General features: G+C 71.5%; 52 protein-coding genes (2 of these 52 running past the window's edge). 19 read left to right on the forward strand and 33 right to left on the reverse strand.

Annotated elements, in window-relative coordinates:
• Positions 1-18 carry the beginning of a PH domain-containing protein gene (locus ACWD11_RS01780; RefSeq protein ID WP_389415253.1) on the reverse strand. 666 nt of this gene lie to the left of the window's left edge, so only the first 18 of its 684 coding nucleotides appear in the window; its start codon is at positions 16-18; the stop codon falls past the left edge of the window.
• A gap of 113 nt (positions 19-131) precedes the next feature.
• Between ACWD11_RS01780 and deoC the strand changes: the two genes are divergently transcribed.
• Genes deoC through ACWD11_RS01795 form a run of 3 tightly spaced genes read left to right on the forward strand, consistent with a single transcriptional unit; the run spans position 132 to position 3416 of the window.
• A complete protein-coding gene (gene deoC / locus ACWD11_RS01785; RefSeq protein ID WP_389415629.1) occupies positions 132-1091 on the forward strand; it encodes a deoxyribose-phosphate aldolase in 960 nt (319 codons plus the stop codon).
• Between the two features lie 5 nt (positions 1092-1096).
• Positions 1097-2533, forward strand: coding sequence for an aldehyde dehydrogenase family protein (locus ACWD11_RS01790; protein WP_451280675.1), 1437 nt, complete (start codon positions 1097-1099; stop codon positions 2531-2533).
• On the forward strand, positions 2526-3416 hold the full coding sequence (locus tag ACWD11_RS01795) for an aldehyde dehydrogenase family protein (RefSeq protein ID WP_451280677.1): 891 nt from the start codon (positions 2526-2528) through the stop codon (positions 3414-3416). The genes ACWD11_RS01790 and ACWD11_RS01795 overlap by 8 nt, the downstream gene beginning before the upstream one ends.
• Before the next feature lie 68 nt (positions 3417-3484).
• Here the strand turns inward: ACWD11_RS01795 and ACWD11_RS01800 are convergent, their stop codons facing one another.
• Positions 3485-3892, reverse strand: a complete 408-nt coding sequence (locus ACWD11_RS01800) for a hypothetical protein (RefSeq protein WP_389415256.1) — start codon at positions 3890-3892, stop codon at positions 3485-3487.
• A 59-nt stretch (positions 3893-3951) separates the two neighbouring features.
• Here ACWD11_RS01800 and ACWD11_RS01805 point away from each other — a divergent pair, with 59 nt between their 5' ends.
• Positions 3952-4656 (forward strand): uridine kinase family protein, encoded by a 705-nt coding sequence (locus ACWD11_RS01805; protein WP_389415257.1) that lies wholly within the window; start codon positions 3952-3954, stop codon positions 4654-4656.
• A gap of 107 nt (positions 4657-4763) precedes the next feature.
• On the opposite strand, the gene ACWD11_RS01810 is transcribed toward ACWD11_RS01805, so the two are convergent.
• A complete protein-coding gene (locus ACWD11_RS01810; protein WP_389415258.1) occupies positions 4764-5543 on the reverse strand; it encodes a SigE family RNA polymerase sigma factor in 780 nt (259 codons plus the stop codon).
• A 219-nt stretch (positions 5544-5762) separates the two neighbouring features.
• Here ACWD11_RS01810 and afsQ1 point away from each other — a divergent pair, with 219 nt between their 5' ends.
• The 5 genes from afsQ1 to ACWD11_RS01835 all read left to right on the forward strand — a co-directional run bounded on the left by afsQ1 (position 5763) and on the right by ACWD11_RS01835 (position 9578).
• Positions 5763-6440 carry a two-component system response regulator AfsQ1 gene (afsQ1, locus tag ACWD11_RS01815; RefSeq protein WP_062722075.1) on the forward strand — a complete coding sequence of 226 codons (678 nt, stop codon included), beginning with the start codon at positions 5763-5765 and terminating at the stop codon, positions 6438-6440.
• Positions 6437-8005, forward strand: coding sequence for an ATP-binding protein (locus ACWD11_RS01820; RefSeq protein WP_389415259.1), 1569 nt, complete (start codon positions 6437-6439; stop codon positions 8003-8005). The genes afsQ1 and ACWD11_RS01820 overlap by 4 nt, the downstream gene beginning before the upstream one ends.
• Complete coding sequence (locus ACWD11_RS01825; protein WP_451280680.1) at positions 8005-8607, forward strand: hypothetical protein; 603 nt, start codon at positions 8005-8007, stop codon at positions 8605-8607. Before ACWD11_RS01820 ends, ACWD11_RS01825 begins: the two co-directional genes overlap by 1 nt.
• A gap of 120 nt (positions 8608-8727) precedes the next feature.
• A complete protein-coding gene (locus ACWD11_RS01830) occupies positions 8728-9282 on the forward strand; it encodes a VanZ family protein (protein WP_389415261.1) in 555 nt (184 codons plus the stop codon).
• A 95-nt stretch (positions 9283-9377) separates the two neighbouring features.
• On the forward strand, positions 9378-9578 hold the full coding sequence (locus ACWD11_RS01835) for a PspC domain-containing protein (RefSeq protein WP_250077959.1): 201 nt from the start codon (positions 9378-9380) through the stop codon (positions 9576-9578).
• 74 nt (positions 9579-9652) lie between these two features.
• Here the strand turns inward: ACWD11_RS01835 and ACWD11_RS01840 are convergent, their stop codons facing one another.
• On the reverse strand, positions 9653-10012 hold the full coding sequence (locus ACWD11_RS01840; protein WP_389415262.1) for an ATP-binding protein: 360 nt from the start codon (positions 10010-10012) through the stop codon (positions 9653-9655).
• 140 nt (positions 10013-10152) lie between these two features.
• Positions 10153-11310 (reverse strand): adenosine deaminase, encoded by a 1158-nt coding sequence (locus tag ACWD11_RS01845; protein WP_451280683.1) that lies wholly within the window; start codon positions 11308-11310, stop codon positions 10153-10155.
• Positions 11311-11423: 113 nt separating this feature from the next.
• Between ACWD11_RS01845 and ACWD11_RS01850 the strand changes: the two genes are divergently transcribed.
• On the forward strand, positions 11424-12179 hold the full coding sequence (locus ACWD11_RS01850; protein WP_451280685.1) for an alpha/beta hydrolase: 756 nt from the start codon (positions 11424-11426) through the stop codon (positions 12177-12179).
• A gap of 5 nt (positions 12180-12184) precedes the next feature.
• Here ACWD11_RS01850 and ACWD11_RS01855 read toward each other — a convergent pair whose 3' ends face one another.
• A complete protein-coding gene (locus tag ACWD11_RS01855; RefSeq protein WP_451280687.1) occupies positions 12185-13147 on the reverse strand; it encodes a LysR substrate-binding domain-containing protein in 963 nt (320 codons plus the stop codon).
• A gap of 62 nt (positions 13148-13209) precedes the next feature.
• On the opposite strand from ACWD11_RS01855, the gene ACWD11_RS01860 reads away from it, so the two are divergent.
• Positions 13210-14502, forward strand: coding sequence for an MFS transporter (locus ACWD11_RS01860; RefSeq protein ID WP_451280689.1), 1293 nt, complete (start codon positions 13210-13212; stop codon positions 14500-14502).
• A gap of 111 nt (positions 14503-14613) precedes the next feature.
• Positions 14614-15627: a sigma-70 family RNA polymerase sigma factor gene (locus tag ACWD11_RS01865; RefSeq protein ID WP_389415267.1), complete on the forward strand. Its 1014-nt coding sequence runs from the start codon at positions 14614-14616 to the stop codon at positions 15625-15627.
• Here the strand turns inward: ACWD11_RS01865 and ACWD11_RS01870 are convergent.
• The 14 genes from ACWD11_RS01870 to ACWD11_RS01935 all read right to left on the reverse strand — a co-directional run bounded on the left by ACWD11_RS01870 (position 15511) and on the right by ACWD11_RS01935 (position 32347).
• The gene (locus ACWD11_RS01870; protein WP_389415268.1) at positions 15511-15897 is read right to left on the reverse strand and encodes an STAS domain-containing protein; all 387 of its coding nucleotides are present in this window, start codon (positions 15895-15897) and stop codon (positions 15511-15513) included. The genes ACWD11_RS01865 and ACWD11_RS01870 overlap by 117 nt on opposite strands.
• A gap of 90 nt (positions 15898-15987) precedes the next feature.
• Positions 15988-17271, reverse strand: coding sequence for a thymidine phosphorylase (locus tag ACWD11_RS01875; protein ID WP_451281125.1), 1284 nt, complete (start codon positions 17269-17271; stop codon positions 15988-15990).
• 79 nt (positions 17272-17350) lie between these two features.
• Positions 17351-17749, reverse strand: a complete 399-nt coding sequence (locus ACWD11_RS01880) for a cytidine deaminase (protein ID WP_451280692.1) — start codon at positions 17747-17749, stop codon at positions 17351-17353.
• Positions 17746-19023 (reverse strand): ABC transporter permease, encoded by a 1278-nt coding sequence (locus ACWD11_RS01885; protein WP_389415270.1) that lies wholly within the window; start codon positions 19021-19023, stop codon positions 17746-17748. Before ACWD11_RS01885 ends, ACWD11_RS01880 begins: the two co-directional genes overlap by 4 nt.
• Positions 19020-20141: an ABC transporter permease gene (locus tag ACWD11_RS01890; protein WP_389415271.1), complete on the reverse strand. Its 1122-nt coding sequence runs from the start codon at positions 20139-20141 to the stop codon at positions 19020-19022. Before ACWD11_RS01890 ends, ACWD11_RS01885 begins: the two co-directional genes overlap by 4 nt.
• Positions 20141-21709 (reverse strand): ABC transporter ATP-binding protein, encoded by a 1569-nt coding sequence (locus ACWD11_RS01895; RefSeq protein ID WP_389415272.1) that lies wholly within the window; start codon positions 21707-21709, stop codon positions 20141-20143. The genes ACWD11_RS01890 and ACWD11_RS01895 overlap by 1 nt, the downstream gene beginning before the upstream one ends.
• 212 nt (positions 21710-21921) lie before the next feature.
• Positions 21922-22968, reverse strand: a complete 1047-nt coding sequence (locus tag ACWD11_RS01900; protein ID WP_389415273.1) for a BMP family lipoprotein — start codon at positions 22966-22968, stop codon at positions 21922-21924.
• Between the two features lie 277 nt (positions 22969-23245).
• Positions 23246-24295 carry a BMP family lipoprotein gene (locus ACWD11_RS01905; RefSeq protein ID WP_389415274.1) on the reverse strand — a complete coding sequence of 350 codons (1050 nt, stop codon included), beginning with the start codon at positions 24293-24295 and terminating at the stop codon, positions 23246-23248.
• Positions 24296-24553: 258 nt separating this feature from the next.
• Complete coding sequence (locus ACWD11_RS01910; RefSeq protein WP_389415275.1) at positions 24554-25777, reverse strand: M20 family metallopeptidase; 1224 nt, start codon at positions 25775-25777, stop codon at positions 24554-24556.
• A 219-nt stretch (positions 25778-25996) separates the two neighbouring features.
• The gene (locus ACWD11_RS01915; RefSeq protein WP_451281127.1) at positions 25997-27532 is read right to left on the reverse strand and encodes a PH domain-containing protein; all 1536 of its coding nucleotides are present in this window, start codon (positions 27530-27532) and stop codon (positions 25997-25999) included.
• Positions 27533-27622: 90 nt separating this feature from the next.
• On the reverse strand, positions 27623-28696 hold the full coding sequence (locus ACWD11_RS01920; protein WP_389415276.1) for a hypothetical protein: 1074 nt from the start codon (positions 28694-28696) through the stop codon (positions 27623-27625).
• 47 nt (positions 28697-28743) lie between these two features.
• On the reverse strand, positions 28744-29685 hold the full coding sequence (locus ACWD11_RS01925; RefSeq protein ID WP_389415277.1) for an N-acetylneuraminate synthase family protein: 942 nt from the start codon (positions 29683-29685) through the stop codon (positions 28744-28746).
• Between the two features lie 14 nt (positions 29686-29699).
• Positions 29700-30926: a cytidylyltransferase domain-containing protein gene (locus ACWD11_RS01930; protein WP_389415278.1), complete on the reverse strand. Its 1227-nt coding sequence runs from the start codon at positions 30924-30926 to the stop codon at positions 29700-29702.
• A gap of 74 nt (positions 30927-31000) precedes the next feature.
• Positions 31001-32347: a DUF6716 putative glycosyltransferase gene (locus tag ACWD11_RS01935; protein WP_389415279.1), complete on the reverse strand. Its 1347-nt coding sequence runs from the start codon at positions 32345-32347 to the stop codon at positions 31001-31003.
• Positions 32348-32545: 198 nt separating this feature from the next.
• On the opposite strand from ACWD11_RS01935, the gene ACWD11_RS01940 reads away from it, so the two are divergent.
• From ACWD11_RS01940 to ACWD11_RS01950, 3 genes are all read left to right on the forward strand, one after another.
• The gene (locus ACWD11_RS01940; protein WP_389415280.1) at positions 32546-33532 is read left to right on the forward strand and encodes a glycosyltransferase family 2 protein; all 987 of its coding nucleotides are present in this window, start codon (positions 32546-32548) and stop codon (positions 33530-33532) included.
• Complete coding sequence (locus tag ACWD11_RS01945; protein WP_389415281.1) at positions 33532-34866, forward strand: alpha-2,8-polysialyltransferase family protein; 1335 nt, start codon at positions 33532-33534, stop codon at positions 34864-34866. The genes ACWD11_RS01940 and ACWD11_RS01945 overlap by 1 nt, the downstream gene beginning before the upstream one ends.
• A gap of 140 nt (positions 34867-35006) precedes the next feature.
• Positions 35007-35993: a hypothetical protein gene (locus ACWD11_RS01950; protein ID WP_451280698.1), complete on the forward strand. Its 987-nt coding sequence runs from the start codon at positions 35007-35009 to the stop codon at positions 35991-35993.
• Positions 35994-36041: 48 nt separating this feature from the next.
• Here ACWD11_RS01950 and ACWD11_RS01955 read toward each other — a convergent pair whose 3' ends face one another.
• Together ACWD11_RS01955 and ACWD11_RS01960 are read right to left on the reverse strand one after the other, a co-directional pair.
• Positions 36042-38360 carry a glycosyltransferase gene (locus ACWD11_RS01955; protein WP_451280699.1) on the reverse strand — a complete coding sequence of 773 codons (2319 nt, stop codon included), beginning with the start codon at positions 38358-38360 and terminating at the stop codon, positions 36042-36044.
• Positions 38357-39811: a glycosyltransferase family 29 protein gene (locus tag ACWD11_RS01960; RefSeq protein ID WP_451280701.1), complete on the reverse strand. Its 1455-nt coding sequence runs from the start codon at positions 39809-39811 to the stop codon at positions 38357-38359. Before ACWD11_RS01960 ends, ACWD11_RS01955 begins: the two co-directional genes overlap by 4 nt.
• Positions 39812-40060: 249 nt before the next feature.
• Here ACWD11_RS01960 and ACWD11_RS01965 point away from each other — a divergent pair, with 249 nt between their 5' ends.
• Together ACWD11_RS01965 and ACWD11_RS01970 are read left to right on the forward strand one after the other, a co-directional pair.
• Positions 40061-41179 (forward strand): acyltransferase family protein, encoded by a 1119-nt coding sequence (locus ACWD11_RS01965; protein ID WP_389415285.1) that lies wholly within the window; start codon positions 40061-40063, stop codon positions 41177-41179.
• Between the two features lie 94 nt (positions 41180-41273).
• Positions 41274-42182 (forward strand): class I SAM-dependent methyltransferase, encoded by a 909-nt coding sequence (locus ACWD11_RS01970; protein ID WP_451280704.1) that lies wholly within the window; start codon positions 41274-41276, stop codon positions 42180-42182.
• A 2-nt stretch (positions 42183-42184) separates the two neighbouring features.
• Here ACWD11_RS01970 and leuE read toward each other — a convergent pair whose 3' ends face one another.
• Both leuE and ACWD11_RS01980 read right to left on the reverse strand, forming a co-directional pair.
• Positions 42185-42841 (reverse strand): leucine efflux protein LeuE, encoded by a 657-nt coding sequence (leuE, locus tag ACWD11_RS01975; protein WP_451280706.1) that lies wholly within the window; start codon positions 42839-42841, stop codon positions 42185-42187.
• A 100-nt stretch (positions 42842-42941) separates the two neighbouring features.
• Entirely contained in the window at positions 42942-44522 is a 1581-nt protein-coding gene (locus ACWD11_RS01980; protein WP_451280708.1) for an acyl-CoA mutase large subunit family protein, read from the reverse strand.
• Positions 44523-44752: 230 nt separating this feature from the next.
• On the opposite strand from ACWD11_RS01980, the gene ACWD11_RS01985 reads away from it, so the two are divergent.
• The gene (locus ACWD11_RS01985) at positions 44753-45565 is read left to right on the forward strand and encodes a L,D-transpeptidase family protein (RefSeq protein WP_451280710.1); all 813 of its coding nucleotides are present in this window, start codon (positions 44753-44755) and stop codon (positions 45563-45565) included.
• 216 nt (positions 45566-45781) lie between these two features.
• Here the strand turns inward: ACWD11_RS01985 and ACWD11_RS01990 are convergent, their stop codons facing one another.
• The 5 genes from ACWD11_RS01990 to ACWD11_RS02010 all read right to left on the reverse strand — a co-directional run bounded on the left by ACWD11_RS01990 (position 45782) and on the right by ACWD11_RS02010 (position 50095).
• Positions 45782-46918: a hypothetical protein gene (locus tag ACWD11_RS01990; RefSeq protein WP_451280712.1), complete on the reverse strand. Its 1137-nt coding sequence runs from the start codon at positions 46916-46918 to the stop codon at positions 45782-45784.
• Positions 46918-47592, reverse strand: a complete 675-nt coding sequence (locus tag ACWD11_RS01995) for an RNA polymerase sigma factor (RefSeq protein WP_389415291.1) — start codon at positions 47590-47592, stop codon at positions 46918-46920. Before ACWD11_RS01995 ends, ACWD11_RS01990 begins: the two co-directional genes overlap by 1 nt.
• Before the next feature lie 338 nt (positions 47593-47930).
• Positions 47931-48740, reverse strand: coding sequence for a hypothetical protein (locus ACWD11_RS02000; protein WP_451280713.1), 810 nt, complete (start codon positions 48738-48740; stop codon positions 47931-47933).
• 169 nt (positions 48741-48909) lie between these two features.
• The gene (locus ACWD11_RS02005; protein WP_451280715.1) at positions 48910-49527 is read right to left on the reverse strand and encodes an RNA polymerase sigma factor; all 618 of its coding nucleotides are present in this window, start codon (positions 49525-49527) and stop codon (positions 48910-48912) included.
• A 136-nt stretch (positions 49528-49663) separates the two neighbouring features.
• The gene (locus ACWD11_RS02010; protein WP_389415294.1) at positions 49664-50095 is read right to left on the reverse strand and encodes a hypothetical protein; all 432 of its coding nucleotides are present in this window, start codon (positions 50093-50095) and stop codon (positions 49664-49666) included.
• 232 nt (positions 50096-50327) lie between these two features.
• Between ACWD11_RS02010 and ACWD11_RS02015 the strand changes: the two genes are divergently transcribed.
• On the forward strand, positions 50328-52991 hold the full coding sequence (locus tag ACWD11_RS02015) for an FG-GAP-like repeat-containing protein (RefSeq protein ID WP_451280717.1): 2664 nt from the start codon (positions 50328-50330) through the stop codon (positions 52989-52991).
• A gap of 128 nt (positions 52992-53119) precedes the next feature.
• On the opposite strand, the gene ACWD11_RS02020 is transcribed toward ACWD11_RS02015, so the two are convergent.
• The 4 genes from ACWD11_RS02020 to ACWD11_RS02035 form a co-directional block, all read right to left on the reverse strand.
• Positions 53120-53527: a hypothetical protein gene (locus tag ACWD11_RS02020; protein WP_389415296.1), complete on the reverse strand. Its 408-nt coding sequence runs from the start codon at positions 53525-53527 to the stop codon at positions 53120-53122.
• Positions 53528-53597: 70 nt separating this feature from the next.
• Positions 53598-54164, reverse strand: coding sequence for a hypothetical protein (locus ACWD11_RS02025; protein WP_451280719.1), 567 nt, complete (start codon positions 54162-54164; stop codon positions 53598-53600).
• Between the two features lie 97 nt (positions 54165-54261).
• On the reverse strand, positions 54262-54762 hold the full coding sequence (locus ACWD11_RS02030) for a hypothetical protein (RefSeq protein ID WP_389415298.1): 501 nt from the start codon (positions 54760-54762) through the stop codon (positions 54262-54264).
• 108 nt (positions 54763-54870) lie between these two features.
• Positions 54871-56087 carry the 3' portion of a beta-N-acetylhexosaminidase gene (locus tag ACWD11_RS02035; protein WP_451280721.1) on the reverse strand. Its footprint extends 445 nt past the window's final position, so only the last 1217 of its 1662 coding nucleotides appear in the window; its start codon lies off the right edge, out of view; the stop codon is at positions 54871-54873.

Below are 56087 nucleotides of genomic sequence, written 5' to 3' on the forward strand. Positions count from 1 at the left end.
GCGCTCCGGGGTCGTCATGCCCCCGATTCTGCACGACGCGCCCGCCGACGCTCATCCGCGGTGCCCGCTCCGAAGATGAGCGCCCGGGGCTGTACAGCCGCTACGCGCGTAGATATGCTCGTCTGGTGACCATGCCCACCAATGCACCCCTCGCAGCGCCTCTCGCGGACGTCACCGCCTCCGACAGCACGCTGCGCCGCTTCCTCCACGGGCTGCCCGGCGTCGACGCGGTCGGCCTGGAGGCGCGCGCCGCCTCCCTCGGCACCCGTTCCATCAAGACGACCGCCAAGGCGTACGCCATCGACCTCGCGATCTCGATGGTCGACCTGACGACGCTGGAAGGCGCGGACACCCCGGGCAAGGTCCGGGCGCTCGGCGCCAAGGCGGTCCGCCCCGACCCCACCGACCGGACGGCCCCGCCCACGGCCGCGGTCTGCGTCTATCCGGACATGGTGGCCGTGGCCAAGGAGGCCGTCGCCGGTTCCGGCGTCAAGGTCGCCTCCGTCGCCACCGCCTTCCCGGCCGGCCGCGCCGCCCTCGCGGTGAAACTGGCGGACGTGCGGGACGCGGTCGCCGCGGGCGCCGACGAGATCGACATGGTCATCGACCGCGGGGCCTTCCTCGCGGGGAACTACCTGAAGGTCTACGACGAGATCGTCGCCGTGAAGGAGACCTGCGGGGACGCCGCCCGGCTGAAGGTCATCTTCGAGACCGGCGAGCTGTCGACGTACGACAACATCCGGCGCGCGAGCTGGCTCGGCATGCTGGCCGGGGCCGACTTCATCAAGACCTCGACCGGCAAGGTGGCGGTGAACGCGACGCCCGCGAACACCCTCCTGATGCTGGAGGCGGTGCGGGACTTCCGCGCCCAGACGGGGGTCCAGGTCGGCGTGAAGCCGGCCGGCGGCATCCGCACCACCAAGGACGCGATCAAGTTCCTGGTCCTGGTGAACGAGACGGCCGGTGCGGACTGGCTGGACAACCACTGGTTCCGCTTCGGCGCCTCCTCCCTCCTCAACGACCTGCTGATGCAGCGTCAGAAGCTGGCCACCGGCCGCTACTCCGGCCCCGACTACGTGACGGTGGACTGATCAACATGGCTTCCGTATTCGCATACGCACCGGCACCCGAGTCCCGCTCGGTCGTCGACATCGCGCCGTCCTACGGCCTGTTCATCGACGGCGAGTTCGTGGAGGCGGCCGACGGCAAGGTCTTCAAGACCGTCTCGCCGAGCACCGAGGAAGTGCTCTCCGAGGTCGCCCGGGCCGGCGAGGCGGACGTCGACCGCGCGGTCGGGGCCGCCCGCAAGGCGTTCGAGAAGTGGTCGGCGCTGCCCGGCTCGGAGCGGGCCAAGTACCTGTTCCGGATCGCCCGGATCATCCAGGAGCGCAGCCGTGAGCTCGCCGTCCTGGAGACCCTGGACAACGGCAAGCCGATCAGGGAGACGCGCGACGCCGACCTGCCCCTGGTCGCCGCGCACTTCTTCTACTACGCGGGCTGGGCCGACAAGCTGGAGCACGCCGGCTACGGCACCGACCCGCGCCCGCTGGGCGTGGCGGGCCAGGTCATCCCCTGGAACTTCCCCCTGCTGATGCTGGCGTGGAAGATCGCCCCCGCGCTCGCGACCGGCAACACGGTCGTCCTCAAGCCCGCCGAGACCACTCCGCTGTCGGCCCTCTTCTTCGCGGACATCTGCCGCCAGGCGGGCCTGCCCAAGGGTGTCGTCAACATCCTGCCGGGCTACGGCGACACGGGCGCGGCCCTGGTGGCCCACCCGGACGTGAACAAGGTGGCCTTCACCGGCTCCACCGCGGTCGGCAAGGAGATCGCTCGGACGGTCGCCGGCACCCGCAAGAAGCTGACCCTGGAACTGGGCGGCAAGGGCGCCAACATCGTCTTCGACGACGCCCCGATCGACCAGGCCGTCGAGGGCATCGTCACCGGCATCTTCTTCAACCAGGGCCAGGTCTGCTGCGCGGGCTCCCGGCTGCTGGTCCAGGAGTCCGTGCAGGACGAGCTCCTGGACTCCCTGAAGCGCCGGCTGTCCACGCTGCGCCTCGGCGACCCGCTGGACAAGAACACCGACATCGGCGCGATCAACTCCGAGGAGCAGCTCACCCGGATCACCTCGCTCGTCGAGCGGGGCGAGGCGGAGGGCGGCGAGCGCTGGTCGCCCGCCTGCGAACTCCCCGAGAGCGGCTACTGGTTCGCCCCGACGCTCTTCACGAACGTCACCCAGGCGCACACCATCGCCCGCGACGAGATCTTCGGCCCGGTGCTGTCCGTCCTCACCTTCCGCACCCCGGACGAGGCCGTCGCCAAGGCCAACAACAGCCAGTACGGCCTGTCGGCGGGCATCTGGACGGAGAAGGGATCGCGGATCCTGGCCGTCGCGGGCAAGCTGCGCGCGGGCGTCATCTGGTCCAACACGTTCAACAAGTTCGACCCGGCCTCGCCGTTCGGCGGGTACAAGGAGTCGGGCTTCGGCCGCGAGGGCGGCCGCCATGGCCTGGAGGCGTACCTCGATGTCTGACGCGACCCGACTCTCCGTCCTCAAGACCTACAAGCTGTACGTCGGGGGCAAGTTCCCCCGCTCCGAAAGCGGCCGGGTGTACGAAGTGACCGACTCCCAGGGCAACTGGCTGGCCAACGCGCCTCTTTCGTCCCGCAAGGACGCCCGTGACGCGGTGGTCGCCGCGCGCAAGGCGTTCGGCGGCTGGTCCGGGGCGACGGCGTACAACCGCGGCCAGGTCCTGTACCGCGTCGCCGAGATGCTGGAGGGCCGCCGCGGGCAGTTCGTGCGGGAAGTGGCCGCCGCCGAAGGCCTGTCGAAGTCGAAGGCCGCCGCCCAGGTGGACGCGGCGATCGACCGCTGGGTCTGGTACGCGGGCTGGACCGACAAGATCGCCCAGGTGGTGGGCGGCGGGAACCCGGTCGCGGGTCCGTATTTCAACCTGTCGTCGCCCGAGCCGACCGGTGTGGTCGTCGTCCTGGCCCCCCAGGAGTCGTCCTTCCTCGGTCTGGTCTCGGTGATCGCCCCGGTGATCGCGACCGGCAACACGGCGATCGTGATAGCGAGCGAGAAGTCCCCGCTCCCGGCGCTCTCCCTCGGCGAGGTCCTGGCCACCTCCGACCTGCCCGGCGGGGTCGTCAACGTCCTGTCGGGCCGTACGGCGGAGATCGCCGCCCCGCTGGCCGCGCACCAGGACGTCAACGCCATCGACCTCGCGGGTGCCGACGAGGCGCTGGCGAAGGAGCTGGAGATCGCGGCCGCGGACAACCTCAAGCGCGCTCTGCGTCCACAGCCTGTGGATTACGCGGCGGCCCCGGGCATCGACCGCATGACGGCGTTCCTGGAGACGAAGACGGTCTGGCACCCCACGGGTTCGCTGGGCGCGTCCGGCTCGGCGTACTAGAGCCGCCCGAAACCGGAGAGCCGCGCCTCCCCTCCGTCCGGGGGAAGCGCGGCTCTTCGCCGTCCGGGTCAGCCGCCCAGCAGGGTGGCCGCCTGGCCGAGCACCGGGATGCTGCCGATGGACCGGGCCTGCGCGACCGGGGCGGTGAGCATCTGGGAGGTCAGCGGCTGGAAGTCGCCGAGCTGGGTGCCGACGCCGTTGTCGAGGGGGTCCACGCCGGTGCCGGCCAGCGGGTTGGGCTTCAGGCCCGCGACCGGTCCGGTGACATAGCCGACCATGCCGGTGACCGCCCGGAAACCGCCCTCGGGGTCGATCTTGCCCAGGGAGGTGGGGCGGGTGTGGACCACGTCGTCGAGGACCGGCTCGGCGTCCGCGGCGGCCATCGGCGCGGCGGTGCCCAGGGCCGCGCCCGCGGTCGCGAGGGCGACCAGGGCCCGCCGGGCGGTGGGGAGGGGGGAGGACGCTTGTCCGGCCATCTGTTCTGCCACCTTCTGACGCATTGAGTAATCAGGTCGACACGAAGGGTAGTTGAGGTGTGACGCGCGCTTCAAAGCCGACCCGCGGAGTCGATGAACGGCAGGTGAATGCGTCATATTGGTGTCCCGTGAGTTCCCTTCCGCCCGTACCGGCCCGAGTCGTGCTGCTCTGCGGCCCCTCCGGCTCCGGCAAGTCCCTCCTCGCGGCCCGCTCCGGCCTCCCGGTGCTGCGCCTCGACGACTTCTACAAGGAGGCCGGCGACCCGACGCTGCCGCAGGTCCTCGGGAGCTCCGACATCGACTGGGACCACCCCGGGTCGTGGGACGCCGACCAGGCCGTGGCCGCGATCGAGGACCTGTGCCGCACCGGTCGTACGACGGTCCCGCTCTACGACCTCTCCCTCAGCGCCCGCACCGGTGAGGAGCCCGTCGACATCGGGCGGACCCCGCTGTTCATCGCGGAGGGCATCTTCGCCGCGGAGATCGTCAACCGCTGCCGGGAGCTGGGCGTCCTGGCCGACGCGCTGTGCCTGAGCCGCGGCCCGGTCACCACCTTCCGCCGCCGCTTCCTCCGGGACCTGCGGGAGGGCCGTAAGTCCGTGCCCTTCCTGCTGCGCCGCGGCTGGCGCCTGATGCGGGCCGAGCGGTCGATCGTGGCCCGCCAGACCGCGCTCGGCGCCCACGCCTGCGACCGGGACGAGGCACTGGGCCGGCTGGCCGACGCCGCCGCGGGACGGCACGTACCGGCGAGCACGGCGGCCTGAGACCCCCGAACGCACGAAGAAGCGGGACTGGACGGACCCCCCGGCCGACCGGTCCCGCTTCTCCTTGGTGCTCCCCCGTGCTCCCCCCGGAGCTCCCCCCCGTACCTTCAGGCCACCAGCTCGCCGAAGGCGTCCTCCTCGTCACGGCCGAAGCTGAGGACCTCGTCCTCGCGCAGCCGGCGGAGCGACCGCCAGATGCTGGACTTCACCGTGCCGACACTGATGCCGAGGATGTCCGCGATCTCCGGGTCGGTCCGGCCCTCGTAGTAACGCAGGACCAGCATCGTCCGCTGGAGTTCGGGCAGCCGGGCCAGCGCCTGCCACAGGACCGCGCGCAGCTCGGTGCCGCGCATCGCGTCCGTGTCGCCGGCCGTCTCCGGCAGTTCCTCGGTCGGGTACTCGTTCAGCTTGCGGCGGCGCCACGCGCTGATGTGCAGATTGGTCATCGTCCGCCGCAGGTAACCCCCGACGGCGGCCTTGTCACTGATCCGGTCCCACGCCCGGTACGTCGAGAACAGCGCGCTCTGCAGCAGGTCCTCGGCCTCGAAGCGGTCACCGGTGAGGTGGTAGGCGGTGGCGTACAGGGAGGCGCGGCGCTCCTGGACGTAGGCGGTGAACTCCGCCTCCGACAGCGAACGACGCTCCCCCGTGCCCTCCCTGTACGCGCTTCCCCCGTGTGCTTCCCCCGTGAAACCGTCAACCACCGTCATGTACGCGGTGTGCTGACGCCCGGCGCCGCGAGCGCACCCCCGCCCTCCCCCACGCTCGAATCCGCTCGCGCGGGAGGGACCCCCATCGGCACCGGACTTCTCCGAACCCCGTCCCCCGTGCACGTCGTGCAGACGCGTGACAACTGCGCTCGTGCTTGAGCTGTGCAGCGTGTTCATCTCGCGCCCCCCGTCGTGGACTTCCGGTGTTCGGCTTGCTTCCTTGCTGGTGTCGAAAAGCTTGCCCGGGCCACTTCATGGCCGTGTCCGCCGACTGTCACAGAGCTGTCACAGGGGTCCGTCGTAGCGCACGCACCGCTCGGTCACGGAGAGCAGCGGTCCTTGCCGTACCTGTACAGGTGTCGAAACCCCACCCCGCCATGGGCCAGAATGAGCCCCGTGCCTTCCCTGTTGCTGATCGAGGACGACGACGCCATCCGCACGGCCCTGGAGCTGTCACTGACGCGCCAGGGTCACCGGGTTGCCACGGCTGCCACCGGTGAGGACGGCCTGAAGCTGCTGCGTGAGCAGCGGCCGGACCTGATCGTGCTGGACGTGATGCTGCCCGGCATCGACGGCTTCGAGGTGTGCCGCCGCATCCGGCGCACCGACCAGCTGCCGATCATCCTGCTCACCGCGCGCAGCGACGACATCGACGTGGTGGTGGGCCTGGAGTCCGGCGCCGACGACTATGTCGTCAAACCCGTGCAGGGGCGGGTGCTGGACGCCCGGATCCGGGCCGTGCTGCGGCGCGGGGAGCGGGAGTCCAACGACGCGGCGAGCTTCGGCAGCCTCGTCATCGACCGGGCGGCGATGACGGTGACGAAGAACGGCGAGGACCTCCAGCTGACGCCGACCGAGCTGAGGCTGCTGCTGGAGCTGAGCCGGCGGCCCGGACAGGCGCTGTCCCGGCAGCAGTTGCTGCGGCTGGTGTGGGAGCACGACTACCTCGGTGACTCCCGTCTGGTGGACGCCTGTGTGCAGCGGCTGCGCGCCAAGGTCGAGGACGTGCCGTCGTCCCCGACCCTGATCCGTACGGTCCGCGGGGTCGGCTACCGGCTGGACGCGCCTCAGTGACACCAGCGCACGGGGGGTTCCGCGGCTGGTTCGCGGAGCGCAGGGGAGTCTGGTCGCGGCTGCGTCTGACCAGCCTGAGGCTGCGGCTGGTCGTGGTGTTCGGCCTGGTGGCGCTGACCGCCGCCGTGTCCGCGTCCGCCATCGCGTACTGGCTCAACCGGGAGGCCGTGCTCACCCGTACCCAGGACGCGGTGCTGCGGGACTTCCAGCAGGAGATGCAGAACCGGGCGGGTGTGCTGCCCGAGCGGCCGACGCAGGACGAACTCCAGCGCACCGCGGGCCAGATGGCCAACAGCAGCCAGCGGTTCAGTGTGCTGCTCGTCGCCGAGAACGCCGACGGCGAGACCGTCTCCGGCAGTTCCGGCGGGCTGAGCGGCTTCACGCTCAAGGACGTGCCCGGGTCGCTGCGCGAGGCGGTGAACGAGGAGCAGACGGTCGACTCCACCAACAAGTACGCCTACCACCTGTACTGGCAGCGGATCGTGGAGGACGACACCCCGTATCTGGTGGCCGGTACGAAGGTGATCGGCGGCGGGCCGACCGGGTACATGCTCAAGTCGCTGGAGCCGGAGGCGAAGGACCTCAACTCCCTCGCCTGGTCGCTGGGGATCGCCACGGGCCTGGCCCTGATCGGCTCGGCGCTGCTCGCGCAGGCCGCCGCCACGACCGTACTGAAGCCCGTGCACCGGCTGGGAGTTGCCGCGCGCCGGCTCGGCGAGGGCAAGCTGGACACCCGGCTGCGGGTCTCCGGCACCGATGAACTGGCCGATCTCTCCCGGACGTTCAACCACGCGGCGGAGGCGCTGGAGAAACGGGTCGACGACATGGCCGCGCGGGACGAGGCTTCCCGCCGGTTCGTCGCGGACATGAGCCATGAACTGCGGACACCGCTCACCGCGATCACCGCCGTGACGGAGATCCTGGAGGAGGAGCTGGAGGCGGAGACCGGGTCCATGGACCCGATGATCGAACCCGCCGTACGGCTCGTCGTCAGCGAGACCCGGCGTCTGAACGACCTCGTCGAGAACCTGATGGAGGTCACCCGCTTCGACGCGGGCACCGCCCGTCTGGTGCTGGACGACGTCGACGTCGCCGACCAGATCACCGCCTGCGTCGACGCCCGCGCCTGGCTGGACGCGGTCGACCTGGAGGCCGAGCGCGGCATCCACGCCCAGCTCGACCCGCGCCGCCTGGACGTCATCCTGGCCAACCTCATCGGCAACGCCCTCAAGCACGGCGGCTCGCCGGTACGGGTGTCGGTGCGGGAGGAGGACGCCGAGGTCGTCATCGCGGTGCGGGACCACGGCCCGGGCATCCCCGAGGACGTCCTCCCGCACGTCTTCGACCGCTTCTACAAGGCGAGCGCCTCCCGCCCCCGCTCCGAGGGCAGCGGCCTGGGCCTGTCCATCGCCCTGGAGAACGCCCACATCCACGGCGGCGAGATCACCGCCGCCAACTCCCCCGAGGGCGGCGCGGTGTTCACGCTGCGGCTGCCCCGGGACGCCTCGGCGCTGACCCAGGAGGCCGAGGAGCACAGGGGCCCGGACGAGAAGGACGAGGCGTGATGACCGTACGCCGTCTGCTGGCGCTCCCGCTGCTCGCCGGGCTGCTCGCCGGGTGCGGGATCCGGGCCACCGAGGTCCCCACCGACTTCGGGCCCGCGCCCTCCCGGGTGCACTGCTCGCTGGCCGAGCCGGACATGGCGACCCAGGCCTCACGGGGGCTGCCCGCCCAGGTGTTCCTGCTGTGCCGCTCGTCGCTGGTGGCCGTGGACCGGACGGTACGGGTTCCTCAGGGCACGGCGGACTCGCAGCGGCGGGTGCTGGTGGCGCAGGGCCTGCTGGACGAGCTGAGGGCGACTCCGTCGGCGACGGAGCTGGAGGCGGGCTACACGAGCGAGGTCCGCGGCAGGCTGGCGGTGACCGGTCCGCGCGCCGACGACCCCGACGACACCCTCCGCCTGAGCACCCCGCCCGACGCCCTGGCGCCGGTGGCCCTCGCCCAGATCGTCTGCACGTTCTCCGACTCGGAGGCGGCGGAGGGCGACGGCTCGGTGATCCTCGGCGGCCCGGACGGCTACCCGCTCCGGCGGTACGAGTGCACGGACGACGTGCGGACGCGACCGTACACGGAGACACCGCCGTCGTCGGAGATCACCGCGGACTGAGGAACTCAGGGCCGGGGAGCGCCGGGAAGGGGCGCGGGGAACTGCGCGACAAGCCCCCACGGCCCGCAGCCGAACAACGGCCCCGGAACCAACCGCACCGAAGACCGCGTCTAGCCCAGCGTGCAGCGTCAAGGCTCCGACAGCGGCGGCATCGCGATCCGTATCCGGGTGACAGGGGGCGTCCTCCTGGTCGCCCACCTCACGTTCGTCGCCTGGCTCACGCTGCGTCCCCTGGACGTTCCCTGGGTGCTGCCACCCAATCTGCGTCCGTTCGCCGGGATAGAGGCCGATCTGGCGCTGGGCCGGCAGGAGGGGCTGCGCCGCCTCGCCGAGGCCGTCGCGCTGCTCGCCCCGCTGGGCGTCCTGCTGCCCGCGGTGCACGGCAGGCTCGCCGCCTCGCCCCTCGCGTCACTGCTCCGTACGGTCGCCGCGGGCATCCTGATCTCGATGGGCATCGAACTGCTGCAGACCGGGGTGCCGGGCCAGGTGGTGGACGTGGACTCGGTGCTGCTGAACACGGTCGGCGTGACGCTCGTGCACGCGGCCGTCGTACCGGCGGTACGCCGCCGGCTGCGCCGCCGGACCGAGCGCGCCCACCCGCCGGGGTCGGCCCTGAAGGGCGAGGCTCCTCAGGGTAGGACCCCGACGATTCCCAGGGTCGGGATCGCACCGTAGAGCGACGCTTTGCCCCCTTCGTCTCCGTAGTGTTGCTGCCAGATGAGGCGGCCACGAAACGCCGCCTTTGACCGACGCTCACGAAGGAGCCGCAGATGTCCCGCCTCGCCCGACCCACCAACGGCCGCATGATCGGCGGAGTGTGCGCCGCGCTGGCGCGACGCTTCGGCATGTCGGCGACCACGATGCGCGTGCTGTTCCTGCTGTCCTGTCTGCTGCCGGGCCCGCAGTTCCTGCTCTACATAGGGCTCTGGATCTTCCTGCCCTCGGAGGAGAAGGCGCGCACCGCCTGGTGACCGGCTGACACCCGTACGCCGATGGGGCGCACCCCGTGTCCAAGGGTGCGCCCCGTCGGCGCGTTCGGGAGGGCTCAGCCGAGCGGCAGGCCGTTCACCCCGGTACCGGCGCCGCCGCCGGGCAGGATCTTGCCGACCGGGAGGCCGCCGAGGAGACCGGCGACCGGCTTGGTCGGGCCGCCGGCGAGCAGCTTCTGGGCGAGCGGCTGGGCGGCGGTCCCGCTCGCGTCGGCCGCGGTCTGCCCCTTGGCCAGGGCCTCTCCACCCGGCAGCACCTGGGAGAGGTTCTCCGCGGGCAGCGTCCGGGTCACCGTGTCCAGCGCGGAACCGGCGTCCGGCAGGGCCGGGGCGGCGTTCGCGGCGCCCGCACCGGTGGCGGCGAAGGCGGCACCGAGGGCGGCGACACCGAGGGTCTTGCCAGCAGACTGCTTCATTGAATGCGTCCTCGAAAATGGGATGACGGGGGATGCGAGCGGTGCATGACCGTAAACATGCCGAGGCTCCCGCCGCAAACATCGAAATGCGGACGGATGGTGAACGTCCGTCCGCATTCCCCGTCACCGAAATCCCGCGATCAGCCTTCTTCGGCCGAGGAACCGCTGGTGGAGGCCGTCTGCCGGAACAGCCACTCGGATTTCAGCTCGGCGTAACCGGGCTTGATGACGTCATTGATCATCGCGAGTCGTTCATCGAAAGGAATGAACGCTGATTTCATCGCATTGACGGAGAACCACTGCATGTCGTCGAGCGTGTAACCGAATGCGTCGACAAGGTGCTCGAATTCCCGGCTCATGCTGGTGTGGGACATCAGCCGGTTGTCGGTGTTCACCGTCGCCCGGAAGTGCAGCCGGCGCAGCAGTCCGATCGGGTGCTCGGCGTAGGAGGTGGCGGCGCCGGTCTGGAGGTTGGAGCTGGGGCACATCTCCAGCGGGATGCGCTTGTCGCGGACGTAGGAGGCGAGCCGGCCGAGGTGGACCGTGCCGTCGTCCTTGACCTCGATGTCGTCGATGATGCGCACCCCGTGCCCGAGCCGGTCGGCGCCGCACCACTGCAGGGCCTGCCAGATGGACGGCAGCCCGAAGGCCTCACCGGCGTGGATGGTGAAGTGGTTGTTCTCGCGCTTCAGGTACTCGAAGGCGTCCAGGTGCCGGGTGGGCGGGTAACCGGCCTCCGCCCCGGCGATGTCGAAGCCGACGACACCCAGGTCACGGTAGCGGTTGGCGAGTTCGGCGATCTCCAGGGCACGGGCGGCGTGCCGCATGGCGGTCAGCAGCGCGCCGACGCGGATGCGGTGGCCGCGCTCCCGGGCGAGCCGCTCGCCTTCCCGGAAGCCCTCGTTGACGGCCTCGACGACCTCTTCGAGGCGGAGTCCGGCCGCGAGGTGCTGCTCGGGGGCGTACCGCACCTCGGCGTAGACGACACCGTCCGCGGCGAGGTCCTCGGCGCATTCGCGCGCGACCCGCACCAGGGCGTCCCGGGTCTGCATCACGCCGACGGTGTGCGAGAAGGTCTCCAGGTAGCGCTCCAGCGAGCCGGAGTCGGCGGCCTCGCGGAACCAGACGCCGAGCTTGTCGGGGTCGGTCTCGGGGAGCTGGGAGTACCCGCTGTCGCGGGCGAGTTCGACGACGGTGGCGGGGCGCAGGCCGCCGTCGAGGTGGTCGTGCAGCAGAACCTTGGGCGCCCGGCGGATCTGCTCCGGTGTCGGGGTGTTCGCGATGGTCTGGCTCGTCATTTCCGCACTTTAACGCCTACGCGCGTAGAGCGCCTGGTGGACGTTTCCGTCGATACGTAACGGTGATCCCACGGACGGGTGGCGTACACCCGCGCTTCTGACACTGTTCTGTCATGGCACAGGAAGCGACGCCGGTTCGCACGGCCCGCCTGGGCAGAGCGCTCGGCCCGGAACCGACGACGGTGAGCGGGGTGGTGCTGCTGCTCCCCGGCGGTGACGAGACGTCACATCGCCGCCCCTCCGCGATGTGGGCGGCGGCATCGGTCCGCGCCCTCGGGCGCCGGCTGACCCGCGCGGCACGGGACGAGGACCTGGCCGCGCACGCCGTGCACTACCGCTGGCGGGGGTGGAACGGCACGGAGGCGAATCTGGCCCGGGACGCCAACTGGGCCGTGGAGGAAGCCGTACGGCGTTACGGCGATGTGCCGGTGTGCCTCGCCGGGTTCGACATGGGCGGGCGGGCGGCGCTGCGGGCGGCCGGGCACGAGGCGGTCAACTCCGTCCTCGCCATCGCCCCTTGGCTGCCGGAGGAGGATGTCGCGGCGCCACCCGAACCGGTGAAGCAGCTCGCCGGGCGGCGGGTGCTGATCGTGCACGGGACGAACGATCAGCGCACGGACCCCGAGTTGTCCTTCCGGCTGGCGGCCCGGGCGAAGAAGACGAACCGGGACGTGTGCCGGTTCGAGGTGCACTCGGACGGGCACGGGCTGCACCAGCACCGGGCCGAAGTGCTGTCGCTGGCCGAGGACTTCGTGATGGGGGCGCTGTTCGGGCGGGCGTTCGCCCGCCCGGTGGAGGACGCGTTCGCGGCGCCGCCGCCCCTGGGACTGCGCATGCCGCTCGCGTCCGGCTTCGGGCAGCGGCGGTAACGGCCCTAGGTCGCCAGCAGATTGCCTCTCTTCGACAGCAGGAACTTCTTGAAGGCCGCCACCGGCGGGGTGTCCGGGTGGCCGTCCAGCCACGCCACTCCGATCTCCCGCACCGCGCGCGGAGCGGTGACCGTCAGCTCCACCACCCCCGGCCGGGGTACCGCGGGCGGGGGCAGGAGCGCGACGCCCAGCCCGGCCGCGACCAGGCCGCGCAGGGTCTCCGCCTCCTCCCCCTCGAAGGCGACGCGCGGCTTGAAGCCGGCCTCCCGGCACAGGTCGTCGGTGATCCGGCGCAGACCGTAGCCCGGTTCCAGGGTGACGAAGGTTTCGTCGGCGGCCTCGGCGAGGCGGACGCGCCGGCGGGCGGCGAGCCGGTGGTCGGCGGGGACCACCAGGCGGAGCTTCTGTTCGTCCAGGCGGCGGGCGACCAGGTCCGGGGCGTCCGGCACCGGGGACGTCAGGCACAGGTCCAGCTCGCCCGCGCGCAGCCGCTCGATCATCGCCTCGCCGTAGTTCTGGACCAGGCTGAAGCGCACCCGGGGGTGGTCGGCGCGGAAGGCGCTGATCAGGCCCGGGACCGTCTCCCAGCCCATGGTGTGCAGGAAGCCGAAGGCGACCTTGCCGGTGGCGAGGTCGGCGTCGGCACGGACCTCGTCGGCGGCGCGCTCCACCTCGGCGAGGGCGCGTTCCACCGAGGCGAGGAAGGTACGCCCGGCCGGCGTGAGGGAGACGGTCCGGCCGCGGCGGGCGAACAGGTCGACGCCCAGGTCCTGTTCGAGGCGGACCATGGCCCGCGAGAGGGTCGACTGAGGGACCTGCATCTCCTGCGCGGCGCGGGTGACGTGCTCGGTGCGGGCGACGCCGGCGAAGTAGGCCAGCCGCGGCGCCAGCAGCCTCGACATCTCGGCCCTGTCTTCTGTGTCACTGGACGGTGACGGTCGCGGCTGTGACCTCTGCTGATGCTCCATGGGAACGATTATGGCGATTCCATGCATTGGACGGATGAGTGCGGCCTTCGTACGGTCGAGTCATGTCTCCCGCCAGTACCGGGGCGTCCACCACCGTGGGCGCCGTCACGTCCGTCCCCGCCGCCGACTCCCCCGACTCCCGTCTGACCCCGGGCGGCCCCGGCTACCGCCGGATGAGCTTCGCCCTCTTCCTCGCGGGGGTGGCCACCTTCGCCCTCCTGTACTCCACCCAGGCCCTGCTGCCGCTGATCTCCGGCGAGTTCGGGGTGACGGCGAGCGACGCGAGCTGGACGGTGGCGGCGGCGACCGGCGGTCTGGCGCTGTTCGTCCTCCCGATGAGCGCGCTGTCGGAGCGTTTCGGCCGTCGTACGGTCATGACGGCGTCGCTCGCGGTCGCGGTGACCCTCGGCCTGCTGGTGCCCTTCGCGCCGAACCTGACCGCCCTGGTCGTGCTGCGGGCGGTGCAGGGCGCGGCGCTGGCCGGGCTGCCGGCGTCGGCGACCGCCTATCTGGCCGAGGAGGTCCGCCCCAAGGCGCTGATCACGGCGATCGGTCTGTTCGTCGCGGGCAACAGCGTGGGGGGTATGAGCGGCCGGGTCATCACCGGCTGGGTCGCGCAGGAGTGGGGCTGGCGGGTGGCCGTCGGGGTGATCGGCGCGCTGGCGGTGGCCTGCGCTGTGGCGTTCCGGCTGCTGCTGCCGGCGCCGCGGCACTTCGTGGCGGGCTCGCTGAAGCCGCGGGTCCTCGCCGGTACGGTCCGCGACCACCTCTCCGACCCGCTGCTGCGCCGCCTCTACGCGATCGGCGCGCTGTTCATGACGGTGTTCGGCGGGGTGTACACGGTGATCGGTTACCGCCTGACGGAGGCGCCGTTCGGGCTGCCGCAGGGCATCGTCGGCTCGATCTTCCTGGTCTACCTGGTGGGCACGGTGTCCGCGTCGACGGCGGGGCGGCTGGTGGGCCGCCTGGGCCGCCGGGGCGCGCTGTACGCGGCGGGCGGCACCACGGCGGCGGGCCTGCTGCTGTCGCTGGCCGACTCCCTGCCGCTGGTCCTGCTGGGCCTGGTCCTGATCACCGCCGGGTTCTTCGCGGGCCACGCGGTGGCATCCTCGGCGGTCAGCAAGACGGCGACGCACGGGCGGGCTCAGGCGTCGGCGCTGTACCAGTCGGCGTACTACATCGGCTCCAGCGCGGGCAGCACGGTCGGCGCGATCGCGTTCCACGCGGGCGGCTGGGCGGGGACCGTCGGGGTGGGCCTGCTGGCGGTCGTCGGCGTGGTGGCGATCACGGTGCTCGGGACCCGGGCGGCCCGGCTGGCGGCCCGCGGATTCCCGCCCTGCGGCAAACCCGCCTGACCTGCGCATTTCCCCACTCCGCACGCCATTGTCAGTGGGCTGCGGTAGCTTCCGAAGTGCTGGACGCGATGAGGCGTGCAACACAGGAACGGCCACAGGGGTGGGTGGACGATGGGCAACACGGCGACTACGACGGACCTCGACGAGACACTGGAGCGGCACCGGGTCGAACTGACCGGGTACTGCTACCGGATGCTCGGCTCGTCCTTCGAGGCGGAGGACGCGGTGCAGGACACCCTCGTCCGGGCCTGGCGCAGCTACGACAAGTTCGAGGGCCGCTCCAGCGTCCGCTCCTGGCTGTACCGCATCGCCACCAATGTCTGCCTGGACATGCTGTCCGCGGGCAACAAACGGGCCCGCCCGATGGACCTGACCGACGCCACGCCGCTCGCCCAGGCCGCCCTCTCCCCCCGCCCCGACCACACCTGGCTGGAGCCCATGCCCGACGCCCGAGTGCTGCCGACGGTGGAGGACCCGGCCGAGGCGGCCGTCGCCAAGGAGTCCGTGCGGCTGGCCTTCATGGCCGCCCTCCAGCAACTGCCGCCCAAGCAGCGGGCGGTGCTGATCCTGCGCGAGGTGCTGGCCTGGAAGGCGAGCGAGGTCGCCGAGCTGCTCGGCACCTCGGTCGCGTCGGTCAACAGCGCCCTGCAGCGGGCCCGCGCCACGCTGGCCGAGCGCGAGGAGCGGGGCGCGGACGCCTCCGTGTCGAACCCGCTGGACGAGGAGCAGCAAAAGCTCCTGGAGCGTTATGTCGCGGCCTTCGAGGGCTACGACATGACGGCACTGACGGCGCTGCTGCACGAGGACGCCATCATGACGATGCCGCCGTTCGACCTGTGGCTGGCCGGCCCGGCGGACATCACCGGCTTCATGACCACGCTCGGTGCCTCCTGCGCCGACTCCCGGCTGCGGCCCGTCCAGGCCAACGGCCTGCCCGGCTTCGCCCACTACAAGCCGGACGAGGAGACCGGCGGCTACACCGCGTGGGCGGTGCAGGTGCTGGAGATCTCAGACGGGCGGATCACCGGTTTCCACTGCTTCCTCGACACCAAGCGCTGGTTCCCGCTGTTCGGGCTGCCCCTCCACCTCGAAGCGGAGACCGACCAGGCCGAGAAGGGCGCGTAGGGCCGGATCGGGGTCGCGCAGCCGGATCCGGCCGCCGCAGCGCCGGGCGGTCAGCTGGAGCCGCGCCAGCAGGTCGACGGCGCCCAGACCCGGGGGGCCGAGGCCGCCGACGTCGCAGACCACCACCCCGGCACCGGACCCCTCCAGCAGTGCGCGCACGTCGTCGCACAGGCTGGTCACCTGGTCCTTGGTGACGGGTCCTGCCGGCACGAGTACAGCGGGTGTCATGGCGTCCACAACCGGTAGACCGGGCGGGCGCGCGGAACTCATCGGGGGCCGGCGGATGAGCAGCTTCGCCGATACGGCGACGGGACCGGCGGCAATCCGCCGGTCCCGTGCGTCCTGAGGGGAAACCCCGGGTCAGGCGATGCGTTCCAGCACCACCGGCGACGCCGTGAAGGCCGTTCCCGGCGCTGCGATGTCGTAGGAGCCCTCCACCGCCCGGAGCGCGTAGTCGAAGCGTTCCGGGGTGTCGGTGTGCAGGGTCAGCAGGGGCTGGCCCGCGCGGACTGCGTCGCCGGGCTTGGCGTGCATCTCCACGCCCGCGCCCGCCTGGACCGGGTCCTCCTTGCGGGCCCGGCCCGCGCCGAGGCGCCAGGCGGCCACGCCGATGCCGTACGCGTCGAGGCGGGTCAGGACGCCCGACGCCGGCGCCGTGATGACGTGCTGCTCCTTCGCGACCGGCAGTTCGGCGTCCGGGTCGCCGCCCTGCGCCGCGATCATCCGGCGCCAGACGTCCATCGCCGAGCCGTCGGCGAGGGCCTTGGCCGGGTCGGCGTCGCGGATGCCCGCCGCCGCCAGCATCTCCCGGGCCAGCGCGATCGTCAGCTCGACCACGTCCGAGGGGCCGCCGCCCGCCAGGACCTCCACCGACTCGCGGACCTCCAGCGCGTTGCCCGCGGTCAGGCCCAGCGGGGTCGCCATGTCCGTGAGGAGCGCGACCGTCTTCACGCCGTGGTCCGTGCCCAGGCCCACCATCGTGGACGCCAGCTCACGGGCGTCCTCGATCGTCTTCATGAAGGCGCCGGTGCCCACCTTCACGTCCAGCACCAGCGAGCCGGTGCCCTCGGCGATCTTCTTCGACATGATCGAGGAGGCGATCAGCGGGATCGCCTCGACCGTGCCGGTGACGTCCCGCAGCGCGTAGAGCTTCTTGTCCGCGGGGGCCAGTCCGTCGCCCGCCGCGCAGATCACCGCGCCGGTGGTGTCGAGGACGGACAGCATCTCCTCGTTCGACAGCAGCGCGCGCCAGCCCGGGATCGACTCCAGCTTGTCCAGCGTGCCGCCGGTGTGGCCGAGGCCGCGGCCCGAGAGCTGGGGCACGGCCGCGCCGCACGCCGCCACCAGGGGCGCCAGCGGCAGCGTGATCTTGTCGCCGACGCCGCCGGTGGAGTGCTTGTCGGCCGTCGGACGGGACAGGGACGAGAAGTCCATGCGCTCGCCGCTCGCGATCATCGCGGCCGTCCAGCGGGCGATCTCACGCCGGTTCATGCCGTTGAGCAGGATCGCCATGGCGAGCGAGGACATCTGCTCGTCGGCGACCTCGCCGCGGGTGTACGCGTCGATGACCCAGTCGATCTGCTCGTCGCTGAGCTCACCGCGGTCCCGCTTGGTGCGGATCACGGAGATGGCGTCCGACAACACAACAGCCATGGCTTTCCTTCCGACGTTCTCAAGAAAGTGCGCGGCCCCCCTGAAGCGGTTCAGAGGGGCCGCACGGGAGTTACTTGGCGAGATGGCCCGGGCCGAAGGCCTGCGGCAGCATCTGCGACAGCGGGAGGATCCCCGCCGGTGTCTCCAGCAGCAGCTCGGCCCCGCCGAACTCGTACAGCAGCTGCCGGCAGCGGCCGCACGGGACGAGGATCTCGCCCCTGCCGTCCACGCAGGTGAAGTGCGTGAGCCGGCCGCCCCCGGTGCGCTGCAGCTCCGAGACCAGACCGCACTCGGCGCACAGGCCGAGGCCGTAGGAGGCGTTCTCCACATTGCAGCCGGAGACCGTGCGGCCGTCGTCGACGAGGGCCGCGACGCCGACCGGGTAACCCGAGTAGGGGGCGTAGGCGTGGCTCATCGCCTCCCGCGCCACCTCCCGCAGGGCGTCCCAGTCGAAGTCGCCCGGCGTCACTTGCCCTGGCCCTTCCGGTACGGCAGACCGTCCGCCTTGGGCATCCTGAGGCGCTGGGCCGACAGGGCGAGGACGATCAGGGTGATGACGTACGGCGTGGCCGAGACGACCTGGTTCGGGACCTCGTTGGTGCCCGCGTACCAGGCGAAGACCAGGGCGCCGATGAGCAGGGTGATCGCGGCGGCGGTGTACTTCTTGCGGATCGCCAGCCAGATCGCGCCGATGACCAGCAGCAGCGCGCCGAGCAGCAGCAGGGCGTGGACGTTCTCCGAGCCGCCGCGCAGGTTGAGGCTGTCGGTGTAGCCGAACAGACCGGCGCCGAGGGCGAGGCCGCCCGGCATCCAGTTGCCGAAGATCATCGCGGCGAGGCCGATGAAGCCGCGGCCGGAGACCTGGCCCTCCAGATAGAAGGGGTTGGCCACGATGGAGAGGAAGGCGCCGCCGAGGCCGGCCAGACCACCGGAGATGATCACGGCGATGTACTTGTACTTGTAGACGTTCACGCCGAGGGACTCGGCGGCGATCGGGTTCTCACCGCAGGAGCGCAGCCGCAGACCGAACGCCGTGCGCCACAGGATCCACCAGGTGGCGGGGATCAGCGCGACCGCGATCAGGGTCAGCCAGGACACGTTGGTGACCAGGCCGCCGAGCAGTCCGGCGATGTCCGAGATGAGGAACCAGCCCTGGTCGTTCAGATCCCGGAGCCCGTCGGACAGCCCCGGCACGGTGAAGTGGCCGAGCGATTCGACCGCCGGGGACTGCTTGGCGGAGCCGCCCTGGTGGCCCACGAAGGCGAGGGGGGCCAGGTAGCGGGTGGCGCCGAGGGCGAGGATGTTGATCGCCACACCGGAGACGATGTGGTTGACGTTGAAGGTGACGGTGACGAAGGCGTGCAGCAGACCGCCGAGGCAGCCGCCGATGATGCCGACCAGGACACCGGTCCACGGGCCCCACTGGAAGCCGGCCCAGGCGCCGAACCAGGTGCCGAGGATCATCATGCCTTCGAGGCCGATGTTGACGACGCCCGCCCGCTCGGCCCACAGACCGCCGAGACCGGCGAGGCCGATGGGCACGGCGAGCTGGAGCGCGGTGGACATCTGGCTGACGTTGGTGATGCCGTCGGCGCCGGTGATGATGCGGACGAGGGAGGTCAGCGCCAGGGCTCCGGCGATGACCAGCAGCAGGACGGGCCACGACAGGCGGCGTCCGGTGGGCGCGGCGGGCTGGAGCGTGGGCTGGTTGACGTCGACCGCTGAGGTCTGGGGGGTGGTCATCGGCCCGCCACCTCCTTCGTGTTGTTGTCGGCGCCGAGCACGTGCCCGGCGGCGAGCTCCGCGCCGACGCGGCGCTGCTGGCGGCGCAGGCCCCACTCGCGGACGGCTTCGTAGGAGACGACGACCGAGAGCACGATCAGGCCCTGCATGATGACCGCGATCTCCTTGTCGTAGTCGTGGAAGTCCAGCTCGGGCGAGGCCTTGTCGAGCCAGGCCCACAGCAGCGCGGCGAACGCGATGCCGACCGGGCTGTTCCGGCCGAGCAGGGCGATGCCGATGCCGAGGAAGCCGATGCCGGTGGGGAAGTTCAGGCTGTAGGTGTGGGTGTCGCCGAGCAGGATCGGCAGACCGGCCAGGCCCGCGATGGCGCCGGAGATCAGCATGGCCGTGAGCACCATGCGCTTGGGGTCGACACCGCTGGCCGCGGCGGCGGACTCGGAGGCGCCGGAGGCGCGCAGGTCGAAGCCGAAGCGGGTGCGGTTGAGGACGACCCAGTAGCCGATGCCGAGCAGCACGGCGAGGATGACCAGGCCGTAGATCTCGCCCGCGTCGCCCATGTCGATGCCGGGGATCCAGCCGGACTCGTGCATCTCGCCGGTGGTGTTGTTGTTGCCGACCTTCACACCGAAGACGTCGGGCAGCCACAGGTAGGCGATGACGGAGGTCGCGATCGCGTTGAGCATGATCGTCGCGACGACCTCGCTGACGCCCCGGGTGACCTTGAGGACACCGGCGATGCCGGACCAGAAGGCGCCGGTGCAGATGGCCGTCAGGAGCAGCAGCGGGACCTGGATCGCGGCCGGCAGGTCGGCGTGGGCGCCGACGATGGCGGCCATCATGGCGGCGAGCTGGTACTGGCCGTCGACGCCGATGTTGAACAGGTTCATCCGGAAGCCGATGGCCACCGCGAGGGCCGCGATGTAGTACATCGAGGCCTGGTTGATGATCAGCACCTGGATGTCGGAGAACGAGGCCTGCTCGAACATCAGGGTGTACGGCTCGACCGGGTTCTTGCCCGAGGCGATGAGTACCACCGAGCTCAGCGCGAAGGCCACGGCGAGCGCGATGACCGGGCCGGCCACCGCGAGGAGCACGCGCTCCTTGTCGAACTTCTTCATCAGCGGGCCTCGTCTTCGCCGGGCTCAGAAGACTCAGGGGCGTCTTCAGCGGTTTCTTCGTGCTCCAGGTGGCCGGTCGCGGCACCGGTCATCGCCGAGCCGAGCTCCTCCGGGGTGATGGTGGCCGGGTCGGCGTCCGCGACCAGCTTGCCGTTGTAGATCACCCGGAGGGTGTCGGACAGGCCGATCAGCTCGTCCAGGTCGGCGGAGATCAGCAGCACGGCCAGGCCCTCGCGGCGGGCCTCGCGGATGTGGTCCCAGATCGCGGCCTGGGCGCCGACGTCCACACCGCGGGTGGGGTGGGCGGCGATCAGGAAGCGCGGACTGTGGCTCATCTCGCGGCCGACGATCAGCTTCTGCTGGTTGCCGCCGGACAGCGAGGCGGCGGTGACGTCGATGCCGGGGGTGCGGACGTCGTAGGCCTCGACGATGCGGCGGGTGTCCTCCTGCGCGGCCTTCGGGTCCAGCCATACGCCCTTGGCGAGGGGCTTTTCGGTGACATGGCCGAGGATGCGGTTCTCCCAGAGGGGGGCCTCCAGGAGCAGACCGTGCCGGTGGCGGTCCTCGGGGATGTAGCCGATGCCCTGCTCGCGGCGCTTGCGGGTGGTCCAGGCGGTGATCTCCTCCTCGGCGAGGCTGATCGTGCCGGAGTCGGCGCTCTTGAGGCCGATGAGGGCGTCGACCAGTTCCGTCTGGCCGTTGCCCTCGACGCCGGCGATGCCCAGGACCTCGCCCGCGTGGATGGTGAAGCTGATGTCGTCCAGCAGGGCCTTGCCGCCGGGCGCCTCGAGGCGCAGCTTGTCGACGGTGATGACCGGGCGGTCGGTGACCGTGGACTCGGCGGTCTCCGGGGTGGGCAGCTCGCTGCCGACCATCATCTCGGCGAGCTGACGCGGGGTCGTCTCGGCGGGGACGGCCGTGCCGACGGTCGTGCCGCGGCGGATGACGGTGATCTCGTCGGCGACGGAGAGCACCTCGCCGAGCTTGTGCGAGATGAAGATGACGGAGAGGCCCTCGGCCTTGAGCTCGCGCAGGTTGTCGAAGAGCGCGTCGACCTCCTGCGGCACCAGCACGGCGGTGGGCTCGTCGAGGATCAGCGTGGTGGCGCCGCGGTAGAGGACCTTGAGGATCTCCACGCGCTGGCGGGCGGCGACCCCGAGCTCCTCGACCAGGAGGTCGGGCTGCACGCCGAGGCCGTAGCGCTCGGAGATCTCCTTGATCCGGCGGCGGGCCTTGGCGCCGATGCCGTGCAGCTTCTCGCTGCCGAGGACCACGTTCTCCAGGACCGTGAGGTTGTCGGCGAGCATGAAGTGCTGGTGGACCATGCCGATGCCGCGGGCGATGGCGTCGGCCGGGGACGAGAAGGTGACCTGCTCGCCGTCGATGGCGATGGTGCCCTCGTCCGGCTTCTGCATGCCGTAGAGGATCTTCATCAGGGTCGACTTGCCGGCGCCGTTCTCGCCGACGAGGGCGTGGACGGTGCCCTTGCGGACGGTGAGGTGGATGTCGTGGTTGGCCACGACGCCCGGGAATCGCTTCGTGATCCCGGCGAGCTCGACGGCGGTCACCTGACCGTTGACCGCCGCGTCGGCCGGAGGGCTGCTGGACGCGTTGATGGCGCACTCTCCTGGGGACGGGGGTCGTCTACGCGCGTAGCGCCCCTACGGCATACAAAGGGGCGACGCACCGCTGACAACGGGGTACGGGGAGCCGGCCCCCCGTACCCCGTCGAGCGGACGTAACCCCGCGGTTACACGCTGCTCAGGGTGTTGCTTGATCGTCAGCTCGACTTGACCTTGATCTCGCCCTTGATGATCTTCTCCTTGGCCGTCTCGATGGCTTCCTGGAGCTCGGCGTTGTCCGCGAACTTCGGGTTGGAGTTCGACAGGCTCACCTCGCCGGTCTTCAGATCGCCACGAACGATACCGGTCTCGGGCTTGCCGTCCTCGACCGACTTCGCCAGGTTGTAGACCGCCTTGGCGACGTCCTTCATCGCCGAGGTGAGGATCGAGTCCTTGTACTTGGCGAGGGCTTCCTGCCGGTACTGGTCGGAGTCGACACCGATCGCCCACACCTTGTTGGCGGCGGCGGCCTCGATGACGCCCTGGCCGGAGAGACCGGCGGCCGCGTAGACGACGTCGGCCTTCTTCTCGATCTGGCCCTCGGCGGCCGTCTTCCCCTTGTCGGGGCTGGAGAAGCCACCCTCCTCCGCGGTCTGCGTGAGGTACTGGGAGAGGACCTTCGCCTTGGGGTTGGTGTCCTTGACGCCCTGCTCGAAGCCGGCCTGGAACTTGTGGATCAGCGGGATGTCCACACCGCCCACGAACCCGACGACGTTCGACTCGGTGCTCTTGGCCGCGGCGACGCCGGCCAGGTAGGACGCCTCCTCCTCGGAGAAGACCAGGTCGGCGACGTTCTTCGCCTCGACCGTGGAGTCGTCCACGATGCCGAAGGTGGTGTCCGGGAACTTCTCCGAGGCGCCCTTGACGGCGGCGGCGTACGCGTAGCCGACACCCACGACCGGGTTGTAGCCCTGCTTGGCCAGCGACTCCAGGCGCTGCTGCTTGTCCGCGTCCGTCTCGCCCTCGGTGGGCTCGACGTCCTGCGTCTCGTAGCCGAACTCCTTCTTCGCCTGCTCCAGGCCCGCGTAGGCCGCGTCGTTGAAGGACTGGTCGCCCTTGCCGCCGACGTCGTACGCGATGGCCAGGCCCTTGTCGCCCTTCGACTCGGACGAGCTCTCGGAGGAGGTGCCGCCGCAGGCGGAGAGCGCGAGGGCCAGAGAGGCGGTCGCTGCGCCTGCGACCGTGATCCGGGAAATCCGGCGCATGTGAGGTGCTCCTAGTCGTACAAGCGCCGGAGGACAGTGCTTCACAGCTTCGGCGCTGGGCTTCGCCGCAGATTAACGCGCGTAGACCAACCTGAAAACCCCTTCTGTCCACCTTGTTATCCGCCCGTGCCCAACGTCACCCGACCCCTGGCCGGAGGCTTGCCGAACGCAAAGGAGAGGTGGCGTTGGGTGACCTTGCCCGGGAACGCCGAAGCGGGCGGGGGCACAGTGCCCACCGCCCGCTCGACGATCCGGACCACCCGGTCCGGTCGGAGGACTACTCCGTCTTGACCTTGATGGTGCCGTCGGTGATGCCTTCCTTGGCCTTGGCCACGGCATCGCTCAGGCCCGCGATCTCGGCCATCTTCGGGTTGCTCTCCGCGAGGCCCACGCCGTTCACCTTCAGGTCGAAGGTCTGGACGCCGGTCAGCGGCTTGTCGTCGTTGACGGACTTGGCGAGGGCGTAGACCGCGCCGCCGACGTCCTTGAGCGCGGAGGTGAGGATGTACTCCTTGTACGCCCCGAGCGCTTCCTGCTGGTACTGGTCGGAGTCGACGCCGATCGCCCAGACCTTCGCCTTGGCGGCCGCCTCGATCACGCCCTGACCGGAGAGACCGGCCGCCTGGTAGACGACGTCGGCCTTCTTCTCGATCTGGCCCTCGGCGGCGGCCTTGCCCTTGTCGGGGCTGGAGAAGCCACCCTCCTCGGCGGTCTGGGTCAGGTACTGCGAGATGACCTTGACCTTCGAGTTGGTGTCCTGCACACCCTGCTTGTAGCCGGCCTCGAACTTGTGGATCAGCGGGATGTCCACACCGCCGACGAAGCCCACGGTGTTGGTCTTGGTGGCCTTGGCGGCGGCGACACCGGCGAGGTACGAGGCCTGCTCCTCGGCGAAGACCAGGGAGGCGACGTTGTCGCCCTCGACCACGGAGTCGACGATGCCGAAGGTGGTCTTCGGGTACTTCGCGGCCACGGCCTCCATGGCGGGGCCGTAGGCGAAGCCGACGCCGATCACCGGGTTGTAGCCCTGCTTGGCGAGGGAGGCGAGCCGCTGCTCCTTGTCGGCGTCCGTCTCACCCTCGGTGGGCTCGATGTCGGCCGTCTTGTAGCCGAACTCCTTCTGGGCCTTCTCCAGACCGGCGTACGCGGCGTCGTTGAAGGACTGGTCGCCCTTGCCGCCGATGTCGTACGCGATCGCGAGGCCGAGGTCCTCCTTGGAGGAGCCGCTGTCGCTGTCGTCGCTGCTGGTACCGCCGCAGGCCGTGGCAGCGAGCGCGATGGACGCGACCCCCACCGCGACACGGGTCAGTTTGGATGTCCGACGCATCGTGAAGTTCCCCATTCTCCAAGCCCCGCAGTGGGTGCTGAGTTCGGCGCACAGTAACGCGCGTAGACACTCCTGGGAACGGGGTACCGCGTGGCCGTTATCCATTCGTGCCGATGGCCGGTTACGTCCCCGTGAACCACTGGACGGAAAATATGCATTCCTGGACATCCCGGTGTGCCTGTCAGTGCCGGGGCGCATGGCTGAGCGCCCTGGGGCCAGGCTCCACCCGGGTGCCTCCGGTCGCAACCGGAGTGCCCCCTACAGGTCGATCAGCGCCGCCGCCGTGAACAGCTCCACGCCCACCGTGATCGCGTGCTCGTCCACGTCGAAGTCACCCTGGTGGAGGTCGCGCACCGTGCGCTCGCCCGGCGTGCGGACGCCGAGCCGGGCCATCGCGCCCGGCACGTGCTCCAGGTACCAGGAGAAGTCCTCGCCGCCGAGGCTCTGCTCGGTGCCCTCGACGGAGTCGGCGCCGCGGCGGGCGATCATCGCGTCGCGGAGCAGTTCGGTGACACCGGGGTCGTTGACGACGGGCGGCACCCCGCGGACGTAGTTGATCTCGGACTTGGCGCGGTACAGGTTGGCGACCTCGTCGATCGCGGCGACCACGATGTCCGGCGCCTGGCGCCAGGCGGCGATGTCCAGGCAGCGCACGGTCCCGGAGAGCTCGGCGTGCTGCGGGATGACGTTCGGCGCGTGGCCGGACTCGATCCGGCCCCAGGTCACGGCGAGTCCGCTACGGGTGTCCACGCGCCGGGCGACCAGCGCGGGGACGTCCGTCACCACCCGGGCGACGGCGGTGACCAGGTCGGTGGTCAGATGCGGGCGCGCGGTGTGGCCGCCGGGGCCGCCCAGCGCGATCTCCAGACGGTCGCAGGCGGAGGTGATCGGGCCCTCGCGCAGACCGACCCGCCCGGCGTCCACCCGGGGGTCGCAGTGCACGGCGAGGATCCGGCCGACGCCTTCGAGCGCCCCGCTCTCGATGACGTCGGCGGCGCCGCCGGGCAGGACCTCCTCGGCGGGCTGGAAGATCAGCCGTACCGGCCGGGGCAGCAGGCCCTTGCCGTGCAGGTCGGCCATGACCAGGCCGGCGCCGAGCACCACGGTGGTGTGCACGTCGTGTCCGCAGGCGTGCGCCCGGTCGGGCACGGTCGAGCGGTACGGGCAGTCGGTCTTGGCGTCCGGGATGGGCAGGGCGTCGATGTCGGCCCGCAGGGCGAGCGCGGGCAGCCCGTCGTCCCAGTTGCCGATGTCACACACGAGCCCGGTCCCCGCGGGGAGCACCCGCGGCTTCAGGCCCGCCTTCTCCAGCCGCTCCTTGATCGCGGCGGTGGTACGGAACTCCTGGTTGCCGAGCTCGGGGTGCATGTGCAAGTCACGGCGGAACGCGACGAGTTCGGCACGCAGCGCCTCGGGGAGCGTGCCGGGAAGCGACGCTTCCCCGGCTTCGACGCGGAGATCGGCCTCGGACTCTACGGACATCAAGTGCTTCACCCTCTGAAGGGTAGGACGCCCGGGTGGTCAACTGACCCTCGATCAACAAAAGTTCAGCCCGTTAGGGGAAGAAAAACTGACCGCCAGGCGCATAGGCGTGGTCTGGGATGGGTAAACTCCCGCTCTTTTCCGAGCGAGTCGATCATGATTACTCATCCGCTCTCCTACCAACCCTTACCACGCCGCGGACAGTCCTGTCGGTTCTGTTCATCTGTCGGAAGCCGGCGTCGAGGCGTCCTCGAGCGTTTGTGCAGCCTCGACAGCGCGCAGGATGCGGGCCAGGTCGGCCGGGGCGGCGGCCAGGCGGACGGGGGTGCCGGCGTCGTCGAGGTCGGCGGTGTGCCAGCTCCGGGGCACGGTGTCGCCGTCGGTGCCCCGGACCCGGCGCACCTCCTTGACGGTGAGCCGCCGCACGGGGAGGGTCCGCGCCGCGAACCGGCCCGGGCCGGGGGTCACCGCGGGCGGCCGGTCGCCGCCCAGGGCGATGTGGGTGCCGAAGCCGTGCGGGTTGTAGTCGGTGACCTCCAGGAAGCGGGCGGGCAGGAAGACCTCCTCCCGCTCCTCCTCCCGCTCCTCCTCCGGGGCATTCCCCTGCGGGGGTCGGACCCGGGTGGCCCGCCAGGCCCAGGCGGCCATGGCGAGGGTCGCGGCGGTGCCCGCGGCGGCCCAGGCGACGGTCCTCGGGGTGCCGAAGAGGGTCGTGGGGTGGCGGTGGCACAGCGGCAGCAGCCACGCCCCGGTTCCGACGAGGACGGCCGCGAAGGGCAGGGCGGGCGGAAGGACCTCGCCGGCGGGGAGGCGGCGCCCGCGCAGCCGCATCAGCGTCAGGGTCCCGGGGTAGCCCGCGGCGAGGGCGAGTACGGCCGCTACGGCGGCCAGGTCGCCGGGGACGGGGACGTGCTGGCGCCAGACGTGACGGCTCCCGGCGACCTCCATCACCTCGCCGCGCCAGGCGGTGAGCTCGACCCGGTCGCCGGGCTCGAACTCCTGAGCGGCCTCGCGCGACACCGTCAGCCGGTCGATCGGCCGGTCGTCGGCGAAGTACAGGAGGCTGCCGCGTCGCGGCCCGTCCTGTTCGGTGCGCTCGATCACGGCCGGGATGCGCGTCAGGCACTCGCGCCGGTCCTCGGCGGGGGTCGTGGCGGTGCACGGAGCGGCCGCCCGCCACTCCCGGCGGTCGGCGTCGACGTGCGGGACGAGCCAGGCGGCGAGGCCCGCTCCCGCGAGCAGCAGGACGCACAGCACGGGGACCCAGACCGAGCCGCGGCCGGCGGTGCGCTGGGAGACGACGACGAGGTGGTCCGACTCGGGGGCTCCGTGACGGCGGTGCAGGGCGCGCAGGGCGTCCAGGCCGGTGTCGAAGTCGGTGTCGGGCTCGCTCCATGCCACGGGCTGCGGCAGCTGCCGCTCGGACCCGTCGCGCAGCACCAGCAGGACGTGCCGGGACTGTTCGCCCCGGGGCCAGGTCTTCACCCGGATCCGCAGCTCGGCGACGTCCGGCCAGGGCACGGCCCGGCGCCGGGCGCGGATGCCGCGGGCACCGGCGCGGACCTCCGCGGTGGCGAGGCGCAGCGCGGCGAGACCGAGGCCGAGGCACAGCGCGCCGACACCGGCGAGCGGAACCGGACCGCCGAGGGCGAGGGCGAGGGCGGCGAGCACGGCTCCGGCCGCCATGATCCCCACGACGACCCGCAGGCCCCGCCGCCGGCGGGACCGGAAGACGAGGTCATCACCACTGTTCACACCGTTCACAGCGGCCATATTGCACGGGTCCCAGGCGAGTGCGGGAGCCCGTGGCGCAGGAGAGGCGTTCCTGCCGGCTCGCGTGCCCGGCTAGACCGCCGTCGTCACCGCCGCCAGCCGGTGGACGTCCTTCGCCGAGCCCGTGACCCCGGACAGGAAGCCCTGCGCCCGGGGGGAGGCGTGGTCGGTCAGCCAGGTGGGGTCGATGTCGCAGACCGCGACCTTCACATCGGTGCCGGCCAGGGCCAGGGGGAGGGTGTGGACGACCGTGGACGGGAAGCTCAGGATCGTCCTGCCGATCGGGCCCCGGCGGGCGATCAGTTCGAGGGGGAGGTCCGGGCGGACTATCTCCAGCCCGGTCTCGACCGCGAGGCGGTGGAGCTTCTCCGTGCTCTCGCGGCGGTGGGCGAAGTAGCGGGTGGCGCCGTGCGCCTTGGCGAGGGTGCGGACCGCTTCCACGTAGCGCTCGGCGTCCACCACGCCGGTCTCCACCAGCGAGGTGCCGACCAGGTCCGCGCCCTTGCCGATGCGCGGCGGGCCGAAGCGGGCACGGGTCCAGGCGAAGTCGTTCGCCGACACCGCCAGGCCCGGCAGGGTCTCCTCCATCGGCATGGAGGAGAAGATCTCGACCCTGCGGTCCTCCCCGGGCGTCAGCCGGCGGCGGGCCACCGAGGAGACCGGGGTCAGGAGCAGGTCCCGGGGGCCGCGGCGGCCGCCCTTGCGGTGCCAGCGCACCAGGCGCTCGCCGCGGGCCAGCTGGGCGACGAACTCCATCGTCGCCGTGCCGTCGTCGACCACCACCAGGTCACGGGCCCGGGTGATCGTCAGCAGCAGCTGGACGTAGCGGGAGAAGGGGTCCCCGAGGACCACGCGGGGTGCCCGGCGCAGGGTGCCCGCCAGGCCCGCGATCGTCTGGAAGGGCGCCGTCGCGCCGCTGCGCGCCTCCTCCCAGCGGACCTCGTGCCCCTCCTCGCGGGCCAGCTCCGACATGCGTCGCAGCTGGCCGCGGGTCATCGGATCGATCGGGGAGAGGACCACCAGGGTGAGCCCCGCGCCGAGCGCCTGCTCCTGGGCATGCGCCCACTCCAGCACGTTGAGCAGCTGTACCGGACTCTCGACGAACGCGAGAGTGCGGGAGCCGGCGTTCCCGGCGCGGGGGCTCATCTACGTACGACCGTCCCGTCGTAGGAGGATCGGGGAAGGGTGGTGGGTCAGACCGACAGCGGCTCGCCCGCGGCCGCGGCGATCTCCGCCTCGGCGACGACACCCTGGACGCGGCGCAGCTTCTTCATCGGGCCCAGCTCGGAGTCGTAGACCTTCTTGACGCCGTCGCCGAGGGAGGACTCGATCGTGCGGATGTCGCGCACCAGGCGGGTGAGGCCCTGCGGCTCCACCGAGGCGGCCTGGTCCGAGCCCCACATGGCGCGGTCGAGGGTGATGTGGCGCTCGACGAAGGTGGCGCCCAGGGCGACCGCCGCGAGGGTGGTCTGCAGGCCCGTCTCGTGGCCGGAGTAGCCGATCGGGACGTTCGGGTACTCGGCCTGGAGGGTGTTGATCACGCGCAGGTTGAGCTCCTCGGCCTTGGCCGGGTAGGTCGACGTGGCGTGGCAGAGCAGGATGTTGTCCGAGCCGAGGACCTCGACCGCGTGGCGGATCTGCTTCGGGGTGGACATACCGGTGGAGAGGATGACCGTGCGGCCGGTGGCGCGCAGGGCGCGCAGCAGCTCGTCGTCGGTCAGCGAGGCGGAGGCCACCTTGTGGGCGGGGACGTCGAACTTCTCCAGGAAGGCGACGGCCTCGGTGTCCCACGGGGAGGCGAACCAGGCGATGTTCCTGGACTTGCAGTACTCGTCGATCTGGCGGTACTCGTCCTCGCCGAACTCCACCCGGTGGCGGTAGTCGATGTAGGTCATGCGGCCCCAGGGGGTGTCGCGCTCGATGTCCCACTGGTCGCGCGGGGTGCAGATCTCGGGGGTGCGCTTCTGGAACTTGACCGCGTCGCAGCCGGCCTCGGCCGCCACGTCGATCAGCTTGAAGGCGTTCTCCAGCTCGCCGTTGTGGTTGATGCCGATCTCGCCGCAGATGTAGACGGGCTGACCGGGGCCGGCCAGGCGGGAGGAACCGAACGTACGGAGACGGGAGTTGGTGCTCATGGCGTGAACTGTCCTTACTTGGTGAGGGAGTCGAGAGAGGGGCCGAGGATCCAGCTGGCGATCTCTCGGATCGCGCCGTCGCCACCCGGGACGGTGGTGACCGCGCGTGCGGCGCCGCGCACGACGTCGTGGGCGCTCGCGACCGCCACGGGCCAGCCCACGAGGGCGAAGCACGGGAGGTCGTTGACGTCGTTGCCGACGTAGAGCACGCGCTCAGGCGCGATGCCCTGCTCCTCGCACCACTGCTTCAGTGCGAGGTCCTTGCGGTCGATGCCGTGCAGGACCGGGATCTTGAGCTTCCGGGCCCGGGCGGCGACCACAGGGTTCTGCTCCGTGGAGAGGATCAGCATCGTCAGGCCGCTCCTGCGCAGGGCGGCGATGCCGAGGCCGTCCCCGCGGTGCACGGAGACGAACTCCTTTCCATCGGTGTCGATCAGCACCCGGTCATCGGTCTGGGTGCCGTCGAAATCCAGGACGACCGCGTCGATGTCGGCGGCGGTCGGCAGCGCGCCGGGGCGGTCCGCGTCGAACAGCGGCGCGAGGGCGCGGGCGCGTGCGAGGTCGTGCGGGTCGTCGATCTCCAGCACGCGCGCGGGGTCGGTGCGGACGAGTTCGGTCCGGCCGAAGAAGCGGTGGTTGTGGGTCCGGAACCCGGCCGCGTCCATCGCGTAGGCGGCGCCGGTCTCCAGGTAGTCCTGGGGACGGTCCTGGCGGCGCGGGCGGTAGGACTTGTCGTGGTTGACGCCGACGCCGCCGTCGGCGGGCTCCTCGGCGTCGCGCCAGACGAAGCCGTGGAAGGGGGCCACGGTGACGGCGGTGTCGGCGCCGTTCTCGACGACGGCCGCCGCGACCCCGTCGATGTCCTCGCGGATCACGAAGGGGCTGGTGCACTGGACCAGCATGACCACGTCGACCGGCGCGCCGTGCAGCGCCTCGTGGGTGTCCATGGCGTGCAGGACGGCCGCCTCGGAGGTGGCCGTGTCACCGGCGATGGCCGCGGGGCGCAGCACCACCTCGGCGCCGGCCTCACGGGCGGCGGCGGCGATGGCCTGGTCGTCGGTGGAGACCACGACGTCGGTCACCAGCCGGGTGGCCAGGCACTCGCGCACCGCACGCGCCACCAGGGGCACCCCGCCGACCGGGGCGAGGTTTTTCGCGGGCACGCCCTTGGAGCCGCCGCGGGCGGGAATGACGGCGAGCACGCGGCGCACGAAGGCGGCGTCCGCCGGGGAGTCGGACATGGATTGCGCTCCAGGATTCGCGGAGGTACGGAGGGCGGCGGGCCCGGACGGCGCGGCGGACAGCGGACGACCGCTCACAGCTCCCCCATCCGCCGGATGACGGGCGCCACCCGCTGCACCCCGTGCCGATAGGCACCACGGGCGGCCCGGCGCACGATCTGCCGGACCGGCCCCGGGTCCCTGTCGTGCGCGGGAGCGCCCGGCAGCGGACTGCCGTCGGGCCCGAGATGGTGGCGGGCGAGGATGCCGGGCAGGTAGCCCGGCGCCGTCGCGGGCGTGTAGTACGGGGTCAGCGGAGCCAGCCCGCCGGGCAGGGCCCGCAACTTGGCGATCCGCTCGCGCGCCGCGTCGAAGGCGGTCTCGTACCCGCCGTCCGCCGCGACGCCCTGGCGGGCCACCCACTGCTCGTCGGGGACCGGACGGTGTCCCTCGTCCAGCTGGTCCCAGGAGGCGAGGCAGCCGGAGCCGACGAAGTGGTGGTTGCCGAGCGTCTCGCGCACCCCGAGGTCGGTGAGCACGACGGTGGGGATCCGCCGGTGCAGGGACTCCAGCGCGGCCGTCGAGCTGACCGTGACCAGCAGGTCGGTACGGTCCAGGACCTCGCCCATGTGGCCGTACACCAGCCGGAAGTTGGCCGGTACGTCCAGCTTCTGCACCAGCTTCTGGTAGGGCAACTCCTCGATGTGCGTGGTGTGTTCGCCCGGCTTGGAGCGCAGCTTGAGCAGCACCTCGCGCTCGGGGTGCAGCCGCGCGTGCCGGACCAGGCGGTTCAGCAGGTACGTACGGTCCTTGCGGCTCTCGGGGACGGAGGGCTGCGCGGCGAAGACGACCGTGTACGGGTCGTGCTCCCCCTCGTAGGGCGCGCCGCCGAGGAACGGCAGCGCCACCTCCGTCACCGCCGAGGCGTCGGCGCCGACCCCCTCGTAGACCGCGCGGAACCGCTCGGCGTCCTGGCGGGAGTTGGCGAGGACGAGGTCGGCACCATGCCGCAGCAGCAGGCCGTCGGCGAGCTTCTCGTAGACGACGCCGACGTAGCCGGTGACGACGACGGGGCGCTTGTCGCGGCCCTCCCAGACCCTCTTCAGTCCGTGCAGCACAGCCTGGACACCACCGCCGACGAGGGCCAGGACGAGGATGTCGTACTCCTCGTCGGCCATCGTGCGCAGGAATTCCACCGTGGTCACCTCGCGCATCGAGGCGGCCTGCACGCCGACTTCCGCCAGTTGACGGGCGGTCGGCGTGGCCCGGCCGCGCAACAGGAATCCATCGAGGGAAGGGGCGACTTGCGTGTCCCCTTCCGCTCCGGCTTCCATGGACGGGCCCGGGGCGATGCGGCCCGCCGTCAGCGCACCCCATTTCCAGCGGGTGTCGGAGTCCGCGAGGACGGCGATACGCGGCGGCTTCGTTGTACTTGCTGGCACGAAGATGACGCTAGGAAGCATTTCCTAGGTATAGCCCAACCGCGAAACAACGAAAAGTTAACAACATCCCACCGCGAGCCGAACTGGCCCGTCAGAACCCGGGAAGTACATGGCATGCACCGTTCCGACACACTGAGTTCACCCGCCGTACGCGCGCCGTCCAGTTCCACTGCCGAGCACCCTTCTAACCTTTCTCAGGTGCCAAAGCTTTCCGTGATCGTGCCGTTCTACAACGTGCAGCAATACGCCCCGGACACCCTCAGGAGCCTTCGTGCGAACGCCCGGAGCGACTTCGAGTTCATTCTTGTGGACGACTGTTCGAAGGATGAAACTCCCGCCATTCTCGAACGAGCGGCCGAGCAACTCTCGGAAGTCGCACAAGTGCGTTACCTCCGCCATGAAGTGAACGGAGGTCTGGCCACCGCCCGAAACACCGGTCTGGACGCCGCGACCGGCGAATATCTGACCTTCCTCGACGGCGACGACTGGCTCGCGCCCGGCTACTTCACCGAACTGGTGGGCGCCATCGAGGAGCTGGGCTGCGACTTCGTCCGGACGGACCACGTCCAGGCCCACGCACGCGCCCGCTCGGTGCACCGGGTACCGCACGGCCGCCGGGGCGAGGTCCTCGACCCGCGGGCGGCGATCCTGCCCGCCGACCGGACGACCTCCGTCGACTACGCCTACGCCTGGGCCGGCGCCTACCACCGGCGGCTGCTGGACAAGGGCCTGCTGCACTTCACCGACGGACTGCGCACCGCCGAGGACCGGCCGTGGATCTGGAAGCTGCACCGCGAGGCCGAGTCGTTCGCCGTCGTGAGCCTGCTCGGCGTCTTCTACCGCCGGGGCGTCGCCGGTTCTCTCACCCAGATCGGTGACATCCGTCAACTCGACTTCATCCGCGCCTTCGATCAGGTCATCGAGGAAACTGCGGCTGACCGGGAGGCCGACCAGCTGCTGCCCAAGGCGGTACGCACCTACTGTGCGATCATCGCGCATCACCTCTCGGACGAGTCCAAGTGGGAACCGGCCGTGGCCAAGCAACTGCGCGCGCTGAGCGCGGCGGCCATAAGGCGGATGCCGCAGGACGCGCTCGGGGACGTGCTCGAAACCATGGACCTGCGCCGGGCCAGCAAGCTGCGCCGGCTGCGGCGCCGGGCCACCACTGCGAAGGCGGCCGCGTGATGTCCCGTAACACCACCCAGATCTTCTGCGTCTCCACGCTCTACGGCGCCGCCACCCTGGCCGCCGCGCTGGACTCGGAGTGCTTCGCCGAGGCGGACCGCCGGCTGCTGCTCGTGTTCAACAACTCCGCGACCCCGGAGACCACTGTGGCGGTGGACGAGATGCCGGGGTTCGAGTCGCTGCGGGACCACTTCGACGGGGTGATCTCGTTCAACGAGGCCATCCGGCCGTTCCACCCCGGGGCCTGGGCGCCGCGCACCGACGACATCCCGCTGTTCGAGCGGTACTTGCGGCTGCTGTGGGGCCTGGGCGACGACGACGTGGAGATCGTCCTGGAGTCCATCCAGGTCAACCCGGCGCTGGCGCTCGCCCAGATCTTCACCGGCGCCCCGCTGCACGTCTACGCCGACGGCCTGATGAGCTACGGCCCCACCCGCAACAAGCTCGACCCGCTGGTCGGCACCCGCGTCCGGCGCCTGCTCCACCTGGACCTGGTGCCGGGCCTCACCCCCCTGCTGCTCACCGAGTTCGACGTGCCCGCCGAGGTCGTGCCGGGCACGGCCTTCCTGAAGGTGATGGGCGAACTCGCGGGCGCCGTCGAGGAGCTGCCGGTCTTCCCGGACAACTCCGCACTGCTGCTGGGGCAGTACCTCTCCGCGCTGAACATCCTCACCCCGGAGGCGGAGGAGGAGCTGCACGTCCGGATGATGCGCGGGGCGGTGCAGCGCGGGCACCGGGCGATCGTGTTCAAGCCGCACCCCACGGCACCGGCCCGCTACAGCCGCGCCCTGGAGACCGAGGCCGAGCGGCTGGGCGTCGAACTCACCGTGCTGGACTCGCCGGTGCTCGCCGAGGTGCTGTTCGAGAAGTCCCGCCCCGGCCTGGTCGTCGGCTGCTTCTCGACCGCGCTGTTCACCGCGTCCGCCCTCTACGACCTGCCGGTCGCCCGGATCGGCACCGAGCCGCTGCTGGACCGGCTGACGCCGTACCAGAACAGCAACCGCATCCCCGCGGTGCTGGCGGACGCGGTGCTGCCGGATCTGGAGAACCGCGAGGGCGAGGAGACCGTCCCGGCACGGACGCTGGGCGCGCTGGTCGCCGCCATAGGGTTCACCATGCAGCCGCAGATCTACCCGACCCTGCGGCCCGCCGCCGAGCGGTACCTCGCGGAGCACTTCGCGCTGCGCACCCAGCGCTACTTCAAGCGCAAGCGGCTCACCTCGCTGGGTCTGCCCGGCGGTATTCCGGAGCGGCTGTCGTTCCTGCCGCGCAACTCCACGGCCCGCCGGGTGGTACGCCGGGCCAAGGCCCTGAAGAAGGCGGTGCGCCGCTGAGCCAATACCCGGTGAACTACCGGGAAAGGCCGAGGAAACGGTGGCACAGCGTCGGGTGAAACCGATGAATCCATGGTGTGGGCGGCGTTCGAATCTCTAGGATCACGGAACGCCGCCCCCTCCCACCCCGTGAGGCCCTCATGACGCACCTCGGCCGGCTGTACCCCATGCTCGACGGCGTGAAGCTGCCTGACGACCTGCCCTATTCCCAGGTGAGCTCCTGGGAGCTGCGTTTCCTGTACCTGCTGGGGCGCCATCGCCTCACCGGCGAGGACCGGCTCGTGGAGCTGGGCTCGGGCGGCGGCGGCTCCACCTACGCGCTCGCGCTCGGGCTGCGCGACAGCCCCGTGTTCGACGAGAGGACGGGACGGCTGCACGCGTACGACTTCTTCCACGTCGGCAAGGGCACCTTCGCCACCGAGAAGTTCTTCACGGCCGGTACGAAGCCCGCGGACGGCGACAGCTCGTTCCTCGACGACTTCACCGAGCGGCTGGCGCCCTTCCTGCCGTTCCTGGAGATCCACGCCGGTGACATCTGGCAGACCTCGGATCCGGACGACACCAGCCCGATCGAGTTCCTGCACATCGACATCGCCAAGACGGCCCGGGTCTTCCGCTGTGTCTCCGAGCGCTTCCTGACCCGGCTGCGCCCCGGCTCCGTCGTGCTGCACCAGGACTTCGCCGGGCCCCGGCTGCCGTGGCTGCACCACAGCACGGGCGCGCTGCTGCCGTACATCGAGATCGCCGGGCCGCCGATCCGCTCCACGCTCGCCTTCGAGGTGACCCGGCCGATCCCCGAGGACGTGCTCCGGAGGATCTCCGAGGACGCCTGGACCCTCGACGAGAAGCTGAAGCTGATCTCGGCCGTGCAGGAGCGCATCGACCGCGACCACACCGGCGGCATCCCCTTCAAGTCGGTGCTGGAGCTGGCGAAGGCGTACGTGGCGCACTACGAGGGGCGGCACCGGCAGGCCTGGTCCATCGCGCGGAAGCTGACCGGCGACGAGTACCTCGCCCGGACTCGCGCCGACCACTTCGCGCAGCTGAGGACGGCGTACGAGAAGGACGGCGGCGGCAAGGGCGGCTCGCTGCTGACCCGGGTGGCCCGGAAGGTCGCCGGACGCTGAGAAAGGAGGGTGGGCCCCCGCGCGGGCTCACCCTCCTTCCGTCGTGCGTCAGCCGCCCAGGATGGCCTTCAGGTCCGCGGCGTTCGCCTCGGTGACCTTCCACAGCTCCTGCTGACGGCCGTGCACATCGGCGACGGTCGCCCGGTGGTCGCGGAGCAGGTCCGTGGAGCGCTCCACCAGACGGGCGGCCAGGTGGCGGTCGTGGACGGAGACGCCCCACTCGGGTCGCTCGATGTCGCGCAGGAAGTACGCCATCTTCGGGTGTGAGATCAGGCTGATGATCGGCGTTCCGCAGCCGAACGGGATCATGCCCGCGTGGCCGCGCATGCCGATGACCAGCTTGGTGCGCGCGTACAGATCGCGGATCTCGTCGTTCCCGAAGTCGTACATCGGGATCACGGGCAGCGAGATGCCGTGCTCGCGCCGCAGATCGAAGGCGATCTTCTCGTCGTCGAGCGAGTGCGCCACGCACTTGACCTCGGCCAGCTCGCCCAGGTCCCGGACCGCCCGGGCCATCTGGGCCAGGAAGTAGCCGTAGTCGTGGCCGAAGCGCAGGCCGGCGCGGTCGTAGGCGGCGTTGAGGAGGATGGTGTCCTCGCGGCTCGCCGGGTCCTGCCAGCCCGGCACCAGCTGGCGGGTGACCGTGGTGGGACAGGGCTGGAAGCGGACCTTGCCGTGCAGGTGCTCCGGGAGCATGGCCCGCACCTTCTCGATCGAGCCGTGGTTGCGCAGCCCGAAGAAGGCGGACTTCTCCACCAGCAGGCGCAGCGACTCACGGAACCGGCCGGCGCGGTAGGACTGGCCGTCGAAGGCGTTGAAGCCGACGGCGTAGACCGCGATCGGCACGTCGATCCGGCGCATCAGCTCGTCCGGGACGTTCCACTGCCAGGCGCTGTTGCCGTTGGGCATGGTGTCCGGGATGAACAGGCCGCCACCGCCGATGACCAGGCCGCGCCGGGCGTTGACGCGCTCCAGGGCCGCCTCGTCGAAGAGCCGGTGGGCGTGCACGGAGTGCCAGCGCCGGGTGGTGGTGTCCGGGCCGAAGGCGCTGCGCACGCTCTCCGGGAGCAGCTTGTCGCCCGCGTTGCCCTGGCGGTCCATGTAGAAGGCGACGTGCGCCAGCTGGTCCTCGGGGGCGCCCAGTTCCTGGGCCGGGACGGAGGCCGCGCGCTGCGCCCACAGCCGGCTGGAGCGGTGGGTGATGTCCACGGACATCCCGGCCGTGGCGTACTTCAGCGCCGAGGCGTTGTCGCCGTGCACCCAGGACATCTGGGCGAGCCGGGCGTAGGCGGTGGCGGCCCGGTTGGGGGCGGCCGTCGCCAGCAGCAGCTGGGCCTTGGCCTCGGCGTAGCGCGAGACGCTCATCAGGGCGTGGCCGAGCACCTCGTGCGGCCACGCCTCGTCGAGCGGGATGCGGACGCTCCGCAGGATGTCGACGGCGTCCTGGTAGTCGCCGGACGCGATGTGCGCGGCGGCCACCTTGCGGGCGGCCTCGACGTCACCGGTGCGGGCGACGTGCGGGGTGCCGTAGTGCACGACCAGGTCGTGGTGCAGGCCGCCCGAGCGGGAGAGGTACGCGGCCTGGAACTCGGCGTCGGACAGCTCGTACTCGCGCCACTTCTCCTCGGCCTGGCTGTACCCGGACTCACCGCCCTGCCACGGCTTGTGGCGGCCGGTGAAGTGCAGGATCGCGGTGTCCTCGGGGACCGGGAGGTCGCCGGACAGGCGCCGCTTGACGAAGTTGTAGCGCGGGTCCAGGCGGATGAAGTCGCCGCTGAGGACGGCGTTGAGGATGCCCTGGTCGTGCTTGTCGAGTTCGTAGTCGCCGCTGCGGCCGGTGGCGTCCAGCCTGGCGCAGAACTCGTCGCTCAGGTACTCGCGCTGGATGACCAGCAGTCCGGAGTTGAGCTTGTGCTGCCCATAGAAGAACTGCGGGACGGCCGCCAGGCCCTCGCGCAGCTTGAGCAGTTCGCCGAGGTCACCGAGGACGACCATGTCGGTGTCGAGGGTGATGACGGTGTCGTACTCGCGCAGCCGCAAGACGTCGAGGATGAAGTACGCCTTGCGGACCAGGTAGTTGTCCTGGTCGCCCTTCTGGTAGGCGTCGTAGTGCGTGTCGTTGACGCGGCGCAGCACGATGCGCGGGTGCAGGGCGCGGATCCTGGCGATCGAGGCGGGGCGCAGGTCGTCGTAGAGGACGACGAAGTCCTCGCAGACGGCCGGGTTGGACAGGGCGAGGCTGCGCAGCAGGACGAGGAAGCCCGGGAGGTAGTTCTCGTCGACGTAGGACGCGAAGGCGATGCGCCGCTTGCCGGTGAGGGCGGCCGCGTCGGTGACGGGGGCCGCGGGCAGGGTGGTCGTGGTCATCGCAGGGATATCCTCATGTCGGTCACGCTCCGGGCCCGGTCCATGACCCATGCCTTCTCGCTGGTGTATTCGTGCACGGAGGTGATGGCGAGCTTCATCGCTTCCGGCACGCGGTACGGGCCGCTCTCGTAGAAGTCGAAGCCGATCAGGTCGAGCGTGGGGCTGACGTCCAGGAAGTCCAGCAGGAACAGCATGTTGAAGCCGGTGGTCGGGATGCCCGACCAGACGTCGGTGGAGAGCTTGCCGATGTTGCGCACGGGCCAGCGCAGCGACTCGTCGCCCAGATACGTCTGGGCGCCGGGCACCAGGCGGTTGCGCAGCGACCACTTCCAGTCGCCGGAGATCCCGCCGAAGACGAGCCGGGTGTCGACCTGCTTGTCCCAGTTGAAGCCGTGCTTGTGGATCGTGGCGTGGATGTCGGTACGGCTGCCGGTGTGCTTCGGGTCGAGCCGGAAGGAGTTGAAGCGCACCACGAGGTCGTACGCGTCGATCTCGGCACCCATCGAACTGGCGGCCACCCGGCCGGAGTTGGCGATCAGGCAGACCGACTTGCCGGCGATCCGGTTGCGGAACTCACCGAGGCTGATCCACTGCACGCCGCCGATGGTGGGGTCGGCGACGGGCCCGCGCATCCGGGTGCGGCGCTGCTCGGCGTAGAGCGCGAGGACCTCGGTGAGGGCGGTGACATCGGTGTCGACGGCGATCCGCAGGTCCAGGTACTGGCTGAGCAGTTCCTGGCGGTCCTCGACCGGGGCGTCCGCCATGGCCAGGAGCGCTCCCACCAGCCGGGGTTCGGCCGCGGCCCAGTCGCCGACGGCGTGCGCGGCCAGGCCCTCGGCCCATACGGCGGTGGCGTCGCCGCGGGTGAACTCCTCGGCGCGCGGGCACTGGCGGCGCAGCAGGGCGAGCAGGTCCCGCTCCCGCTCGCTCGCGGCGCGCAGGCCCGCGATGCGGGCGCGGACGCCGAAGCCGTCGTCGTCGGTGAGCCCGAGGTACTTCTCGTACGCCTCCAGCGCCTCGGCGTCGTCGCCGAGCGCCTCCATCAGGCGGGCACGCAGCCGCCATCCGGCGCGGGAGTTCTTGCGCTGCGCGAGCACGGTGTCGCTGATCACCAGAGCGAGGTTCAGCTCGTCGTCGTAGCCGCACTTGAGCGCCTGGTTGGCGACGGCGAGCAGCGCGTCGAGCACTTCGTTGGCGATACCCGTGGCGGGGGTCGCGGCGCCCTTCACGGCACGCTTGAGCAGCGCGGTCGCGCCGGTCGCCGGGGCGGCCGCGGGGGCGGCGGGGGTGGTTCCCCATACGACGAGCAGCTTTCTGAGCTGCTCGGCGAGTTCGATACGGCGGCGGTCGATGCTGCCGACGAGTTTGCCGCTGTGCACCGCGCAGGCACGCAAACAGTCGTCCAGCTCCCCTCCGCGCGCACGTGCCCGTCTGTTCTGGACCCTCGTCATGGCACTCCTGGTATTCGCCAAGCCAATGCTGTGTCTGCCGCGGTTCGCCGGCGGGTGGGGGGATCTTGAAACCGTGTGATTATCCGTGGGGGGATGCTGAGAAAAATTAGGAAGGCAAAACGACGTTCAGGTGAACTCATAGGTACTACAGGACTAATCGTTGGCCCGGCGCCCGAGACAAGCCTGTGATTCGGACTAACGTGCCTAGCTCCACCCTGGAGAACGAGAACGCCTGGCAAGGGGATTTCTGTGACCAGCACGACCGTCCGAACGGTGATCGAGCCGCCCCGGAGGGCGGAACGGACCGGGCGCAGGGAGACCCGGCTGCGGGCGCTGGACGGACTCAGGCTGGTCGCCGCGCTGATGGTGGCCGCGTACCACTACGGCGGCCGGGGCGGCGAGGTCACCGAGGCCTGGGGCAGCTCGCCGACGGTCCAGTTCCCCACGCTGCACGAGTACTTCGCCTACGGCTGTCTCGGCGTCCAGGTCTTCTTCGTCATCTCCGGGTTCGTGATCTGCATGAGCGGCTGGGGACGGCCGCTGAAGTCCTTCTTCGCCTCCCGCGCCTCCCGCCTGCTGCCCGCCTACTGGGCGGCGGTTCTGCTGGTCACGGCGGTCTTCGCGCTGCCCGTGGTTGCCTACCAGGCGGTCTCGCCGAGCGACGCGCTGGTCAATCTGACGATGCTCCAGCAGCCGCTGGGCGTGGACCGGGTGCTCGGGGTGTGCTGGACGCTGTGGGCGGAGGTCCGCTTCTACGCCCTGTTCGCGCTGTGCGTCGTGCTGCCCGGCGCGACCCGGCAGCGCGTGATCATGTTCTGCGCCGGCTGGACCCTCGCGGCGGTCATCGCCGAGGCGGCGAACGAACCGCTGCTGGACCTGGTCCTGATGCCCGAGTACGCGCCCTTCTTCATCGGCGGTGTCGGCCTCTACCTGGTCCACCGCGACCGCCGGGACGCCTACGCCTGGGGCATCGTCGGGGTCAGCTGGCTGATCGGGCAGCACTACGCGGTGCAGAACCTGTGGCGCGCCCCCAGCCCGGACGCGTTCGCGCACCGCACCTCGCTCGGGATCGTCCTGGTGGTGACCCTCGGTTTCGTGGCGGTCGCGGCCATCGCGCTCGGCTGGCTGCAGTGGGCGAACTGGCGCTGGCTGACCGTGGCCGGGGCGCTGACGTACCCCTTCTACCTGGTCCACGAGCACCTGGGCTGGGTGGTCATCGAGACCCTCCACCAGGACCTGTACCTGTCCTCCTGGGCGACGTTCACCCTGACGATCGGCTCGATGCTGCTGCTGGCCTGGCTGCTGAACCGCTACGTCGAGAAGCCGCTGACCCCACGCCTCCGGACGGCCCTCACCAAGATGCGCTGAGGTCCGGGCGCGGCAAGACTGCTGGGCAGCCGTTGTTCACCGGGCGTTCAACCCGGTGACGGATTGCCCGGACCCCAGTGAGCAGGCGCGTCACATGGCCAACGCACAGCAGACACCCGTACTCCCCGGTGAGCTCGGCGATGTGCCGGGCTGGTTCCCGCCCCTGGACCAGACGCTGTTCACCTGGTTCCTGGAGCGGCAGGAGACCCTCGGCCGGCGGGGTGACCTGCTGGAACTGGGGGCCTACCTGGGCAAGAGCGCGATCCTGCTGGGCCGGCATCTGCGTCCCGGTGAGACGTTCACGGTCTGCGACCTCTTCGAGAGCGACGCGCCGGACGGGGCGAACCAGGCGGAGGCGTCGAAGTCGTACGCGTCCCTGACCCGGCAGGCCTTCGAGCGGAACTATCTCTCCTTCCACGACAGCCTGCCCCGGGTCGTCCAGGGACCCACCTCGGTGATCACCGGCGAGGTGGGGGCCGGGACCTGCCGCTTCGTCCACATCGACGCCTCGCATCTGTACGAGCACGTGCACGACGACATCGGCGCGGCGCGGGAACTGCTCGTGCCGGACGGGATCGTGGTCCTGGACGACTTCCGCTCCGAGCACACGCCAGGGGTCTCGGTCGCGGCCTGGGAGGCGGTGCTGAACCGGGGGCTGCGGCCGGTGTGTCTGAGCACGCAGAAGCTGTACGGCACGTGGGGGGAGCCCGCGGCCGTGCAGGAGGAGCTGCTCGCGGCGTTCCGGGGGCGCGAGGACTGCGGGGTGAGTGTGCAGCACGCGGCGGGGCACCGGCTGGTGCGGGTCCGCTCGCACGGGATGCGTCCGCCGGAGTTCCCGCGGTCCCGGCACTACGCGGGGCCGGCGTCGGCGCGGATGTCACGGAGGTCCCGGTCCCGGCGGCTGGCCGCCGAGCTGTTGCCGCCGATCGTCACCCGGGCGGTGCGGCGGGCGCGTGAGCCGCGGCCCGGCGGGGTCCGGGCGCGCGGTTTCCCGCGCCCCTGAGGTCAGGAACCGGCCAGGGACAGCTTCACCGCGAACCCGAGGAACAGCGCCCCGGCCGCCGAAGTGGCCCCCGCCGACAGCCGCTTGCGCCGCCGGAAGGCCGCCGCCAGCCTGGTGCCGCCGAATATCAGCGCGCTGAGGTACAGGAAGCTCGCGAGCTGCGCGAAGACGCCCAGCACCACGAACGACAGCGCGGGATAGGCGTACGCCGGATCGACGAACTGCACGAAGAAGGCGACGAAGAACAGGATCGCCTTGGGGTTGAGCAGGCTCACCACGAGGGCCCGCCGGAACGGCCGCTCACCCGGGACGGAGGCGGACGCGTCCTTCTCGGCGGCCAGGCGCTGCTCCCGCCGGTCCCGCCACATCCCCCAGGCCGCCCGCAGCATCCCGAGCGCCAGCCAGGTCAGATACCCGGCACCGGCGTACTTCACGATGCCGAACAGCACGGCGTTGGTCTGGAGCAGGGAGGCGACTCCGGCCGCGGAGAGCGTCATCAGCACCGCGTCCCCGCACCAGACCCCTGCCGCGGCCGTGTACCCCGGGCGGACGCCCTGGCGGGCGGCCACGGACAGCACGTACAGCGAGTTGGGGCCGGGCAGCAGCACGATCAGGATCAGGCCCGCGAGATAGGTGGGGAGGTCGATGACGCCGAACATGGAAAGGAGTGTCGCACGGGGGTACGACACTCCGATGCCGAATTTTCGGCGGGGCAGGCGGGGAGGCGAGCAAGCAGGCGGCCGGGCGGGACGGCCCGGGTCAGAAGGCGTCGCTCGGGACGTACGTCCCCCAGACCTCCCGCAGCGCGTTGCACACCTCGCCGACCGTGGCCCGGGCCCGCAGCGCGTCCTTCATCGGGTACAGGACGTTGTCCTCGCCCTCGGCCGCCTTCTTCAGGGCCGCCAGGGCCGCGTCCACCGTCTCCTGGTCGCGCTCGGCCCGGAGTGCGGCGAGCCGCGCCGCCTGCTGGGCCTCGATCGCCGGGTCCACCCGGAGGGGCTCGTACGGCTCCTCCTCGTCGAGCTGGAAGCGGTTGACGCCCACGACCACCCGCTCGCCGGAGTCCGTCTCCTGGGCGATGCGGTAGGCGCTGCGCTCGATCTCGCTCTTCTGGAAGCCGTGCTCGATGGCGGTGACCGCGCCGCCGAGGTCCTCGACCTTCCGCATCAGCTCCAGCGCCGCCTCCTCGACCTCGTCGGTCATCTTCTCGATGACGTAGGAGCCCGCGAAGGGGTCGACCGTCGCCGTCACGTCCGTCTCGTAGGCCAGCACCTGCTGGGTGCGCAGGGCCAGGCGGGCGGACTTGTCCGTCGGCAGGGCGATGGCCTCGTCGAAGGAGTTGGTGTGCAGCGACTGGGTGCCGCCCAGTACCGCCGCCAGGCCCTGGACGGCGACCCGGACCAGGTTGACCTCCGGCTGCTGGGCCGTCAGCTGGACGCCGGCCGTCTGCGTGTGGAAGCGCAGCATCAGGGACTTGGGGTTCTTCGCGCCGAACTCGTCCCGCATCACCCGGGCCCAGATGCGGCGGGCGGCACGGAACTTGGCGACCTCTTCGAGGATCGTCGTACGGGCCACGAAGAAGAAGGACAGCCGGGGCGCGAAGTCGTCGACGTCCATGCCCGCCGCGACGGCCGTACGGACGTACTCGATGCCGTCGGCGAGGGTGAACGCGATCTCCTGCGCGGGGGACGCGCCGGCCTCCGCCATGTGGTAGCCGGAGATCGAGATGGTGTTCCACTTCGGGATCTCGGCCTTGCAGTACTTGAAGATGTCCGCGATCAGCCGCAGGGAGGGCTTGGGCGGGAAGATGTACGTCCCGCGCGCGATGTACTCCTTCAGCACGTCGTTCTGGATCGTGCCGGTCAGCTGGTCCGCGCTGACGCCCTGCTCCTCGGCGACGAGTTGGTACAGCAGGAGCAGCAGCGCGGCGGGCGCGTTGATCGTCATCGACGTGGAGACCTTGTCCAGCGGGATGCCGCCGAACAGCACCCGCATGTCGTCGATCGAGTCGATCGCCACGCCGACCTTGCCGACCTCGCCGGAGGCGATCGGCGCGTCGGAGTCGTGGCCCATCTGGGTGGGCAGGTCGAAGGCGACCGACAGGCCCATGGTGCCGTTGGCGATCAGCTGCTTGTAGCGGGCGTTGGACTCGGTCGCGGTGCCGAAACCGGCGTACTGGCGCATCGTCCAGGGACGGCCGGTGTACATCGACGGGTAGACACCCCGGGTGAAGGGGTACGACCCCGGTTCGCCCAGCTTCTCGGCCGCGTCCCAGCCCGCCAGGGCATCCGGTCCGTAGACCGGTTCGATGGGCAGTCCGGACTCCGACTCGCGCGCCATGGTGTGTTGCCTCCCGCCGAGCAGTTCGCTCGCTGCTTACTCACTGGTACAGACCGACCCTTCGACGGACTGTAGCGGCGTGGTGCGCGCCCGGAGGAGAGCAGCACGCTGGGACCTTGCTCACAGCCGCCATGCGGCCCCGGTCACAACCATGCCCCGCCGTTCGCAACCAGTCATCCGCGGGGAGCATCTCAGAGGACATCGGCGGCATTGGGGGCCGGATGAGGAGCATGAGGAGAACGGCCGGCGCGCTGGCCTCGGCGGCGGCGCTCGCGGTCGTGTGCGGCGGCTGCACGGTCCGGGCGGCGGACGGGGAGGGGCAGTCCCCGGTCTTGGTCGAACTGCCCAGCCGTACGCCCTCGCAGCCGCCGCAGGACGCCAAGCCGAGCGCGCCCGCCCCGTCCGCGGCCCCGGAGGTCCTGTGGTCGCGCGGGGACAGCGGCCGGGGCGTCCGGGAGCTCCAGGCCCGGCTGCGGCAGGTCGCCTGGCTGTTCGACGGCCCGACGGGGACCTACGACGACCTCACCGAGCGGGCGGTCAAGGGGTTCCAGGGCAAGCGCGGGCTGCCGCAGACCGGGAGGACGGACGCCGTCACCTGGCAGCGGCTGCTGAGGATGACCCGCGAGCCGGGGAAGTGGGACCTGTACCTGATGGGCGGGCAGCCAGCCGCCCCGCCCGATCCGCGCTGTCTGACCGGCCGGGTGCTGTGCATCGACAAGACGAGCCGCACCCTGCGCTGGATGGTCGACGGCCGCACCCTGTCCACGGTGGCCGTGCGCTTCGGCGCGCAGTACACGCCGACCCGGGAGGGCGTGTTCCAGGTCTACTGGAAGTCCCGGCACCACCACTCCACGCTCTACGACTCGCCGATGCCGTACGCGATGTTCTTCAGCGGGGGCCAGGCCGTGCACTTCTCGTCCGACTTCGCGGCCCGGGGCTACGCCGGCGCCTCGCACGGCTGTGTCAACGTGCGGGACGAGGGGGCCATCGCGGGACTGTTCGCGCAGGTGAGGAACGGCGACAAGGTCGTCGTCTCCTGGTAGTGGGGCGCGGGCGGGACCGGGGGAACGTGTCCCGCCCGCGCCAGGTGCACGAGCCGAAGGTACGGGGGGAACCCCGGCTCCGTGCGACGGCCGATGACCAGTCGGCTCACTGAATACTGCGCCGGGATCGGCGAAAACGTCACACCCCGCGCGAAAAAAGTTCCGCGGTTTACAGAACCGCAGCTCAGCGGGCGTGTCGTAGCACCCGCGCGGGGATCACGGCGCGGTGGACGGCGGGCTCGGTGAGACGTCCAGAGCGTCCGGTGCCACCGGGGAATCGGAGCGGTCCGGCACGGGGGTCCCGGGCGGCGACGAGGGCGTCCCGGTGGTGGTGCCGTCGGTGCGCCGGTGGTCCTCGGGGCGGCTGTGACCGTTGCCTTTCCCCTTGTCGCGGCCGCCCTCGCCGCGGCCCCGGTCGCCCTTCTCGCCCTTCTCGCCCTGGTCGCCCTGGTCGTCGTCCTCGTCCTGGCCGCTGCCCCGGCCGGCGTTCTCCTCCCGGCCGTGGGACTTGCCCTCCCCCGACCCGGACTCCGACCCCGACCCGGACTCGGACCCCGACCCGGACCCGGCCTCGCCGAGCAGTCCCTTGCAGTAGGTCCACACGCGCGCGGAGCCGCCCGCAGCGGCCTCCAGAGCCCGCCTGCTGTCGTCGGCGAGCCGCTTGCCGGCGCTGACGTCACGGCAGGCCGCGACGGCGGCGCTCTTGTGCTTGCCGCCGCTCCACCGGTCCTTGGGGTCACCGTTCGCGGCGCCGGGGTCGGTGCCGTCGCCCCCGGTCTCCCGCGAGGTCTCCGGGTCCGGCGCGGCCCCGCCGGACGTCCCGTCGGGCACGGACTCGCCCTCTACGGCGTCCTCCGGGGACGGCGACTCCTGCGGGCGCTCGGGCGGCACGGCGGCCGAGACCGACGCGGCGGGCTCCGGTGCGCCGCCCTCGAACGGCGTGGGCAGGACTCCGGTTCCGGCCGCGACCGCGACGCCGCCGACCATGCCGACGGCCAGCGCGGCGGCCAGACCGAGGCGCACCGGGCGCGCCCAGCGGGGACTGCGGGCCCCGCTGGGGGGCGTGCCGATGCGGACGAGGCCGGCGTCGCCGGAGTGCGGCCGGGAGCCGTGGCCGGGGGTCGCGGGGGCGGCGGCGGACTCGGAGCGGGCGGCGCGGAAGGCGGCCAGCGCGGCGGCCTCGCCGGGGAGTTCGGCGGAGGTCGCAGGGGGTTGGGCGGTCAGGGCCTCAAGCGCCTTGGCGAGGCGTTCCGCCCGGTCGCGGTCGGCCGCGTCCACAGCTTCCAGTGGCTCCCCGCTCAGCAGACGTTCCGCCGTCCTCCGGTCCAGCCACCTGTACTGCTCGTCGGCCATCACACATCCTTCTGCGTCCGCGCACGCGTATGCGTCACAGTCGCGGACGTCACGGCGCGGCCGCGCGGTTCTCGCTGGGGCGGCAGGGCGGCGAGGACCCCGGCCGATTCCGGATCGTTCTCCGAAGGGTCGCCGAGCAGTTCGGCGAGGCGTTTGAGACCCCGGTGCGCCGCCGTGCGGACCGCGCCCGGGCGCTTGCCCAGCGTCTCCGCGGCGGTCTTCGCGTCCAGGCCCACCACCACGCGCAGCACCACGGCCTCGGCCTGGTCCTGCGGCAGCCGGGCGATCAGGGAGAGGGTGCCGTCGGTGGCCAGGGCCTCGATGGCCTCGCCCGCGGTGTCGCACTCGGCGGCCCGGCCGGTCAGTTCGGTCTCGTCGCCGCCGATCGCGGGGCGGCGGCCGCGCATGCGTATGTGGTCCAGCGCGCGGTTGCGGGCTATCCGGGCGGCCCAGCCGCGGAAGCGGTCCGCGTCCCCGCTGAAGCGATCCAGGTCGCGCGCTATCTGGAGCCAGGACTCCGACGCCACGTCCTCGGCGTCCGGGTCGCCGACCAGCGTCCGTACGTAGCCGAGCAGCCGCGGGTGCACCGAGCGGTACACAGTCCGGAACGCGGTCTCGTCCCCGTCCTGTGCCGCAAGCACCGCGGCCGTCAGCTCCGCGTCGTCCCCCAGCACTCGGTACCTCGGTAGATGGTCGGTGGATGGCCCCGGCTCGGCGGCCCGCCGCCGGTTTCAGTGATCGTTCAACTTCCCCGTGCGACGCGAAAGGCACGTTACGACCTGAAACCGCTGCTCGTCCATGTCCGGACAAGGGGCGGCGGGCCGGGGACACATCGGGGTGTGACAGAAACCGCACTCATGGCGCTGTAGGAAATACGGGCCGCCGCGCGGCCCGTGCCGCGCGACGGCCGGGGCCTCTCCTGTGGGGGGTGGCGGCCCCGGCCGTTGCTTTGGCGGGGGCCCCAGGTGGCCGAATCAGCGGGCCGGTGAGAACGACTCCCGGCCGACCGGTGTCAGTTCTTCTTGCCCGGCTTGTTGTCGCTCTTGCCGGAGCCGTTGTCGGAACCCGAGCCGGAGCCGGTGCCGTTGCCCGTGCCGGAGCCGGAGCCGGAGCCCGTCCCGGTGCCGTTGTCCGTACCGGTGCCGTTGTTGCCCGTACCCGTGCCGTTGGTCTTCCCGGCGCCCGGCTTGCTCTGCGCCGTCGCCTCCGCGAGTCGCTGCGCGCAGTACGCGGCCACCTTCTCCGCGCCGCCCGCCGCCTCGGTCAGCCGCTGCCAGGCCGGGGCGTCCAGCGCTTTGCCGTTGCCCCGGACCCGCTCGTAGGCCCGGCACTTGGCCTCGGTGTCCGCGGCGGCGGACGGACGGTCCCGGGGCGCGGTGGCGGTGCCGGAGGCCGTGGCTCGGGGCTCGGGGTCCGGGTCGGCGGGAGCGGCGGACGGCGGGGGCGTGCCGGGGCCGTCGGAGGCGTCCGAGGAGGAACCGGCCGTACCGATCGCCGCGAAGGCGGCCCCGCCGAGGGCGAGGCTCGCGACGAACAGCGAGAGCGTGGCCCGCAGCGAGCGCACGGAACGGCCGCGCGTCCGGGGCCGCCAGTCGTCCCGGCGCCGGGTGCGGGTCCGGTGCGCGCCCGCCTCCCGGGCGGCCCGGAACGCGGCGACGGCACGCCGCTCGCCCTCGGCGTCGACAGCGGCGGAGCGCATCGCGGCGGCGAGCAGGGCCTCCAGGTCGGGCCGGCCGGCGTCCGCGGGCGGGCCGGACGGGGTGCCGTGCGGGTGCGCGGGCCGACGGTCGGCGGTGCCGCCGTCGCTCAGCTGTTCACCCATGTCCGTTTCCGTTCCTGTCCGACCTGACCGATCCGGGGCCCATGGTCCCGCCGGATCCTGTGTGGCCCGTGGGGCCCCTGCGGGCCGCGCGCCCCGAGGGGTACACGGCGTCCGCGACCTGTGGAGGCGCGGTGCTCCCCCCGTGCTACGCCCGCGCTCCCCGCTCCGTTCATTTCGACTCCCCCAGCGTCCGGGGGCCGTCATCCGTCACACCCTCGGTGCCCAGCTGGCTCGCCAGGCGCTTCAGACCCCGGTACGCGGCGGTGCGCACCGCGCCGGGACGCTTGCCGAGCACCCGGGCGGCCGCCGGGCCGTCCAGGCCCACCACCACCCGCAGCAGCACGGCCTCGGCCTGGTCGCGCGGCAGCCCCCGGACCAGCTCCAGGGCGTACTCGGTGGAGATGGACTCCAGTGCCTGCTCGTGCGTGCTGTGCGGGCCCGGCAGATCGAGTACGTCCTGATCGGTCGCCGTCGACCGGGGCCGTACCCGCTGCCGGCGCAAGTGGTCCAGCGCCCGGTGCCGGGCGATGGTCGCGCTCCAGCCGCGGAAGCCCGCCCCGTCGCCCTTGAACCGGCCGAGGTCGCGGGCGATCTCCAGCCAGGCGTCGGAGGCCACGTCCTCGGCGTCGTCGCCGACGATGCCGCGCAGATAGCCGAGGAGTCCGGGCTGCACGATGCGGTAGGCGACCGCGAAGGCCGCCTCGTCACCCTCCTGCGCCCGCGCGACGGCCGCGCCCAGCTCCCCGTCGTGCGCGTGCCCGCGACGGGGTTCCGCTCCCTGGCCCAACTACTGTCCTCGTCCCGCCGAGTTCATGGCCGGACCGCACCCCCCGGCACGGCTCCGTCCTCTGCCCACGCCCCTCATGGTCAACAGCGCCGGGCCGCACGGAAGTGTCACAGCGGCCGCCGTAATCTCGTGCGGCTCATGCGGCGGCCCGCCGGACCCGGCCGGGCAGGGTGAGGTAGAAGGTGTGCAGGGACTCCTCGGGGCCGCCCGCGTCGAAGCGGTTGTGGACCTTGCCGAGCGGGTTCCAGACGCGGCCGTCCGGCATCCGTACGCCGACCGGCTGGCCGAAGTAGGCGCGCTGGTGGGCGTCGAAGTCGACCCAGACGGCGCCCGCCCGGCGCACCAGCACCTCACCGACGTACGCACCGAGTCCGAAGAGCGTCTCGCGGGCGCGTTCCTGGTCGGCGCCGCCCTTGCGCAGGCCGTCGATCAGGAAGTCCACGACGCGCAGGCTGGCCACCGAGTAGTCGAGCGGCAGCCGGTTCCGGGCGGTGACACCGGCGACGAAAGCCGCCGTGAGCCCGCGCATCGCGTTCGCGTGCCCTCTTCGCTCGTCCCCCTGGTCCATCGGCCGACCCCTCCCGTCGATCCACGGGGGAACGTCTGCGAATCCCCCACAGCATCCAGCGGATTCCGGCACATCGGCATCACACGTCACGGCTGTGCTCATGCACACACAGAAAAGTCATGAGGTCGTACAACCCTTTGCCCGGGTGATGTTTGAACCGGACTCAACGCTGACAGGAGAGCGCGCCTGTTACAGGTGTGGCGATCGTGTCCAATCTCTAGGGGTGGGGTAGTTGAGTCCTCGTAGGACCCATGCGTACAAGCCGATCGGTCTCCGGCGGCGGGCCTGGCTGACCGTCGGGGCGGTGGTGCTGAGCGGAGCGGGTGTCGTCACGTATGCGATGGCGGACCAGCCCGTGTCGTCCGACGACAAGGCGGGCGAGCGCGAGCCCGCCGTGCACACGCTGAAGCTCGAGAACGAGGGCTCGGGCCGCAAGGGCCTGGACAAGCGGGAGACCGAGCAGTTCAGCGCGGTGGTGGTGACCTGGGACGACCCCGAGGCCGAAGCCAAGGGCACGCCCGAGGTGCGCACCCGGGACATCGAGACCGGCGCCTGGTCGCCGTGGCGCGAGCTGGTCCCGGAGCCGAGCCAGGCGGACGGCGCCGAGGCCGAACGGGCCGCGCTGCGGGGCGGTACGGAGTCGGTGTGGACCGGCGCGTCCGACGGCGTCGAGGTGCGGGTGGTCGACTCCGCCGGCACCGAGGTCGGCGGGCAGCCGGCCGGCATGGACGTCAAGCTGCTGGACCCGGGCACGGACCCGGAGGGCGGGGTGGAGCCCGCGGCCTTCGCGATGGAGGAGTCGGCCACGCCCGCGGTGACACCGTCGGACAGCGCCTCGGCCTCGGCGTCGGTCACCCCCAGCGCCTCGACCTCCCCGTCGGCGACGCCCGGTTCGTCGACTTCCGCGTCGGCGACGCCCGGTTCATCGACTTCCCCGACCCCGACGCCCACGGTCCCGGCGCCCCGTCCCTCCACGGTGGTGAAGCCCCCGATCATCACGCAGGCCGAGTGGGGCGCGTCGACGGACTACAACGGCACGCCGAGCTATGGCACCGACATCAAGGCCGCCGTCGTTCACCACACCGGCGTCGACAGCGACAACACGCTGTCCTGCGCCGAGTCCCGGGCCCGGATGCGCACCATCCAGCAGGCGCACTTCGGGCAGGACTACTTCGACATCGGCTACAACTTCGTCGTCGACAAGTGCGGTCAGATCTTCGAGGGCCGCAGCGGCGGCATGGACCTGCCGGTGACCGGCGCGCACGACGCCGGGTTCAACACCGACACGCTCGGCATCTCCTACATCGGCAACTTCGAGTCGGCCAAGCCGACCAAGGCCGCCCTCGACGCCATCGCCCGGGTCGTGGCCTGGAAGTTCGGGATGTACGGCATCGACCCGGCCGGCAAGGTCACGCTGACCTCGCGGGCCCCGCTCAACTACAGCGGCAACAGGGTCGCCGAGGGCACGCAGATCACGCTGCCGCGCGTCTTCGGGCACAAGGACACCAACGCCACGGCCTGCCCCGGCCTCAACCTGTACCCCAAGCTCGGGCAGATCGCCTCGCTGGCCAGGACGCCGGGCATCTCGCACGCCCTGGCCACCACCGACTACAACCGCGACGGCGTCAGCGACCTGGTCGCCGGCACCCCGAAGGCCAACCGCGTCACCGTGGTCCCGGGCGGCACCGACGGCCCCGTCACCGCGTCCCGGACCGGCTTCACCCAGAACAGCGCCGGGGTCCCCGGCACCTCGGAGTCCGGTGACTCCTTCGGTGCCGCGACCGCCTGGGGCGACGTCAACGGCGACGGCCACGCCGACCTCGCGATCGGCGCGCCGGGTGAGGACGACACCAGCGGCAACGCCGACCGCGGCCAGGTCACGGTGATGTACGGCCCTGCCCTCACCACCGGTTTCTCGTACACCACGACCGGCGTCACCGCGGCCGGCGCCAAGCTCGGTTCGGCCGTCACCGTCGGCGACTTCAACGGCGACGGCCAGGCCGACGTCTTCTCCGCCGGCACCGGCAAGGGCGGCAACTACCACGTCCGGCTGACCGGCGCCGGCACCACGTACGGCACGCTCACCTCCGCCACCGGCGCCGTCGCCCACCTCGACGCCACGACCGGCGACTTCAACCGGGACGGTTACGCGGACGTCGCCCTCAACTACCGCGACACCGGCGGCATCGGCCGGATCGTCCGCTTCGCGGGCTCGGCGACCGGTCTGACCAAGGCCGGGGTCCTCTCGGTCAAGGGCGGCCGCTCCATAGCCGCCGGTGACTTCAACGGCAACGGCTACGACGACATCGTCATCGGCCAGCCGGTCGCCTCGGAGTCGGGTGCCGTCTCGGGCGGCCAGATCACCATGCTGTTCGGCACCTCGACCGGCTTCACCACCACCGGCATGAAGGTCATCCACCAGGACACCTCGGGCGTCCCGGGCGGCAACGAGTCCGGCGACTCCTTCGGCATCTCGGTCTCGGCGGGCGACCTCGACGCCGACGGCTACGCCGACGCCCTGGCCGGCGCCCGCGGCGAGGACCTCACCCGCAGCGGCGTCAGCCACGCCAACGCGGGCTCCGTGGTCCTCGTCAAGGGCAGCTCGACGGGCCTGACCGGCTCGGGCTCGGCGGCGATCTCGCAGGACACCACGGGCGTCCCCGGCGCCGCGGAGGCGGGCGACCTGTTCGGTACGTCGGTGACGCTGACCGACCTGTCCGGCTACGGCCGCGCCGACCTCACCGTGGGCGCGAACGGCGAGGACGGCACGGACGGCGTCCTGCTGCACATCCCGAGCAACAGCACGGGCATCGGCTACGGCGACTCGCTGATCTACAGCAAGACCACCCTGGGCACGCCGACCGACGGCGGGCTCGGGCAGGTGCTGGCGCCGTAACGGCGGCACAGCGAAGCGGCCGGGCCCACACCACTGCGTGGGCCCCGGCCGCTTTCGTCGTTCCGTCAGCCCGGTTCCGCAGGCGGGTGCGCAGCCGCAGGGCGAGGACGCTCAGGCCGGCGGCCATGTCACACGCGTTCCGCGGTACAACCTCCGCGCACCGCGTCCCGGCACAGCAGGCGCAGCGACCCGTCCCCGGTGAAACACCGGCGGGCCTCCTCCAGGGGGTCCCACAGCTTGCCGTCGGGCGTACGTATCCAGTGGTCGCCGCCGGACGACCACCACTCGGCGCCGCACTGACGGACGATCACCTCACCGGCGTACGCGCCGAATCCGCGCAGCACGCACTCCACGGCCGCCGGCGGGGTGCCCTCCCGGCGCAGATCGTCGATCACCCGGTCCAGCCGCCACAGGCTCTGCGCCGAGTAGTCGAGACGCAGCCGCGCCCCTTCACGCATCGTCGAAACCACGTCCGCCGCCCACCGCACCGGCTTCGCCGCAGCGGAGGGCCTGGTCTGCTGCTCTGTCGTCGTCACACCGACAAGAGCGCGGCGGCGCGGGGTTTCGTCACCCCGCAGCTGTGCGGGAGCGATGGTCGCGAGCCCCTCAGACACGGCCCCGCGCCCGCCGTGACACCACCGCGCGCAGCACCCGCCGCCCCTCGGTGGACACCTCCAGCGCCGGCCGCAGCCCGCCCGCGCCGTGCCCGGCGAGCAGCTCCAGGACGGTGATCTGGCGCCGCAGTTCGGCGGCGACGAGCGGCGACATGCCCTGCGTGCGGCCTTGGCGGCGGGCGTCGACCGAGGACGCCTCGTCGGTGACCAGGTCGAGCATCCGGTGGATCTGCAGCGAGGCGACCGAGCAGGCGTCCGCCCACACCCGCACCTCGGCGGCCGCGTGGCGGGCCGGGACCGCCTCCAGCATCCGGCGGGCCAGCCGTACGGCCTCGTCCGCGGCCTGGGTCGGCGCGTCCGCCCCGCCGCCGAGCGTGTCGCGCACCTGGGCGAGGCGGTCGGTCCAGTCGTCGCCGGAGGGGTCCGCGAGGCTCGTCCACAGGGGCCGCAGCAGGTCGTCGTCACCGCCCAGCAGGGGGACACACCGATCCAAACAAGCCAACCCGCTTGCGGCCAGTCCGCGTTCGTCGGCCTGAGCGATCAACTCCACCAGGCTCATCCACGCCTCCCTCTTGCGGGCCTTTGTGGGGCTCCACCGGGGCACCTTCCTCACGGAGCCCGCACTTCCCCTTACTGCGTGCGACGCCCCAGGAGTGTCACAGGGGCACCACTCCGAGCCGGTCGAGCATCCGGAAGAAGAGGTTTTCGGCCAACGGATCGGGGTCGGCGCCGAACACGTCGAGCAGCGGTCCGGCCGCCACGGTGTGCCCGGCCTCGGCCGCCCAGGCGACGGCCCGCTCGGCGGCGCCACGGGGCTCCAGGAAGTAGTCCTCCAGGACGAGCCCCTCGCCCGCGCCGAGCCGCTCGGCCATCGCCGCCCGCCCGAGGCAGGCCGTCCACGCCCCGCTCTCCGGGCCCGCGGCCTCCACCACCGCGCAGTCGCTGTCCATGACGTACCCGAACAGCGCGGGCTCCCCGGTCTGATGGGCGAGCTCGTGCATGTTCCCGACGTCGCCCTCACCGCCCGGGTACTCCCAGACCTGCCAGCCGCCCGGCGCCTCCTGGCGCAGGGTCAGCCCCGGCGCGCCGGCCAGCGCCGCCAGCTCCGCGAGCGGCCGCTCGGCACGCCCCACGACGAAATACCCCCAATAGCCCATCTTCGTTCCCCCAGGCTTTGTTGCTTCGACTCGGGCCGAATACACCACAGCCGTACGCCCGTTCGCAGCCGGATCGGACGATCCGGCTCCTGGGCGGGCATCGGGGCCTCAGCCCAGGCGGTCGCCCAGCGCCTTGAAGTCCGCCCAGGACTGCCGGGGCGTGCCCGGGTTCCAGAGCTTCTCAACGGTCGCCCGCAGCGGCATCCGGATGCCGGCCGCCACCTGGTCCTGGGTCTGGGAGTTCGCGAGGTCGCACCAGACGGCGAAGGACCCGCCGAGGATCTGCTCGTCGTACTGCGCCGCCACCGCCTGGGTGCCGCGCAGCACGCGCGGCGTCCACTGCTCGTAGATCCGCCGCCCGGTCGGGTAGACGAAGGTCTGCGGCTCCCCGAGGACGTAGTACAGGAACTCGTCGTTGTAGTTGATGACCTGCCGCCCCTCCGCCAGGTACTCCGCCGGGGGCCGGGCGCCGATCTCCTTGCCGGTCCAGTAGGCGACCACGATGTCCTCGTCGGCCTTGACGGAGGTGCCGCGGAAGAAGCCGTCGTTCCACGCCCGGGGGTTCTTGTCGTGGACGCGGACCGTGTCGGCGCGGTCGTTGAGCCAGCCGGTGGTCAGGTCCTCGACGGTCGCCCCGGAGCCGTAGGCCTCCCGCGCCGCGGTCGCGAGCTGCGGGTAGGACGCCTCGGGGTCGGCGACGGTCAGCGCCCGGTACTCGTCACCGCCGAGATGCCATGGGCCGCCCGGGAACAGCTCGGCGTACTCGTTCAGCAGGTCGTCGACGATCTCGGCGGACTCGTCCTGGGAGATGTCGATCGCCCCGCGCGTGGCCGCGCCCGAGGCGTTGCGCAGCTGGAGGCCGGGGTGGGCCGCGAGCACCGCCCCCAGATGCCCCGGGGAGTCGATCTCGGGCACGACGGTGATGTGCCGCTCCGCCGCGATCCGGACGATCCGCCGGACCTGGGCCTTGGTCAGATGCGGATCGGAGACGACCTCGGGGTGCGAGGAGGACTCGATCCGGAACGCCTGGTCGTCGGAGAAGTGCAGCCCCAGCTGGTTGAACTTCAGGTCCCCCAGCTCCCGGACCCGGTCCTCGATCCACTCGGCGGTGAAGTTCTTGCGCGCGATGTCCAGCATGAACCCGCGCACCTTCTTCGCCGGTTCGTCCCGTACGACCCCCTCCGGCGCCGTCCCCCCGCCGTGCACCGCCTGCTTCAGCGTCCGGGTGCCGTAGAACACGCCCGCGTCGGCGGGCCCGCTGATGTTCACCCGCCCGCCGCGCACGGTCAGCGCGTACGACTCCGGATCGGCGCCCTCGTCGTCGT

The organism is Streptomyces sp. NPDC002776, from assembly GCF_053592195.1.

What these genes read in the sequence shown, in the direction of transcription:
- ACWD11_RS01920 (WP_389415276.1), bottom strand. Translation starts at nt 28,696, where the DNA reads ATGAGCCCCCGCGCCGGGAACGCCGGCTCCCGCACTCTCGCGTTCGTC.
- ACWD11_RS01800 (WP_389415256.1), bottom strand. Translation starts at nt 3,892, where the DNA reads ATGGCCGGACAAGCGTCCTCCCCCCTCCCCACCGCCCGGCGGGCCCTG.
- ACWD11_RS01980 (WP_451280708.1), bottom strand. Translation starts at nt 44,522, where the DNA reads ATGGCGCGCGAGTCGGAGTCCGGACTGCCCATCGAACCGGTCTACGGA.
- ACWD11_RS01810 (WP_389415258.1), bottom strand. Translation starts at nt 5,543, where the DNA reads ATGAACACGCTGCACAGCTCAAGCACGAGCGCAGTTGTCACGCGTCTG.
- ACWD11_RS01950 (WP_451280698.1), top strand. Translation starts at nt 35,007, where the DNA reads ATGACGCACCTCGGCCGGCTGTACCCCATGCTCGACGGCGTGAAGCTG.
- ACWD11_RS01945 (WP_389415281.1), top strand. Translation starts at nt 33,532, where the DNA reads ATGTCCCGTAACACCACCCAGATCTTCTGCGTCTCCACGCTCTACGGC.
- ACWD11_RS01925 (WP_389415277.1), bottom strand. Translation starts at nt 29,685, where the DNA reads ATGAGCACCAACTCCCGTCTCCGTACGTTCGGTTCCTCCCGCCTGGCC.
- ACWD11_RS02000 (WP_451280713.1), bottom strand. Translation starts at nt 48,740, where the DNA reads ATGGGTGAACAGCTGAGCGACGGCGGCACCGCCGACCGTCGGCCCGCG.
- ACWD11_RS01855 (WP_451280687.1), bottom strand. Translation starts at nt 13,147, where the DNA reads ATGGAGCATCAGCAGAGGTCACAGCCGCGACCGTCACCGTCCAGTGAC.
- ACWD11_RS01890 (WP_389415271.1), bottom strand. Translation starts at nt 20,141, where the DNA reads ATGAAGAAGTTCGACAAGGAGCGCGTGCTCCTCGCGGTGGCCGGCCCG.
- ACWD11_RS01790 (WP_451280675.1), top strand. Translation starts at nt 1,097, where the DNA reads ATGGCTTCCGTATTCGCATACGCACCGGCACCCGAGTCCCGCTCGGTC.
- ACWD11_RS01845 (WP_451280683.1), bottom strand. Translation starts at nt 11,310, where the DNA reads ATGACGAGCCAGACCATCGCGAACACCCCGACACCGGAGCAGATCCGC.
- ACWD11_RS01865 (WP_389415267.1), top strand. Translation starts at nt 14,614, where the DNA reads ATGGGCAACACGGCGACTACGACGGACCTCGACGAGACACTGGAGCGG.
- ACWD11_RS01905 (WP_389415274.1), bottom strand. Translation starts at nt 24,295, where the DNA reads ATGCGTCGGACATCCAAACTGACCCGTGTCGCGGTGGGGGTCGCGTCC.
- ACWD11_RS01850 (WP_451280685.1), top strand. Translation starts at nt 11,424, where the DNA reads ATGGCACAGGAAGCGACGCCGGTTCGCACGGCCCGCCTGGGCAGAGCG.
- ACWD11_RS01910 (WP_389415275.1), bottom strand. Translation starts at nt 25,777, where the DNA reads ATGTCCGTAGAGTCCGAGGCCGATCTCCGCGTCGAAGCCGGGGAAGCG.
- ACWD11_RS01900 (WP_389415273.1), bottom strand. Translation starts at nt 22,968, where the DNA reads ATGCGCCGGATTTCCCGGATCACGGTCGCAGGCGCAGCGACCGCCTCT.
- ACWD11_RS01860 (WP_451280689.1), top strand. Translation starts at nt 13,210, where the DNA reads ATGTCTCCCGCCAGTACCGGGGCGTCCACCACCGTGGGCGCCGTCACG.
- ACWD11_RS02010 (WP_389415294.1), bottom strand. Translation starts at nt 50,095, where the DNA reads ATGGACCAGGGGGACGAGCGAAGAGGGCACGCGAACGCGATGCGCGGG.
- ACWD11_RS01885 (WP_389415270.1), bottom strand. Translation starts at nt 19,023, where the DNA reads ATGACCACCCCCCAGACCTCAGCGGTCGACGTCAACCAGCCCACGCTC.
- ACWD11_RS02025 (WP_451280719.1), bottom strand. Translation starts at nt 54,164, where the DNA reads ATGAGCCTGGTGGAGTTGATCGCTCAGGCCGACGAACGCGGACTGGCC.
- ACWD11_RS01930 (WP_389415278.1), bottom strand. Translation starts at nt 30,926, where the DNA reads ATGTCCGACTCCCCGGCGGACGCCGCCTTCGTGCGCCGCGTGCTCGCC.
- ACWD11_RS01955 (WP_451280699.1), bottom strand. Translation starts at nt 38,360, where the DNA reads ATGACCACGACCACCCTGCCCGCGGCCCCCGTCACCGACGCGGCCGCC.
- ACWD11_RS01840 (WP_389415262.1), bottom strand. Translation starts at nt 10,012, where the DNA reads ATGAAGCAGTCTGCTGGCAAGACCCTCGGTGTCGCCGCCCTCGGTGCC.
- deoC (WP_389415629.1), top strand. Translation starts at nt 132, where the DNA reads ATGCCCACCAATGCACCCCTCGCAGCGCCTCTCGCGGACGTCACCGCC.
- ACWD11_RS01960 (WP_451280701.1), bottom strand. Translation starts at nt 39,811, where the DNA reads ATGACGAGGGTCCAGAACAGACGGGCACGTGCGCGCGGAGGGGAGCTG.
- ACWD11_RS02030 (WP_389415298.1), bottom strand. Translation starts at nt 54,762, where the DNA reads ATGGGCTATTGGGGGTATTTCGTCGTGGGGCGTGCCGAGCGGCCGCTC.
- ACWD11_RS01835 (WP_250077959.1), top strand. Translation starts at nt 9,378, where the DNA reads ATGTCCCGCCTCGCCCGACCCACCAACGGCCGCATGATCGGCGGAGTG.
- leuE (WP_451280706.1), bottom strand. Translation starts at nt 42,841, where the DNA reads ATGTTCGGCGTCATCGACCTCCCCACCTATCTCGCGGGCCTGATCCTG.
- ACWD11_RS01825 (WP_451280680.1), top strand. Translation starts at nt 8,005, where the DNA reads ATGACCGTACGCCGTCTGCTGGCGCTCCCGCTGCTCGCCGGGCTGCTC.
- ACWD11_RS01970 (WP_451280704.1), top strand. Translation starts at nt 41,274, where the DNA reads ATGGCCAACGCACAGCAGACACCCGTACTCCCCGGTGAGCTCGGCGAT.
- ACWD11_RS01990 (WP_451280712.1), bottom strand. Translation starts at nt 46,918, where the DNA reads ATGGCCGACGAGCAGTACAGGTGGCTGGACCGGAGGACGGCGGAACGT.
- ACWD11_RS01870 (WP_389415268.1), bottom strand. Translation starts at nt 15,897, where the DNA reads ATGAGTTCCGCGCGCCCGCCCGGTCTACCGGTTGTGGACGCCATGACA.
- ACWD11_RS01985 (WP_451280710.1), top strand. Translation starts at nt 44,753, where the DNA reads ATGAGGAGAACGGCCGGCGCGCTGGCCTCGGCGGCGGCGCTCGCGGTC.
- ACWD11_RS01795 (WP_451280677.1), top strand. Translation starts at nt 2,526, where the DNA reads ATGTCTGACGCGACCCGACTCTCCGTCCTCAAGACCTACAAGCTGTAC.